Genomic DNA, 57,671 nt, shown 5'->3' with positions numbered 1-57,671 from the left:
TCACCCTCAACAGACCGGCACCCACCGAAGACGACCCCACACACCCGACAACAACCACCACACCACAACCCCAACCCTCATCATCACACCCCCAAACCGCAAGAGCCTGTAAACGACAGCCCAGCCGACCTCACCGGAATCATATTGACCGATCTCGGCACGTAAGTTCTACCGACCTCGGCGGGTTGTTGGTGCCCGGCGGAGAGATCAGGGCTTGCCGAACAGGGCACGCGCCTCGGCGGCGAGTACCACGGAACCGACGATCAGCACACCAGAGACGGTCAGCGGGGAGTCGAAGCCCTCGGACATGGTCACCGCCTGCTCTGCCCCGGCAAGTAGATTGGGCGCAACATCCACCCGGCCGGCACCGAACACCTCACGCGCCACAACGCCCAGCTCCTCAGCATCCATCGCCCGCGGAGAGTCGATGGGCACGCAGACCACGGCGTCGCAGGCGGGCTCCAGAACCGATAGGACACCCTCGGCATCCTTATCCTTCATGAGCCCGACAACGGCGACCAGATGCTGAAGACCGAAGGCCTCCTCCACGGCGCCAACCAGCGCGGCCACGCCGTGGGGGTTGTGGCCGGCGTCGACGATCACCGTCGGACTGGAGCGGAGCACCTCCAGACGGCCAGGGCTGGTGACGGAGGCGAAACCGTCCTCAACGACCTTCGCGGGCAGTTGCCTGCCGCCGAAGACCGCCTCCGCGGCGGCCAGAGCGAGCAGTGCGTTACGCGCCTGGTAGTCGCCGTGGAGCGGCACGAATACGTCCTCATATACGGCCGCGGCGGTGGCGAAGGTAACCATTTGGCCACCTACGGCCGGTATCCGGTCAACCACGCGCAGTATCCCGGCGTCGGGGGCGTCCGGATCCTCCTCCGGATCGAGTTCGCGCCGCCAGAGGACCTGGTGAGTATCGGCCGCATCGGCGATGACCGCATGCACCGACTCCGGCTGCGCGGCGGTTATAAGAGTGGCTGAATCCTTGATGATGCCGGCCTTGTTGGCAGCGATCTCCTCCAGTGAGGCGCCGAGCCAGGAGCCGTGGTCATGCCCTATAGAGGTGATGACCTCGACGTCCCCGGGCACCACGTTGGTGGAGTCCCAGGTGCCGCCCATCCCGACCTCGATCACCGCAGCATCCACAGGATGGTCGGCGAAGGCGGCCAGAGCCATCACCGTGAGCACCTCGAAGAAGCTCAGCCGGGGACCGCCGTCGGCCTGGGAGCGAGCGTCAACCATCTCGATGTAAGGGGCGACGTCCTCCCAGGCGGCGATGAAGTCCGCCTCACTGATGGGCTCACCGTCCAAGGCGATCCGCTCACGGATGGTGGCCAGGTGGGGGCTGGTAAAGCGTCCTGTGCGCATACCCGTGGCGGCGAGAAGCCGCTCGGTCATGCGGGCGGTGGATGTCTTGCCGTTGGTGCCGGCCACGTGCACGATGCGGTAGTTGCGTTCAGGGTTGCCCAGAATGTCGAGTACCGCCTCGACGCGTTCCAACGAGGGCTGCACCTGGTGCTCGGGGGCGCGGGAGAGGATCTCCGCCTCAACCTGCCGCATTCGCGCGGATACCTCGACGGCGTGGGCGGCCGCAGTCAGGTTCGCGCGGTGCGTTTCGTCGGACTCCGTCGCAGCCACATCCGTCGGGGCGTCAGGCAGTACTGGCTCCCAGTCCTCCCAATCGTCGCTGGCATCCGAGTCGACCTCTGCCAGGAGGGCGTCCAGGCGCTCGAGATCACCGCCCGGCAACATGCTGGCGGCCACGAGCTCGCGCAGGGCTGCGAGGTCCTGCGCATCGGCCTGCTCACTGCTGTCCTTGGCTCCCGCATCTGCGTCGGCGGAGTCCGCCAAAGAGTTTCCGTCGGAGCCGTCGGCGGCATCCAGATAGGGCAACAGCTCAGGGTCTATGCCAGAACGCATGGCGCCGGGGCCGTAGACGGCGTCGACGACATCCTCGCCGCTGGCACCGACGGGAATGCCGAAGGCAGCGCCAGGATGGGTCTCCGGCCCTTCACCGGCAGGGACGCCCTGCTCGTGCCGCTTATTGCTCATGTGCTCTTGTTCCCGCTTCCTGCTCGAGGATCAACCCGTGCAAGCCTAGAGGATCGACCACGCGGACAGCGGACCGGATGCCAATCCCGCAGGTCGAGACCGTATCGACCGACCTAGGGAAGGGGCCAACTTATGACCGCCCGACTGTCGGAGATGAACCACCCTGGACCATGAATAAGGTGACGGGCAAGGGGCTAACCGAATGCGCTGGCCTGCTCGCTACGCCTAAGCCGTTGGCCGGCACCTGGTGGCCAAAGTGTGCCTCAGCACCGGTGCCAAAAACCCAAACACGAAAAGCCTGTGATCAGCGTCGTTCCCGACGCCCCCCACCAGGCGCCTCACTGTGCACCGCTCCGAACGGACGCCGTCTCCATCGGGAGGACACCCGGTTGAGAACCACGCCCGCAACCGTGCCACCGCCCTGCTCAATGGCCAGTATCGCCTCCTGCAAATCATTGACCGTTGTACGCCCCGCACGAGCGACCAACAACACGCCGCCAGCACGCTCAGCCATTATCGCCGCATCAGCGTAATCCAGTACAGGAGGAGAGTCGATAACTACTATACGGTCCGCCTCAAGCTCAGCGATCAGGGCAGCCATTCTAGACGACGCGAGCAGCTCAGACGGATTTGACAGCGTCCGTCCGGCGGGAATGAACTCCAGGCCCGGAATCGACGCTTCCGTCATAACCTCATCTACCGATACCTCCCCAGCCAGTAACTGCGAAAGCCCCGATGCATCCGCATCCACTCCGAATGTCTCGGCGAGCGCCGGTGCGCGCAGATCTCCATCTACCAGAACTACACGCGCACCCGCCAGGGAGAAGACCCTCGCCAAGCGCGCCGCCACCGTAGTGCGACCGTCCGCCGCCGCAGGCGACGTGACAATAAGGCTGCCGCCGCTGCCGCCCCCGTGCAGCACATTAATCCTCAGACGGCGCATCGCCTCCTCAACCGCTGGGGCTGCCGTCCCTCCCGCACCCACCCGGCTGATTGAACTCGAATAGGGAACCGCTCCCAGCGCTGTCAGATCTCCAGCAGCACGCAGATCGTCCACCCCGCGCACAGTATTGTCCGTCACCTCCCGAAGAATGATCCATATATAAGCCAGAACCAGGCCGCCAAAGGCACCAAAGGCAACGAACCTGATGCTCGAAGGTGAACGGGTAACTTCTGACAACTCCGACGAAGACATAAGCACGATCTCACCGGGGTACCGATCCCCCTCCAACTCGCGCACCTCCTGGGCCGATTGGACGATTGCCTCATCGGCCACACGCCTCGCCGACTGGGGCGAGGACGCTTTCGCCGTGACCACGACCGTTGCCGTGTTCTCGGCATGTGTCGCCGTCAACGATCTCGCGATCTGCGACGCCGTCTCGTCCAGCCCGAGGGAATCGACGACCCGCTGCCCTACCGTTTCCGAAGTAAACACCGGAATAACCGCGTCAATCTTGCGAGACGCTAACTGGGTTGCCACGTAATACGAGTCGGTAGTGTCCGCGACGTTATCCGGTACGTATACCCGCATGTATCCGACAGCCTTGGCGGTATACGTCACCGGAAGCGCAGCCACCGCGCCCAGCGCCGCCATCACGCTCAACACAATCACCAGCGCCAGGCTGCCGATACGCTGCCGGCTCAGAGCCAGCAGTCCGTTCAGCGTCATGAACCGACTACCTCCCGTGTCCCCGATGGCACCCGCGCCGAAGGCACGCAGAACCGAGCCCCGCACCGACTGCGCCCGACTCCGGACTCGGAGGTCCCGCAACTCCGGTATATGATAATCACAACATAACCCCCTTGAAAGTCTTCTTCTCTGGTAGCACCAGCCTGTCACCGAAAACTATGTCATAGGCCTCCGGCACAAAAAACGACATGCCGTTCGCGTCGGTGAAGGTGATCTCGCCAAAAAAGACGCGTCCTTCGACTTCGTAGAAATCCACTCTGGCACAGGCAAAGCCCCTTCCAAGCTCCTCCGCGAGGCGGGACATCTCATCCAATCGCGCGGGCGGATCGACATCCCCGGCGATATCTGCGTCACCAACGTATTCGAACGGCGCCCTGGTCCAATCAGGAAGATAGGTTCCACGCTCTATACCGGAGTATCTACCATCGACGACGAATATGAACTGAACGACACCGTCGAAGGTCATGAACTTGTAGTCCCGCAGACCGCCCGAGCCGTCTTCGAGCAAGTCCTCACATATAATGCGAGGCTCACAGAATTCGTAGTGCAGTTCAAACCCGCCACGCATCGCATGCCTCATCGTCAGCCAATCCCCAAGCGTCCGCCGCGTACGCGCCACGTCAAGCTCATCCTTGTCGTGAACCAGTACATTCCAGCCGGAGCCATGCGTGGCCTTCAGTACGAAACGATCCGGAAGCCTGTCGAAGTCAATGTCGTTCGGATCGTCCCATACACCCCGCAAAGGCAGGAGGTACTCATCGCCTATACGCTCTGCCACCCATTCCCTCACCAGAAACTTGTCCGCAAGCCGCCCCTTCAGAGGAGTCGAGTCGTACAGCTTGAGCCAGTGGATCTTGTCAGCCAATGTGCGGGGACTGTCGAGGTCACACGGACGACGCATAAACCAGCACCACTGCACAAGCGCCGCACGATACTCCTCCGGCTGAAGCTTACAGTTGCGTCGATGCAGCGCACGCAATCCCCGGGCAAGCACCCAAGGCGGAAGGATGCCTTTCACTACACGCTTGATATTCATACCACACCTCCAACTTGACCGAAACCTCTGAATAAGCATAAACACGGCTGAGCCGACACAAACCAACCTGACTAACCATACCGTTGCCAGCGCAGTCCTGTCTCCTGCATCAAGCACCAAATAAATCGCCGCCGGGCCTCCTTCCGGTACGAGAACCGATCCAACCACTCGCTTCTTTCGCCAATGCGGCCACCATACCGCAGTCCGACAACAGCAACATTATCAGTGAAGTCCAGATAATGCCCGCGACAAACGGCGAAACTTGGAGCGACGACGCGCCGGCAATGACAGCAACTAGTACCAACTGGCCCCATATCCTTACAGCACTCATGGGTAACGATGCTCTCCGTTTAATGTCATACATTCGTATGCCGAACATCACCACGTACGCCGAAAGCGTACCGACCACCGCCCCCCAGATCCCGAGCGCCATCGCCAGAGGCACACCGATCAGGACATTCACCCCGGCACCGACCAACGTCGACACCATCAGCATGCGATTGTCCATCAGCGCCTGGTAGAAACTCTCGAAAAAGATCGAAAGCGCTCCAAAAGCCGCGGCGAGCATTAACAACGGCACATATCTCCACGCCACACCGAAATCAGATCGCAGCAATAACCCGGAAATGGACCGGCTCATCGCGATTACAACTCCAGACACCACTAGTACAGTCCACGCATAACCCCGGAGCACGCGCACAAAGAACACCCCACTGTCAGGCGAACCGATTGCCTTAGAGGCCGAATACTGCCAAGCCAGCTGGAACACCGACGCACCCAGGTTGATTATCGCCGGCAATTTGCTAGCGGCCGTGAATACTCCCGCATCCGCGGCACCTCTGCTCCACAGCACAACGTATCTGCCGGATATACTGACAATCCACCATGCAATTAAATTCGGCACGAGTGGCAGGCTGTACCCGAGCATTATTCTCAGCAAACGACTATCGAAACCCGATGGTGAAAGGAAGCGATATTCGCGAGACACTACAAACGCCGTAGCGGAGGCCGCGAAATGCGCTATCGAATACGACCACAAGTACCCCGATACACCCCCACTGGCGCGCACCACCAACACGTATGTCGTTACCAAGAGGGCAACAGCATTGGTCATGCCGTAAAGGACATACCTCTTGACATGTCCGCATCCCCTCGCGAATTGCGCGCTCGCCTTGTAAGCGCATACCGATGAGAACAGTACGAATACGGGCACTGAGTACGAGTATCCGAACACGAAGCGGGCCGCGGCGCACATAACGCCGACGCCGATCACACCTCCCCCGAGGAGGATCACGGAGTTAGTAAACAGACTGATCTTGCTAATTCCGTCATCGATAGAGAACCTGTACAGTGCCTCAACGGCACCCAGCGACATAACCGGGAGCAGTATCTCTATCCCGTTGTTGGCGAGCTCCGCGACACCGTACTCCTCAACCGTCATCACCGTGGTGTACAGAGGCATCAGGATGAACGACACCAATTTCACACTCAATGTGCCGACGGCGAACAGCAACGTGTTGCCGATGAGCTCGCGGAGCCTTCCCCTATCACCTCCGGTCATGATATGCCTCCCCATCATGGCAATATGCCGATCACAAGCATACGTGTCATCGCCGCATGACACTTATAACCTCGTATCAAGGCTGCTCACCGTCCAAGATCCGCGCTGGCACGCCGACCGCCGTTGCGCCCGCCGGGACATCCGTAAGTACGACGGCACCCGCGCCAATTACAGCACCGTCTCCGACCACTATAGGACCCAACAACTTGGCCCCACATCCGATCAGCACCCGGTCCCCAACAACCGGAACCTCTTGGAGCCCCTTCCTTCCACCAATGGTGACCTGGTGAGATATCGTGCAGTTCTCTCCTATTACGGCGTCAGGATGAATCACCACCGCAAGCGCGTGGTGTGGAAACTTGGTTCCTATCCCGACTCGGGCCGCATAAGGCAAATCGCACGCGAACACTATCCGCATGAATGCCCTCACAGAGTAAGCAAACAAGCGCATACGGTGTTCGGCGAACCAACGCGCAACCGAGTAACTCCGGTATACCGGATCCATAATCATCGCCCCTCCTGAACGAAACTGACGTATGGAAACAAGTGGAACCACTCCGGCCGAATCGTAAGCGCCACCGTCCGGTGCGCAAAACACAGAGGAACAGTCAGCGCCTGGGCGCCGATCTGGTGACGAACATCCCCACGCGATATCACGTTAGCGACCCCGACAACGAATGGCAGAGTGAAGTACATCTCGATCCGGTCCAGCAAGTTGAAACCGAGCGAAACCACCATCACACCGAGATCCAGCAGCACGAACGCAAGCAGCACCCGAGTCCTGTCCGAACGGTCATCGGCCGCTGCCGTCTTCCAGCCGCAGCCCGCCGCAACCACGACCATCACGATCCTCACGCATATCCCAAGCACCGTTGCAGATCTGACTCCCCCTTCCGCGTAGGCAGAGTTGAGGTAATGCCCGTAGTAAGTCATCGCCGAGCCAAATCGTGTCAGTATTACGCCGAGGGTCACCGCCAGGAACGCCACTACGATACCGGCCTTAAGCCAACCCGCGAACGAGTGGACGTTGATCGAGGTTACAAAATACAGCGGTAAAAGAAATAGCGCTGAACTGTGGAACTGCGATGCGAGCAGTATCATAAGGACGTAGTGAACGGGCCTGCGGTTGAGCAGTGCCGGGAAGGCCAACAGGAAGAACGCCACCGCGATACCCTGCCTGAGTGCCAGCATGACGTCGTAGAACACCGACATGCCGAATGCGAGCATTACGGAGACCGAATTTGAGAACGCATACCGATGAATGAATACGGATATAGCACCGAAGGACACTATAGACAGCACCAGCAGGAACAGATTGAAATCACCCGTAGCCCTGCTGATCGCGTAGTTCAGAACCACATATCCTCGCTCAAAACGGCTAACGGAATATGCCTCCTCCAACGAATCAACTCCGACAATAGAATCGAACACCCTCCGGTACTCACGTGTGTCGCTACCCACGGTCACGGCGCGCATAGAACTCAGCGCGATAAAGGCACCGGTTGCAACAAGGAGTGTCGACGTGCCTTTCGCAGCACCTTCAGTGCGCGATCCGGAGGACAACCCGCTAGCCAGCAATAGACAGAGGAACAGAGTGTAATGTAGCCACATCACCGTCTACCGATCTGAGATAGCGCCTCATACCGCCGCACCATCTCGCCTACCGCCTCGGTCACATCATAGCCCCTTCGGCGCGTCGCCTCAGCGCCAAGTTCTCTACCTCGATCAGTACGGGACCGTACTGACTCGATCCGTCTCACCCAGGCATCTGGCGCTGAGTCTAGTGGAACAAATGAGCAGTTCAGCGTTTCAATCTCAGCCGGCACCCTGTCCGAGCAAACCACCGGGACACCAGCGCACTGCGCTTCCACCCCAACCAAGCCAAGCCCTTCGAACCTAGACGGGAGTACGAGTACGTCCATAGCCTGGAACAACTCCGACACCCTGCCGCTGTGCCCGACGAACACGACAACGTCCGCCAAGCCCTGCTCGCGAACGACGGCCTCGTAGTGCTCTCTTAACGGGCCGTCCCCGACCAAAATTAGCCTGCTCGAGGGATCACGCCTAACGAGTTCCTTGAAAACAGACAGCAGAAGTGCGTGATTCTTCTCCTCGCTGAATCGGCCGACATGGCCGATGACGTATGCGTCGTCGAGCCCGAACTCGCTCCTTACCGAATTTCTGACGTCGGAGTCGAAGGCGAACCGTTCAACTTCAATCGCATTCCGCATGACCGTGAAGCCGAGAGAACCGAACAAGTGGACACCGGCCTCGTACGAGCACGCCATGCGCGCATCCGAGTAACGTCGTATGTTCCTGCACGCAAGCCAATTGCGGAACGCCTTTATTCTACTACCCGAGTACCCGGTAGAGTGCGAGTGAACTATTACTGTGGCAACTCCATATCGATGAATCACCGGATACAGGAATCTCGCCAGCATAGGATCATGAATATGCACAACGCGGTACTCACCCGCATGTTCCTTCAGAACCTTAGCAAGGTGCCTTCGTATAGTGAAGATGTTCTTGCTGTCAGGACCGTCAAGGCATCTGCCTCCGAGCCCCTCAATCTCATCCTGATATGTAGTATCTGAGGGATGGTAGTATGTATAGAAGTCGAATACAACCCTACTGGGATCGATATGTCGAAAATAGTTCATTAGAACGCCCATCACGCCCGAACGAACAGTTAAGGAGGAATGAATGTGCAATACCCGCAGAGGGGTTCGAACAGACTGCGGCAAGTATTCCGCTCCACTGTGGCTACTCATTTTCACGCTCCTCATTCCATCCCTACCGAAAGGCATTACAAACAGCCATTCCGCGGCCTGCCACTACTTTAGTCGAAATACCTTGATCGCTCCCCATATTATCAGATGAAGTACGGACCTAGCAACGCTAAGGTGTTCTATTCGACGATACAGAGTCCAATGATACTTGACGAGATCGAGCTTGTTGCTTGATATCGATCCTACCCTGACTCGGTAACCGGCGAGTACATCGGGAATGCTCCATATGAACGGCTCCTTCCGCAGCATCCGCAACCACAGCGCATCATCGTTCCGTTTCCTGATATTTGGCACCTCGAACTTGCCCATCCGGGAAACGTCATACATTACCGTCGAGTTTCCCACCGGGCAGTCCAGGAGCAGGCGGCGATAGGAGATCCGTTTCGGGCTGCGTACCACTCTCCCCCTGCGCATTCCCGGATCAGTGAACTGCTGGTACGCCGTGCAAGTGAAGGCAACCGACTCGGTTCGCATGAACCGCACCTGTTTCTCAAGCTTCTCGGGGTGCCACAGATCATCGGAGTCGAGAAACGCCATGTACTGTCCCCGAGCCATTTCCATGGCTCGGTTGCGCGCCACTGCGGCGCCGCTGTTGCGCTTCAGCCGTATACACCGCATGCGTGCATCCGCGGACGCCAGTGCCGTCACCCGCTGGAAGGTATCATCGGTGGAGCAGTCGTCTACGATCAGCAGCTCCCACGACGTATAGGATTGTTCCTGCACCGACTTGACTGCGTCTTCAACAAAGGCTGCCGCATTGAAGGCCGGCATGATTATGGAGACGAGCCCGGGAACCACTCTCATTACGGATCCAACCATCTTCTTCATCGGGACCAAAATACGGCTCGAATCGTCTCCACGACGATTCGCATGTCCCGAGCGACACTGAAATTACGAATGTCGTCGAGGTTGTAGCGCATCTTTGCAGGAAGAATCTTATCGATATATGTGCGGCGCACATCATCGACCGAAGTGAGCAGCTGGGCTTCGTCCCTGAACACTATGCTTGCTGTAGATGTCACGCCTGCCGGAAGTAGTAGCGTCGCTTTCATTTCCGGCGTGTACTCACGCACATATTCAGGAACCTCCGGCCGCGTACCGACGAACGTCATATTTCCCTGCATGATATCAATCAGTTGACCTATTTCGTCAATCCGGTAGCGCCGCATCAATGATCCGACCCTGGTAATCCGCGGGTCATCATTAACAGTCACCTGAAAGGCAGAGGCGCTCTGCCGGTCAAACATTGTGCGGAATTTATGTATCTGGAACTCCTTGCCGAATTGAGTGACGCGCACCTGCCTGAAGAATATCGGACCAGGCGAGTCCAACTTGATCACCACCGGAAGTATGACAAACAGCCAACCCAGGAGCACTATCAAGGTCCCCGCACCCACGAGGTCCAGCAAGCGCTTCATGCGCAGATCGCGCTCTCGGCTCACCAAATACTCGTAATAAGGGCGGACAGCTTCATCCTGCATGTCTTGCGGCAGCTCGTGCCAAGGCGGCATAGTATCGCTCTCCGGTCTGTCGTTATGCTTACGCGCTTCGATATACCGCTCCCTCTCGGGACGAACTACTGCGTCGCACACACCGAATCCACTTACAAGCATCCGCAAATAGCGAGAACTTTGGATATCGCGGAACATTTTAGGGAACCACCAGGAGATTTTAGTAGACAGGTACAGTAGCCTCCTACTCGGAGACTCGCACAGGGACTTCAAGACCCGACCTTCAATCGTATTATGGCACGGAGCTAACCTGACGCCTGCGCCGTTCACACAGCACACTCAAGGAAACTCCCGGTACGTCACAAGAGACGCTGGCCGACGCTCAACTCCTCCTTCCTTTCTCAGTCAGGCGCGCCAACGCCAGAAGCCATGAACCCAGCACCAGGGTTGTTTGCAGCTTACGGCTTCCTGATTGCGGACGCAAGGTACGCTGACCAACGTAATCAGGTTGGTATGATCGAGATGGAACGAACATCTTCACGAGGACTGCCAACGCCCTCACTATTACGGTGTAATACACGAGCTGCTGTCACTGATAGCTTTTACCTCATGATCACCATGACTTCATAGCTCCGGTGAGGTGCACCTCTTCTTGAGGACGTAGACTTTGCCTCAGACAGCCACGTCCCCTCAAACGGCCTTTCCTAATGTCTCGCTCCACTCCCCCTCGGGTGTGCGGTCCAAGCGGTCCAGGATCCCAGCGTCCCGGAATGCCCGTAAGGTTGCGCCTGGGCCATCCATGAAGTGCTCCCAACCCGTCTGGTGGGCCACAATGATGTGTGGCGCCCCGAGTACCTGTGCAGCCGCACTGGCCCGCTCAGCGGAAAGGCTCAGGGGACGACCCGCGAACTTGGCCGGCACAGTTGCGCGTCCCGCGTTCAGGACTGCGTGATCAATGGTACCGATGCGGTCCTTGACCTGCGCGACAATGGCGAGCGAAACATTGTCTCCGCTCAGGTACACGGTGGTACCGCCCGCGCGTATCACGAAGCCGGTGACTTCGCAGTTGACGTATCCGGCGACGTCGACTTCGCCGTCGGCGGGACCATGCTGGGCAGGTACCGCAATAACAGTGACGTCGTCGCCCAAGCGCGCCGAGTCCCAGGGCTCCAGGCCCTCGGCATGCGTCCCGAGTTGGCGGGCCGAGCCGGGATTGCTAAGCAGGCGCGGCGCGGCCAGCGCGAAGGATCTCCCGGAGCGATCAAGGTTGTCGGCGTGGTCGGCATGGCTGACCAGCACAACATCGGTGTCCGCTAGCGCCTGCGCCGCAACGGCCGGGCCGCGGGTCTTGCGCAGGGAGCCGTAGTCGGTAGGCGGGTCGAAAGCCGGATCGATCACCATGCGCAGGCCAGCAATGTCGATGACGACGGTGGGACCGCCGACCACGAGGAAACCCATCTCGTGGCGAGGAATAGTCGGGGTGGCCGGAGGCATGATCACCATCCTTGCTGTGCTGGTCGATTCGGCGACTGCGGGTTCAGACTACCGGACCAACAGCTACGTCAAGCCAGACTGGTCGTTGATCAGGACAGCAACCCATCCATGATCCGGGCAACCGATCCGGTGGGAGTGTGCCGCCAGCCGGTGCCCGCCCACAGGGACAGGTTGTCGAGGTCGCCCGAACGCGCAGCCGCGGCGCGCAACACGCCAGTCAGCCTGTTGACGGCGGGGTACACGGCGGGCGCGACATCAGAGTACGCGGCGGTGAAGCCGTTTCGCAGGCCACGCGCCCATCGCCCTGAGAAGGCTCTGGTGACCACCGTCTGGGTGAACCGGGGGTCGAGCAGCGCGGCCACCTGCGCCTGCCAGGCGTCGTCGTCGGCCCCGCCCGGCCCACTAGCAACCGTGCGGTTCCCAAGCGCACGGGCGGTCTGGTCGCCCGGCTCGGGAAACTCGACTCCGTAACGGCGCGCCAGCGACGCCAGGCGCTCGCGGTAGGCACGCACAGCCGCCGGGTCGGTCGGCCGCATGCGTCCGTGGCCGCCGCTAAGAAGGGACTGGCCACTCACAAACCGTTACTCAGCCTTCTCCACTCGAGCCTTGGGCGCGCCGGCGCCGTCCACCGCGAGCAACGTGACGTCCACGCAGCTGACCTCGCGCTTGATCAGGTCCAGGTAGGCGCCGGTCCAGGCCTGCTTATCGGCCGGAACCGTCAGGGTGGCGCGAGCCGGCTCACCGATGTTCAGCCCGGAGGCCTTACGCTCGTCCATGATCAGGCGGACCAGGTCACGAGCCCAACCCTCCGCCTCCAGATCCGCATCGAGCGAAGTATCCAGCACCACGAAGGCTCCCGAAGGCAGGACGGTCGCCGACAGGGAGTCGTCGCTGACCTCAATGCGGGTCGAAAGTGTGAAGGCGGAGTCCTCCGCCTCCAGCACCACCGGGGCACCGCCGAGCAGAACCGTCTCGAAGCGAACGTCACCGTCGGCGGTGACCTCCCACTCCCCGGCCTTGACGGCGGCGAAGAGCTTGGAGGTCAGCTTACGGACCTGCGGCTCGAAGGCGCGCGGATTGAGCGTCAGCTCCTCGTTCAACTCATAGCCGGCATCGGCGGCATCGACCACGCGCACCTGCTTGACGTTTACCTCGTCGGCGATCAGTGCGGTGAAGGGCGCCAGTCCGGCGGGATCGGCAGTAGCGATGGTGAGGGTGCGCAAAGGCTGTCGCACGCGTAGCTTGTCGGCCTTACGCAGGCTCAGGGCGGCGGAGACGGCATCACGCGCCTCGTCCATGGCGGCCACCAGCGCGGGGTCGGCCACGTGCACGGGCAGGGCGGGCCATTCGGTCAGGTGCACGGAGCGCTCCCCGGTCAGTCCACGGTAGATCTCCTCCGCCAGCAGTGGGGCCAGTGGTGCGATCACTTGCATGAGTACCCGCAGCACGGTGGCCAGCGTGTCGAAGGCCGGGCGGGCGACTTGCGCGGTCCCGTCTACAAAGCGCGAGCGCGAGGTACGCAGGTACCAGTTGGTCAGCACGTCGATGAATTCGCGCACCGTGTGGGTGGCGCCGGTGACGTCGTAGGCGTCCAACTGCGCCGCCACGGTGTCGGCCAGGTCCTTGACCCGGGCCAGCACGTAACGGTCCATTACATTGAGGGAGCCCTTGGGGCCGAATAGTGAGGCGTCGGTCAGGTCCACCCCGTCGGTGAGGTAGCAGCCATCATCGTCTCCGGCCTGGGCGGCGTATAGGCTGAAGAAGTACCAGGTGTTCCACACCGGCAGCATCACCTGCCGGACCGTGTCCCGGATGGCCCGGTCCGTGACGGCCAGGTTCCCTCCACGCACCACCGGGGAGGACAGCAGGAACCAGCGCATGGCGTCGGCCCCGTCGCGGTCGAAGACCCGCTGTACGTCGGGGTAGTTGCGCAGGGACTTGCTCATCTTCTGGCCGTCGTCGCCCAGCAGGATGCCGTGGGAGACGCAGGTGGTGAAGGCGGGCCGATCGAACAGGGCGGTGGCCAGCACGTGCAGGGTATAGAACCAGCCGCGGGTCTGCCCGATGTACTCCACGATGAAATCACCGGGGTTGTGGGACTCGAACCAGTCCACGTTCTCGAACGGGTAGTGCACCTGGGCGAAGGGCATGGAGCCGGACTCGAACCAGCAGTCCAACACGTCGGGGATGCGCCGCATCATGGACTTGCCGGTGGGGTCGTCCGGGTTGGGGCGCACGAGCGTGTCGATGAAGGGCCGGTGCAGGTCTTTGACCTCGACCCCGAAGTCCTGCTCCAACTCCGCGAAGGAGCCATACACGTCGGTGCGCGGGTAGGCCGGGTCGTCGCTCACCCACACGGGGATGGGCGCACCCCAGAAGCGGTTGCGAGAGATGGACCAGTCGCGGGCGCCGGCCAGCCAGTTGCCGAAGATGCCGTCCTTGATGTGTCCGGGAACCCAGGTGATCTCCTGGTTCAGCTCCACCATGCGGTCGCGGATCGCGCTGACCTTGACGAACCAGCTGGAAACGGCCTTGTACATCAGCGGCTTGCGGCAGCGCCAGCAGTGCGGGTAGGAGTGTACGTACGACTGCTGGCGTACCAGTACCGCACGCACGGCCGCATCGCGACGGGCCAGTGGGCCGGAGCCATCACGCAGGTCGGTGACGATCGGCTTGTTCGCGTCGAATATGTGCATGCCGGCGTAATCGGGGACCTCGCCGGTGAACACTCCGCCTTCGTCCACGGGGATTACCGTGCCGACGCCGTAGGCCTGGCAGGTGTACATGTCGTCCTCACCGAAGGCGGGTGCCAGATGTACCAGGCCGGTGCCGTCGGTGGTGGTGACGTAGTCAGCGGCGATGATCTGCCAAGCGGCGGCGCCAGGGGCCGCGCCCTCGGCCCGGTGGGCGGCGTCGTCGAAGAAGTCGTAGATGGGTGTATAGCGCACACCCACCAGGTCGGTCCCCTTGTAGGTGGCGAGCACCTGCGGGTCCTCCCCCAGTTCCCTGGCGTAGGCGCCCAGCAGGTCCCGGGCGAGCAGCACGTCCTGACCGGCGACCGGGGAGTCCAGGTCCGCGTCCACGCGGACGGTCACGTAGTCGATGTCCGCTCCGACGGCGACGGCGGAGTTGGACGGCAGGGTCCACGGCGTGGTGGTCCAGATCAGAGCCAGCTCGGGGGCGGCATCGGGGCGGGTGGCATCCAGCCGGCGCTCCAGGCGCAGACCCACGGTGACAGTATTGTCCTGACGGTCCTGGTAGACGTCGTCGTCCATCTTGAGCTCGTGGTTGCTCAGCGGCGTGCGGTCGTGCCAGCAGTAGGGCAGTACCCGGTGGCCCTCGTAGGCCAGGCCCTTGTCATACAGGGTCTTGAAGGCCCAGATGACCGACTCCATGTAGGTCGGGTCGAGGGTCTTGTAGTCGTTTTCGAAGTCCACCCAGCGGGCCTGGCGGGTGACGTAGTCCTCCCACTCATTGGTGTAGCGCAGCACCGAGCTGCGGCAGACCTCGTTGAATCTCTCGATGCCCAGGCCGCCGGGACGGGTGATCTCGGTGACGTCGTCGATACCGAGTTCGCTGAGCGCCTCCAACTCGGCGGGCAGGCCGTGAGTGTCCCAGCCGAAGCGGCGTTCGACCCGGCGGCCGCGCTGGGTCTGATAGCGGCCGACCGCGTCCTTGACGTAACCGGTCAGCAGATGCCCGTAGTGGGGCAGGCCATTGGCGAAGGGCGGACCGTCATAGAACACGAACTCGTTGGCATGCCCGTTGTCATCCAGCGCCGGCCGGGCATCGATGGACGCCTGGAAGGTGCCGTCCTGCTTCCAGTATCCCAGGACCTCCTCTTCGAGGGCGGGGAAGGATGGCGACGGCTCGACCTTCTGGCCGGAGCGGTGCAGGGGGTAGAAGGAGGCGCCCGTGTGCTTGGTGCCGGTGGACTCTGCCATGTGGTCTTGCCTCGTGTCTCGCTCGTAGTCGGCGGCCCGATCGGTTCGGGCCCGGTATCCACGAGGACGACGCCGCCCACCGCGCCGGCGCCCCGACGACGGCGGGACCGCACCGCGGTACCACCTCGCTTGCCCGCTCCGACCAGGCCGGTACGAGCCGCTTGATTCGCAGCTGTGACGGGCTGTCCCGTCCGGTTCTACTTGGGATCCCACCGTGGCAGGGCCCGGTTCTTCCGGAGGCTCACCGGTGATGGCCGGGTCGATGCCTGTGGCGGTGAGTGTAACCGCGCGGCGCCCACACGGCCATCCCCGGACGGCTCCAGCCGGAGTAGTGCTGGCCACACCGGCACCGGAGTTGGCAGCAGGAGCCCTCGCGGGCCCTGGGACGCGGAGCCAGAAGCCCCGTCTTCGTCGGCCTAGCCGTTCGGAATCAGGACCTGGCCCCCGACTCCCCCGCGCGCGCCACCAGCGTGTTGGAGGCCTGGGCCCGGGGCCGCACCACCATGGAGTCGATGTTGACGTGGGAGGGCAGCTCCAGTGTCCAGGCAATGCACTCGGCCACGTCCTGCGCAGTCAGCGGCTGGGCCACCCCGGCATAGACCTGACGCGCCGCTTGGACGTCGCCGTGGAAGCGGTTGAGGGAGAACTCCTCGGTGGCGACCATACCCGGGGCTATCTCAATAACGCGCACCGGCTCTCCCACCAGCTCTAGGCGCAGCGTGCCCGCGATGACCCGCTCGGCGTGTTTGGCCGCGACATAGCCGCCCCCTCCGGGGTAGGTGTCGTGGGCGGCGGTGGAAGTGAGAAAGACCAGGTCCCCGCCACGCTCGCGCAAACCCGGCAGGAAGGCCTGGCTCACCCGCAGTGCCGCCAGCGCATTGCGCTCGTACATGGTCACCCACTCCTGAGGGTCCCCCTGAGCCACGGAGTCCATGCCCAGCGCTCCACCAGCGTTGTTGACCACGGCGTCCACCGGCCCGTCAGCCAGGACCTCACGGGCGAGGCGGTCGACGTCGTCGGGGACTTGGAGGTCGGCCGCTACCCAGGCACAGCCGGTCTCGCCCGCCAGCGCCTCCAGCCGCTGCGCGCGCCGGGCGGTGGCCACCACCTGCCAGCCGTGGGCGCACAGCCGCCTGACGGTGGCGGCCCCGATACCGGTAGAGGCGCCGGTAACCAGGGCCCTGCGTACGTGTGGGGCAGTACTCGTGCTCATGCCCTAATGATGCAACACGCAGCGCGCCGTGCCGCCGGCATGCGTGGGCGCTCGCGGGGCTGCGACACGCCCTCGACGGGTTCCCGGAGCTGATGGACCACCCACCGGCAGACTGAAGGCATACACAAGCGGGATTTCACGTAAGGCCCCGCTTTCCTAAGAGGCTGGCGGCACTGACCAAAGACCACAGTTCCACTAATTGACACATTGTCGTCTCACCATCCGACTGCGTTGTTGTACTTGCTGGCGAACTGTCTTTAAAATCCGCCGCATGACCCAAGCGCATCCCCTGTTCGCCGCGGAGTTCCGCGGGGCGTTGTTGCGCTTGACCCAAGTCATGTGCTGTCAGGCCCGCTAGCGCCTGACCATTGCGGTACTGCCGCACACGGTATCCGGCGCAAGAAGCGTCCGGAGCCGCGCGGCACCAAGTCGGCCACTGACCGGCCCTCGCCGAGAGCACCGACCGGATAGAGTCACAGACCCGATGGCTCCGGACGCTCATGCACCACCAACCTGGAGGAGACATGAGCCCGACCGACAACCCGTCTGCAAGCACCACCGCCGGCCGCTCCGTGCGCCCACCGCGCGCCGGTCGTTCCAACGGTCAGTGGCGCATCGACGGCCGCAAGCCACTGAACCCCAATGAGGCCATCAAGCAGGACGGCGATCCGCTCGGCGCCCACGACCGCATCCTGTCCGCCTATGCAGCCGCCGGCTTCGACGCCGTCCCCGACGACGACCTGCATACGCGCTTTCGGTGGTGGGGCCTGTATACGCAACGCAAACAGGGTATCGACGGGGGCCGCACCGCCCAGCTCAGCCCCGCCGAGTTGTCCGACCATTACTTCATGCAGCGGGTGCGTATGGACGGCCAGTCCCTATCTGTGTGTCAGATGCGCGTCCTCGGCAGGGCCTCCAACGAGTTCGCCCGCGGCACCCTGGATATAACCGACCGGCAGAACCTCCAGTTGCACTGGATCGAGCTAGAGTCCGTGCCCGAGCTGTGGCGCCGACTCCAGGAGGTCGGTCTAATCACCATCGAGGCGTGCGGCGACACCCCACGCGGAATGCTCGTATCCCCCGTGGCCGGAATCGACCCCAACGAGATCATCGACCCGACCGACGCCGCCGCCCAGATCCGCGACACCTTCCTCGGTGACCCCGACATCGCCAACCTGCCCCGCAAATTCAAAACCGCCTTCACCGGCTCCCCGACCCTTGACGTCCTCCACGAGATCAATGACATCGCCTACGTGGGGGTACACCACCCCGAACTCGGCCCCGGCTACGATCTGTGGATGGCGGGCGCACTGTCGACCGCCCCCTTCCTCGGACAGCGCCTGGGCGCCTTCGTACGACCCGCCCAGGTCGCCGATGTGTGGTGGGCCGCTATCCGGCTCTTCCGCGACTACGGCTACCGCCGTCTGCGCAACAAGGCCCGCCTCAAGTTCCTTATGGCCGAATGGGGTCCGGAGAGATTCCGCCGCGTCCTGCAGGAGGAGTACCTGGGCTACGAACTGGCCGACGGGCCCGCCCCCGCACCACCCGTGGGTGAGGCGGACCATATCGGCATTCACCGGCAGCGGGACGGACGCTACTGGATCGGCGGCAAACCACCGGTCGGCCGCCTGTCCGGTGACACCATGCTGGGGCTGGCGAACCTGGCCGAATCGGTCGGCTCAGACCGGGTGCGCACAACGCCCCTGCAGAACGTCCTGCTACTGGACGTGCCGGCGCAGCGCGTGGACGAGGCCGTGGCCGGGCTGCGTAATCTCGGCATCGATCCCACCCCCGGGCCGTTCACCCGCTCGCTACTGGCCTGCACCGGCCTGGAGTTCTGCAAGTTCGCGATCGTGGAGACCAAGTCCCTGGCGGCGCGAGTCGGCGCCGAGCTCGACGCGCGCCTGGCGGACCTCGACCTCGAGCGGCGGATCTCCATCAGCGTCAACGGCTGCCCCAACTCCTGCGCGCGCATCCAGATCGCCGACATCGGCCTCAAGGGGCAGATCATCACCGTCGACGGTCAGCGGGTCCCGGGTTTCCAAGTGCACCTGGGCGGCGGTCTGGCCGCCGCCGGCCACGAGGAGGCCGAGCTGGGACGCACCGTGCGCGGCCTGAAGGTGGCCGCCACCGACTTGAGCGACTACATCGAGCGCGTCGTACGCCGCTATGCGACCACACGCGCCCCGGAGGAGAGCTTCTCGCAGTGGGCGCAGCGGGCACCCAAGGAGGAGCTGGTATGAGTAGCCGACGTCAGTCCCAACAACCGGAGGTTGAGAGGGTACCGGCCGTCGACCGCCCCGGAGCCGGGTGGGTGGCCCTCATCGGTGCCGGCCCGAGCGATCCGGAGTTGATTACGCTGCGCGGCCTGAGCCTGCTGCAGCGGGCCGACGTCGTCGTCATCGATCGGCTCGCCCCACGCCAACTGCTGGACACCGTCAGCCCCGGCACGGAGGTACTCGACGTGGGCAAGCACCCGGGCCGGCATCCGGTGCCGCAGGAGCGGATTAATGCGTTGTTGGTTGAGCGGGCCCGCGCCGGGCATCGCGTGGCGCGTCTGAAGGGGGGTGACCCATATGTGCTGGGTCGAGGCGGTGAGGAGGCGGCGGCCTGCCGGGCGGCCGGCGTCATCGTGGAAAACGTGCCCGGAGTCACCTCGGCCATCGCCGTGCCGGCCACCGCCGGCATCCCGGTCACTCACCGAGGACTGGCACGGGGCTTCTCGGTGGTAGCCGCGCATGAAGAGTTGATCTCCACGGTGCCGGTGCGGCGCGATCACACACTGATCCTCCTCATGGGTGTCACCCACTTGCACCGCTCGACCGCAGCACTCCTGGACGCCGGGGCGGCACCCGACACCCCGGCAGCCGTCGTCGAACGCGGCTTCCTGCCCGACCAGCGAGTGACCGCCACGATTCTGCGATGTCTGCCCGACGTAGCCGCCGATATTGGTGTTACCGCACCCGCGGTCATCGTCATCGGTGATGTCGTCTCCGTCAGCCCCGCATGGAAAACGCGGATCGTCCCCGGCAATGAAACCGGCGGCGCCCCCTGGAAGCCCAAAAGGACATCATGCACGCACTTGTTCTCCCCATCTTGAACACGGCCGTAACCACCTGGGCGGTATCGGCGCTGGCCGTGGGGCTCTGCCGGTCATCGGCCTCACCCGTACGCCGTGCCGGCTTCGCCGAGGGGGTCCGGGAAGCATGAGTGCACGCCCTCTGGTTCTGCTGGCACACGGCACCCGCGCACCCGGCACCGACCCGGTACTGGAGCGAGTATGCACACAGGTGTCCGCCCTCCTGCCGGGAGTCGTCCTGCGCTACGGATACGTGGAGTTCCAAAGCCCAACGGCACGACAGGCGCTGTCAGGACTCGTCGATCCCATTGTCGTCCCCTTCTTCCTCAGCGGCGGATACCACGTCCTCCGCGACCTGCCCGGCCTGCTCACCGAACATGGCTGCGGGCACGTCTCCCGGCATCTGGGTCCCGAGCCGACGATAGTCAAGGCTGTGGCCGACCGACTGCGCGAGGCGGCGCAGGGCGGCCCGGCGGTGGTGGACCTGGACGGCATCGTGCTGGCGGGCTCGGGCTCCTTCAGGAGCCGGCCCATACGGGAGACCGAGCAGGCAGCACAGTTGCTGGCAAAGGAAGTCGGTGTGCCCGTCCGACCCGCATACCTGGCCAAGGCCCGACCCACCGCGCACGAGGCGGTGTCCGCGTGGCAACAGGAAGGCGCACGTGCGATCGCCGTGGCCCCCTACCTGCTGGCCGAGGGAAAGTTCTCCCGTGCCCTGCACCACACCGGCGCGAGGCTCGTGGCTGCCCCCATCGGCCCGCACCCTGCGGCCGCCCATGTGGTCGCCCAGCGATACCGAGAAGCCGCCGCACCCTCCTCCTGGTCGCCGGCCGACCGGGCCGGCTCATCCTCACTGTTAGTACCCGCGTGAACACCTGCGTGGTCGCTGCACCCCCGTCTCTACCAACACCCGGAGGACGCGCGCACCCGGACCACAGCAACGCGGTCCCGCCGGAGCGAGTGCATAGGCTAGTGCCATACGGCAGCCCAGGCATTCAGCCCCGAACCGAGGAGAGCACACTGTGGCCGCATCTCAGCCCCCTCGCCGTCGCGAGCGAGCGCATGCGCCGAAGTACCAGGAGATCTACGAGTACCTACGCGGCCGGATAGAGGATGGCGCCCTCCCCTTCCGCTCCTTCCTGCCCAGCGAGAACCAGCTCAGCGCCGACTTCAACACTACCCGGCCCACGGTACGCAAGGCGCTGCAATACCTGGGATCGCAGGGATATGTCCAACCCATTCACGGCAGGGGCATCCAAGTGATCTACCGCCCCCGCACCACCTCGAGATTCTTCCTGTCCGGCATTGAGTCACTGGCCGAGGCCGGCGGCCGCATGGGCACCGAAGTGCGCACCGTGCTGCTGCACTCCGCCGTCGAGACCATCCCCGAACCGGCGGCCCGGGCATCCGGGCTGAGCGCCGGGACCGAGGTGCTGTACCTGCGCCGCCTGCGCCTGCTGGATGGCAGACCGGCAATCATCGACCACAATCGCTTCCTGCGCGAAGTGGTTCCGGAGATTCCCCGCGAGGCCGCGGAGACCTCTGTTTACGCCTACTTGGAGGATGAGCTGGGGGTATACATAACCACGGCCTCGCGCATGGTCACCATTGAGGCCGCGGACGAGCTGGACCGCCGCCACCTGGACCTGGGCGGCCTGGACTGCGTGGGAGTGATGGAGTCGCTCGGCTTCGATGCCTCCGGCGTGCCCTTCGAGTACACCCGTTCCCACCACGTGCCGGCCACTTTCGGATTCGTGTCTGCCGCGCAACGCCTGCCCTCCCACCGGTGATGGGCGAGCCAATGGGCCCGGTCGGCATGGGTACCCACGCCGACCGGGCCACACCCACTAGAGAGCCGGAATTCTCAACGGGCGACCGGTTCCCGGTTGCCCAGCCGGACCTTCTCCACCGTACGCTCGGTCTCGAAGTCGGACTCCTTGAAACCGAAGAAATAGGTGGCCAGGAAGGACACGGCCAGGGTCACGAACGAGGCGATCCAGAAGCCGGTGAAAGATCCGTCAAGGCCCGCGGGGTTGACGAAGGACGGGAAGCCGACGAGGGCGCCGGTGAAGCCCCACATATTGACGTCGAACAGACCGGTGAGCAGGCCGCCCACGGCACCGCCGATGGAGGCGGTGATGAACACCCGCCCGTATTTCAGATTCAGGCCGTACATGGCGGGCTCGGTAACCCCGCACAGGGCGGAGATAGTGGCCGGGCCGGCCAGCTGCTTGATGCGAGGGCTCTTGGCCTTGATCCACAGTGCCAGGGCACCACCGCCCTGGGCGATCATGGAGGCGGAGACGATGGCGTTGAGCGGGGAGAATCCGGGGTCGGCGATCTGCTGGGAGATGATCGGGATGACGGCCCAGTGCAGTCCGAAGATGACCAGGCACTGGTACAGGCCGCCAATGAGGAGTCCGGCCACCGGGTAGGACAGGCTCAGCACCCAGCTGACGGCCTGGGCGATGGCTCCGGAGATCGTCATGACGATCGGGCCGAATACCACCAGGACCAGGGTGGAGACGATGAAGATCTCCAGCAGCGGGGCGAAGATGGAGCGCACCACCGCCGGGATCCACTTCTTCAGCCACGGCTCGATCTTGGATGCCAGCCAGGCGGCCACGATGATCGGGAAGATCGAGTAGGCGTAGGCGTTGCCCTCGGGCAGGGAGACGGGGATGCCGAAGAAGTCGGAGTTGAAGACCGTCCGCCCGATCCGGGCGATCACGTGATAGTCCGCGGCCGAGGAGTCGGCCATGGAGATCACGGACGGGAAGGTGAGCACTCCGCCGATGATGGCCACGATGATCGGGTCGGCACCGAGCCTGCGGGCCGAGGTGAAGCCGATGATGATGGGCAGGAAGTAGAACATCGACGATGCCATGGCGTCAATGAAGGTGTAGGTGGAGGTGCCGGTGTCAACCACATTGAACTGGGTGAGCAGCGCCAGGATTCCCTTGAGGATGCCGGAGGCCGCCAGCACGCCGATCACGGGGATCATGGAACCGGTGATCACGCCGATCAGTGAGGAGAAGCCGTACTTGATCCAGCCGATGGGTGTGGTGGGCCTCGGCGGCGCCGGCGCCGCCTCCATATCCTCGGCCCCCTCTGCCAGGCGGGGCACCTGCTTGATGACGGCATCGTATACGTCGCCGACGGTGGCACCGATGACCACCTGGTACTGGCCACCCGCGCGGGCCACGTCAATGACGCCCTCGGTGGCCGTGACTGCGGCGTCGTCGGTCAGGGACTCATCCTTCAGGTAGAAACGCACCCGGGTGATGCAATGGATGACGGAGCGGATGTTGTCCGCCCCGCCCACGCCGGCGATGATGTCGCGGGCGGTGGCGTCGAAGCCGGTCAGGCCATCATCGGCCGTGGCGGCCCGGGGCGAGGCGGCGCCCGCCTCGGCGGCGGTTTTGAGCACGGCGGTGGCCACGCTCGCACCTGCCTGCGCCTGCCCCCGGGCGACCCGCAGCTCGGCCAGGGCCTTGGCGGAGTTGGTGACGGCCACGATGGTGGTGGTGTCCTTGCCGGCGGCGTTGATGGCCGCCAGGTCCATGGCGCCCAGGGACTGGCCGGAGCGGACCTCCTGGCCGACGGCGACGCTGAGATGGAAGGGACGTCCCTCCAGCTCGACGGTGTCGACGCCCAGGTGCAAAAGCACCTCCAGGCCGTCGGTGGTGGCGATGCCGATGGCGTGGCCGGTATCGGCCACCATGGTGATGGTGCCGGAGACCGGGGCGACCACATTGCCGGAGGTCGGGGCCACGCCGAAACCCTCCCCGAGGGCCCCAGAAGAGAAGACCGGGTCGGGTACGTCGACGAGGGCGATTACCTTGCCGGATACAGGCGCTACCAGCGCCGTATCCGAGGCAGATGCTGAGGACATGAGGTGAGCTCCTCTCAGAGCCTGTTCGTGTTGCGGATGATGATGGCCAGCGCCTCGTACGGAGACAGAGTCATGACGGGACTGAGTGGCCGTGTGGGATAGTTCCCGATGAGCACTTCTCCAGTGAGGAACTCACTGGGAACCTCGACCGTGGTCGGGTGACCACGGAAGCTGTTGAAGACGAGCAGACGGGTAACGCCGGTGTCCTCGGCATCGGGACCCACGGCGTCGGGGGACGTGCCGGCTCCGGAGCCGGGCAGGTTGCGGATGTAGGCGAATACGTCGGAACTGTCGAGTTCCCAGGGGGTGTAATCACCCTCGGAGATCACTGGTTCTGTCTTGCGCAGCTCCACCAGGCGGCGGTAGTAGGGCAGGATGCGGCCGCCCGCCTCCTCGGCGGCGACGTTGATCGCAGCCGCGTTGGTGGGGCGCAGCCACGGGGTGCCGGAGGTGAAGCCGGCACCGGCGGTGGCATCCCACTGCATAGGAGTGCGCGCATTGTCACGTGCCTTGGCGTGGACGATGTTGAAGGCCTCCGCCTTGCTGTGCCCGGCGGCCAGCAACTCGGCGTATGCGCCCAGGGCCTCGACGTCCACGTAATCCTCAATGCGGGTGTAGTCCGGATCGGTCATGCCGATCTCCTCCCCCATATAGATGTACGGGGTGCCGCGCAGCAGGTGGATGGCGGTGGCGAGCATGGTGGCGGATTCGTAGTGGTAGCGGTCCGGGTCGCCGAAGCGGTTGATGGCGCGGGGCTGGTCGTGGTTGTTCCAGAACAGGGCATTCCAGCCGCCGCCGGCCTGGAGGCCGAGTGCCCAGTCGTTGAGGATGCGCTTGAGGCCGGGGATGTCCGCAGCGGCCAGGGTCCACTTCTGACCGTCGGCGTAATCGACCTTGAGGTGGTGGAAGTTGAACACCATCGACAGCTCCCGCCGCGCGGGGGCGGTGTAATCGACGCAGGCGGCGATGGAGGTGGAGGACATCTCCCCCACGGTCACCGAGTCGGGGTCCCGGCCGAAGCTGGCCCGGCACAGTTCTTGCAGGTAGTCGTGCACGAGCGGCCCGTCGGTGTAGACGAGGCGGTCGTCGGTGCCGGCGGGGGCATCGGCCAGCGGCTCGGTCTTGCCGATCAGGTTGATCACGTCGAAGCGGAAGGCCCGCACGCCGTGGGAGCGCCAGAAGTTGATGACCTCCGCCGCGCGGGCGCGCACCTCGGGGTTGTGCCAGTTCAGGTCGGCCTGGCCGGGGTCGAACAGGTGCAGGTAGTACTCCCCTCCCCGCGGACGGCCGGAATCATCCACTGGCCCGAAGGGAGCCCAGGCGGGGCCGCCGAACTTGGAGACCCAGTTGGTGGGCAGAATCGGCTGCCCAGCCGAATCGTCACCGCGGGCGGGACGCAGATAGAAGTAGTCGCGGTAGCGCTGCTCACCCGCAAGCGCCCGTTGGAACCACTCATGCTGGGTGGACACGTGGTTGAGCACCATGTCCAGCATGGGGCTGATGCCGTGCTCGGCCAGGGCGGAGACGAGCTCGTCGAAGTCCTCCATCGTGCCCATGGCGGGGTCTACCGCGCAGTAGTCGGCCACGTCGTAGCCGTTGTCCCGGCCCGGCGAGGGGTAGAAGGGATTGAGCCAGACATAGTCCACACCCAGGGAGGCGATGTAGGGGACCTTCTCGATGATGCCCCGCAGGTCACCGGTGCCGTCGCCGGTGGTATCCCGGAAGGACTTCGGATAGATCTGGTAGACGACAGCGTCGTGAAAGCTCATGAGGTGCTCCGAGGTGAGTCTCGCTGCCGCACCCACGCGGCAAACTTGTATACACAAGTAGACGCCCCAGAGCGATCAAACGCAAGCCAGAGCGCCCCGGTGTGACGCACACCCCTGACCGCCACCTAATTCCACTGTCATGGAATGCAACACTTTTGTAGCCGCATACGAAGCTCAGGGAGAACAAACCGCGCAATCACGCCAACCCTGCCGCAACGCCAAGACAGGCACGGGCCAAAGTGCTGCAATCCGTGTCACGGCGGCCCGGCGCCGCGGCTCGGCACGCCGTTACCGGGGCCGACCGAGCCGCGACCCGGTAACGGCTCAATCAGGCCGAGGCGCCCTCCTGCAATACACCGACACTGTCATCACCATCGGAAGTGGGCCCGTCCTCAGAGCCGCCACCCGGCCCGCCGGTGACACCACCGTCGGGCGTGGTCCGACCAGCACCGCCGGAGCCGCCACCCATCTGCCCGGAATCACTATCAGGCATCCGGTCTCCGCCCGGCATGCGTCCGTCGCCGCCTGGCATCCGCCCACCCGGGCCACCCTGCCGCGGGTCGAACTCTCCCTGTTCGACAACCCCCGGGGCCTCGTCGGAGGACAGCAACTCATTGACACCCCACCCGGCGCCGAAGGCTCCCAGCATCAGTACGGCAACCGCAACGGCGGCGACCCACGTACGCCTGCACCAAGGGCGCCCTCGCTTGTCCCGGGGCCGAGCGCCTGCTGCAGAGACGGGTGCGGACCCGAGTGGCATTGCCGCCGCGGGATCGGGGTCATCCGCAAGCGGGACCGCCTGACCGCCAACCTCCGACGACACGGACCCCTCCGACAGCCCCGCGTCGGCACCGGCCGGTGCCGAGGAGGCGGAGGTACTCCGGGAGCCGCTGGCATCATCAGCGGGAATTCGGGCGGTGACATCAAAGTCGTCGGACCTGGACTCGGTCATCTAGAACCTCTCAGTGCGTAGTACTCGGACCCGTCTAGCCGGGCCAGGCCTGAAACTACGAACCGCTGCTGAACCTGCCGCATACCGGCGCTGTGACGATGCTGTGTATTGCCCGCATCCGCCGACACCTCCCCTCAAGGACCGATGCCGATAGCAATTCACGGACCGACGCGCGCGACCACCTGCGCGGCCGCCTCGGCCGCTAGCTCTAGGGCGGCCTTCGGCCCCACGCCGCCCGCGAGCGCGGCCATGATGCCGGCAGTATGTGCGTCACCGGCGCCGTCGGTGTCAACCACCCGTACGGGCACGGCCTGCGCATGCACCGGTCCGGACCCGTCAGCGGGCAGCCAGGTCGCGCCTGCGGGCCCCCGCCGCAGCACGACATCACAACCGTGCCGCTGCGCCCATCCGGCCAGCCCCGTCTCCAAGCCCGTCCCCGGATCCTTTGGGCACTCGTAGCCGGGCTCCGCGCCCAGCAGCACCGCCGCCTCCCGGGTGTTGAGTGTCAGCAGGTCACAACGATCGCTGAGCGCCCGCCAGCCGGGCAGTTGCACCAGCTCGGCGCAGCGGGCGCCGGGGTCGATTACGAGCCTGGCATCGGGATGCAGCCGAGCGGACCACTCGGCTAGGTGTCCGCCGACAGCCACCAGCTGGAAGCCGGAAATGTATACGACCGCACCCGTCGGCGCCTCCAGACCGGCCAGTCGCTGGGCGGACCAGTCGGTCTCGCAGCCGCCGACGGTTAGAAAGGTACGCTCAGCGTCGGGAGTAACCAGGGTCAAACAGGTGCCGTTGTCCTGCTCGTGCTTGGGCAGCACACTGCGCACCCCGAGGGCATCCAACTTCTTCGTGACGCGAGTGGCGGCCGGTCCGGTACCGACGGCGAGGGCCGCCATCGGGGCGTGTCCCAGGCGCACCAGGTTGCGCAAGACGTTAAAGGCCGATCCACCCACCGTGGAGGCGATGTGACTCATCCAGGCATGTCCGCCGCGCGGCGGCACATCGACCACGGAGTACAGCTCCTCGGCCAGGGCGGCTCCGATCACCAGCAAAGCTCGCCCCTCCGACGCGCTGGAACCAGCCGCCACGGGGCGGACCGACTCGGGACCGGTCGACTCGGTACGAGGTGCGGTTGGGGTATTGGACACAGTGGGAGGCTACCCTGGGGTCATGACGGTCTACGGCTTCATTGGTGCGGGCAATATGGCGGGCGCGATCGTGCGTGGAACCATCGCAGCGGGCACGCCCACCACCGATGTGCTGCTGACCAGCGCTCATGATTCGGCCGCCCGCCTGGCCCGGGCCACCGGGGCGCGGCACATGACAGAGGCTGCCGAGCTCGTGGCGGTCAGCGATGTGGTGGTGCTCGCGGTCAAGCCGCATGTGGTGCCGACGGCACTTGCACCGTTGCTGGAAGCACTGGCCTCCAGCCGCCCGCTGGTGCTCTCCATCGCCGCGGGACTGACCACCGAGCAGCTGGCCGAAATGCTGCCCCCGGGCGCCCGCGTGGTGCGCGCCATGCCGAATATGGCGGCCGCCGTGCGCCAATCCATGACCGCCCTGGTGGCGGGCGCCGCAGCCACCGACACCGACCTGGAGACCGCCCGCGCCCTACTGGGAAGCGTGGGCCGCACCCTGGTGCTGGCCGAGCAGGACTTCTCCGCCTTCACCGCCCTGGCCGGCTCCTCCCCCGCCTTCGTGTTCCAGTTCATTGAGGCACTGGCACGCGGCGGCGTGGCGGCCGGAATCCCCAAGGCGCAGGCCGTCGAGATCGTCACCCAGGCGGTGCTTGGCTCGGCACTGACCGTCCAGGCCGAGGCGGAGCAGACCGCAAAGGCCCGCGCCGCGACTGCCGCGCGCAGCACTCCGACCGCTGGCGTCCGCGGTCGCACCCCCGCCGACCTCATCGACGCCGTCTCCTCCCCCGGCGGCACCACCGTGGCCGGACTCGTGGCCCTGGAGCGAGCCGGTTTCTCACCCGCCCTTCTCGCGGGAGTGGAGGCGACCATTGCCAGGGACCGGGAGCTGGGCGTTTAATCTCTCATCGGCTCACCGTGCACGCGCCCCACCGAGCGGCTAGTCTGTAGGTGTACTCGATTCCTGACCGTTACCTATACTCAGTCTTGACAACATCTGATCCGCAGTCCCGACCTTATCTGACGACTGCCCCGGTGAAGCCACTGAAAGGGGAACACCCATGGCAAACCAGGCGACCCTGATCACCTGGAAGCGTCCGCAGACCTTCTACGCCCGCTACGGCAAGCGTGCCCTGGACGTGACCGCCGCCCTTGCGGTCATGCCGCTGCTGGGCGCGCTGACCGTCGGCGTCGGCGCCGCCATCAAGCTTGATGACGGCGGTCCCGTCTTCTATCGCCAGGAGCGGTGGGGCCGTCACGGCCGCCCCTTCCGGATCTTCAAGTTCCGCTCCATGTCCGTGGGCGCCCCGGACATACGCAATGCCGACTCCTCCTCCGTGGCCTCCCGCTCCGACACCCGCGTCACCCGCGTGGGCCGCGTACTACGGGCCACCTCAATCGACGAGGTTCCCCAGTTCCTGAACGTCTTGAACGGCACCATGAGTCTGATCGGACCGCGCCCCAATCTCGCGACCAAGCCGCTGGAACGTATGGGGGATGACGAACGCCGGAGGCTGACGGTCAGACCGGGTATCACCGGCTACAACCAGGCCTTCTACCGTAACTCCACCACCCTACCCGAACGCTACGCGGCCGACTGCTACTACGTCGATCACCTCTCCCTCGGTCTGGACCTGCGCATCGTATTCAAGACCATCCAAACCGTGCTGACGGGCAAGTCCGTCTACTCCTCCTCCCGACAGGCACCCGCCGAGTCCTCTTCCTCGCAGCCTCCCGCCGCGCCCGCGTCCCACTAAGCGCCCCACACAGCCCCGTAATCTCAGCCACCATAGGAGAGTCGATTCCATGACCGTCCCTGAAGCCGCCTCCGCAACGATCCCGCACACCGACACCGGCCGCAGCACCACCGCCGATGAGTCCCGCCCGCCGGTGCTGATCCTGGGAGGCTCGCCCCTGCAGGTGCCCATGATCCGCGCGGCCCGTCGCCTGGGCATGCGCACCCTGGTGGTCGACGCCGACCCGAACGTGCCCGGTGCCGCCCTGGCGGACGAGTTCGCCACGGTGTCCACCACCGATGTCGAGGGCCTGCTGGCCCTGACCCGTGACCGTGAACTGGCTGGTGTGACTTCGGTGGGCACCGACCGACCGGTGCGGGCGATCGCCGCCGTGGCCCAGGCACACGGTCTGCCCGCGGTATCCCCCGAGACGGCCGCCGCCTGCACTGATAAGGCGCTCATGCTGGAGGCTGTCGCCCGCGCAGGTGTCCCCCACCCCCGCTTCGCCCTGGCCGCGGACCTGGAGGAGTTGCGGGCGGCGGTGGCCCGGGTGGGACTGCCCTGCATCGTCAAACCGCTGGACTCCTCCGGCTCGCGCGGAGTGATTCAGGTGAACACCGAGGCCGATCTGCCCCGGGCACTGGACTACGCCCTGGCCCCCTCTCAAGAGGCGGCCGTCATCGTGGAGGAGCTGCTGGTAGGGCGGGAGATCAGCTGCGAGGTGCTGTGCGTGGACGGCGTTTACCACATCCTGGCCACCACGGACAAGGACACCACCGGCAGCCCCCACTTCATCGAGACCGGGCACACCCAGCCCGCTGATCTGGACACCGATACTCTGGCCGCGGCCCACGCGTTGGTGGCCAGATGTCTGGCCGCGGTGGATATGCACTTCGGTCCCGCCCACGTGGAGATGATGCTCACCGAGAACGGTCCCGCACTCATTGAGTTCGGCTCCCGCATGGCCGGCGACTTCGTCTCCTCCCATGTGGTGCCGGGCTCTACCGGTATTGACTTCATCAGCCTGGTACTGAGGCAGGCCTGCGGGGAGCGCATTGAGGTTCCCCCCTCCTCGGGACAGGCCGCCGCCATCCGCTTCCTGACCGCCCCCCAGGGCGTGCTGCGCGCCTTCCACGGCTTGGACCGGGCCCGGTCCGTGCCCGGCGTCAACGCCGTCATCACTCTCGCCGAGCCCGGTGAGACGATCTCACGACTGCACTCCAGCACGGACCGTTTGGGCGTCGTGGTGGCCTCCGGGCCCGACCGTGCCACCGCGGTAACCGCCTGCGAGCGGGCTCGGGACCTGATCTCCATCGAGGTGGACCGCCCCGCCCCGACCGAGGCGAGTAGCCTGCCGGCCCAGGGCCGCCGGGTCCTGATCATTGGTGCCGGTCGCGGCCAGCTGGGACTCATCCGCGCCGTCAAGCGCCTGGGCGCCACCGCTGTGGTCGCCACCCTGACCGCGGGATCGCCGCCAGGTCTGCACGAGGCGGACGAGGTCATCGATGTGAATCTGCTCGACCCCGACGAGGTGGCCCGGCGGGCACGCCCAGTAGGCGTCGACGCCGTCGCCACCAGTTGCCTGGACACGGGCCTGGAGGCCCTGGGAGCGGTGGCAGATGAACTGGGGCTACGCGGCATTACCCGCGCCGCTGCCCGGCTGTGCATGGACAAGTCGGCCATGAAGCGCCGGCTTGCACAATGCGGTGTGCCCACCGCCCCGTTCCGCCGGCTGTCCTCCCCCGACCAACTCGACGAAGCCCTGGACGCCGTCGGCCTGCCCGCCATGGTCAAGGCGGCGGACCTGCAGGGCTCATCGGGCGTATTCAAGGTTTCCACACCCGATCAGGCCCGTGAGGCCCTCCACCGGGCCCACAACCTCAGCCGGCACGGCACGGTGATCATCGAGCGCTTCCTGGATGGGCACGAGTTCGGTGCACAGGCGCTGGTGCACGACGGCGAACTCCTGCACATCACCGTCCACGGCGACGACCTGGCCGACGGCGGGCTGCCGATACCCGTCGGCCACCACGTTCCGACCGACGACACCGCCCTGGAGACACAGGCACGCGAAGCCACCGCTGCCGCGGTACGGGCGCTGGGCCTGAACGACTGTGCCGTCAACATCGACCTGATGGCCTGCGACGGGGAGGTCTACGTGATCGAGTTGACCGCTCGAGCAGGGGCCAATGGGCTACCCGAACTGATGAGTGCCGTGCACGGCCTGGACTATTACGAGCTGGTGGCGCGTGAGGCCCTGGACCTGGATGTGGCGGATACCTGGGCGGTACGCGAGCCCTGGCGGGGTGCCGCCCTGGCGGTGATGCTCACCGACCCGGACGCCCACGGTGTTGTGGCCGATGTGGTGGTTCCCACCGACCTGCCCGACTGGGTGGTGGATCTGGCCCTGTTCCGCGGCCCGGGTGACCGCCTGGACGGCTTCACCTCCTCCAATGACTGCCTCGGGCAGGTGGTGGTGCGCGGGGCCGACCTGGACCAGTGCCGCACACGCGTGCAGCAGATCGCCGCTCAGGTCCGCTTCAACCTTGAGGAGTCATGATGAGGCGCCTTGTGATTCTGGCTAACGCCTTCCCCTACGGCAATTGGGAACCCTTCCTGGCCACCGAGTTGGAGTACCTGAAGGGCTTCGACCAGGTTGACATCATGTCTTTGTCGGTGCGAGACGACCAGCGCGCCAGCGTGCGTCCACTGCCCGATGGCATGAGGGCCCACCCGGTGCCCTTCCGCTCGCGCCTGTTCTACCTGCTGGGCTCTGTCCGGGTGCTAGGCGACCCCAACCTGTACCGGGAATTACTCTCCCTGGCCCGCGGGCGACGACTGAACCCATCACGATTGGTGACCCTGTTCATCTTCCTCAGCCGCGCCCATCACGAGGCGGCCCAGATCCGCCGCCTCCTGGACGAGGCCGGGGCCGCGCCGGACGACGAGGTAGTCTTCTACTCCTACCGCTTCGCCTATCAGCCCTACATGGCCGCCCGCCTGCGCCGCCGCTTCCGTCGCACCGCCTCCGTGGCCCGCGCCCACCGCGCCGACCTGTATGAGGAGTATTCCCCCCGCGGGTACCTGCCACTACGGGCACAGACGGTGGCGGACCTGGACCGCATCTACCTGGTGGCCGACCACGGGCTGCGCTACCTGCTCGACCGTCTCCCGCAGGCCGCCGGTCGGGCGGTGGTCGCCCGTCTGGGCACCACCGATTATGGTGTTCCCACCGCGGTGGCCCCACGTGCACGCGGACTGCGGATCGTCTCCTGCTCGACAATCGTGCCCGTCAAGCGCCTGGATATCCTCGTCGAGGCACTCGCCGACACATCCCTGCCCATCCAGTGGGACCATTTCGGGGAGGGGGAGTTGCGCGAACAGATCGAGGCGCAAGCGGCCCGCCGGTTGGGCGACAATGTCGAACTCACCTGGCGTGGCTTCGTGCGCAACACCGACCTGGTCGAGGAGTACGTCCACTCCCCGCGCCACCTGTTGGTAAACGTCTCCGCCTCCGAGGGAGTACCGGTGTCTATCATGGAGGCACTTTCCACGGGTATTCCGGTGATCGCCACCGATGTGGGCGGCACCGGCGAACTGGTGCGAACCGGCGTGAATGGAATCCTGCTGCCGGCCGATCCGACGCCGGAGCAGGTGCGCGCGGCCATTGAGGAGATCGCAGGCCTGGACGAGGACGCCTACGCCGGACTGCGCTCCGGCGCCCGGCGCACCTGGGAGGACCACTGCGATGCCCGCGCCCTGTACACCGAATTCGCCGCGGAGCTCGTGGGGCTGCTTGACTATCGGCAGCAGTCCCGGCCCGCAATGCGGGAAGGGCGGGCATGAACCCTGGGCGAGCGGATGCGGGGGCCGCGGCTGACGGGGTAGAGCGCAACCAGCCCGACGCCGGTCGCCCAGTTGTTCGGCGTCCCGGTCTGTGGCTGATCGGCGCTCTGTGCAACCTCGCGGTGGTGGCCCTGGCCCTGTCCACGCAGGCCTCGTTGCCCTGGACCCTGGTCCTGCTGCTGTGGCTCAATACGCTGTTGTTCGCCTTCGCCCGCATTGCCGAACGCGCCATCCTGGCGGCCTTCCTGATGTCCTTCTTCCTGCTGCTGCTCGGGCGGGAGATCACGGTCGACTTCTTCCGCTATGAGACCAACCAGGCACCGCCGGGCCAGACCGAGCACTTGCAACTGTGCTTGGTGCTGAGCCTGGTCGGCATCCTTGCCGGCGCGCTTGCCGTGAGCACGGTGCGGGCCCGCCGACTCCGCGCGCCGGTCTCCTCGCAGGACATGGAGAGCGACCAGAACCGCAACGGCACCCTCCTGGCCGACCCATCGATCGTGCGCAGCCTCTACTGGGTGACACTGGCCCTGTCCCTGGTGTCGGTGACACTGCGGGCCCGCTATGTGCTGGCAAACGGTTACCTGTCCTATTATACCGAGTTCTCCGACCTGGAGGACGCCTCCGGCTCCATGTACGGGCTGCGGCGCATTGAGATCATGCTGCCGCTGATGCTGACCATCTACCTGGGCCTGTTCCCTCCTCGCCGACAGGTAGTGGCGGCCGCCACCGGCTGGGGGGCTTATCTCGCCCTGAGCCTGTTGACCGGACAGCGCGGTACCTTCGTGGGCGGTGTGGTCGTCATCCTCGCCTATTGGATTGTGCGCTCCCGCCAGGAACCGCCAGGCGCCTGGCGTATCGGCCGGAGGGGACGAATCGTCGGCGCTGTGGCAGTGCCGCTGATCGCCGCCACGATGGCGGCGGTGGAGTCGGCGCGCGGTGTGGGGGCCGTAGCGTCCGACGCCGGCGGCCGCAATCCGATCCTGCAACTGTTGTACGGGCAGGGCGTGAGTTCAACAGTGATCCGCAACGCCTACACCTACGCCGACTTCATTCCCAAGGACTGGTACACGGGAGAGTTCCTGCACTCCGGGCTCCTGGCCCGGCTGCTGGGCTATCAGGTCTACCACGGCAACACGGTCGAACACGCATTGCACGGCGGCTCGTTCACGCACGCATTCGCCTACACGCTGCTAGGACCTCAGTATCTGACCGGGCGCGGCACCGGCTCCTCGTTCATCGCCGAGATGTTCTACGACTACGGCTACCTGGGCGTGTTGGCGGGCGGAGCCGTATACGGGGCCATATGCGTCTGGACATGTCATCTGGTCAAGGGGCAGCCGCTGCGCAACGGTCTGCGCCTGATGATCGTGTCCACCCTGCTGTGGGCTCCGCGCGGCAGCGCCACTGGTTTTTTGAGTATCTGGCTCACCCCGAGCGTGGTGGTGGGCCTGGCGGCCGTCACGGTGCTGTCTGTGATGGCCGCACTCCTGCGCGAGGCGGCGCAGATCAACCGACCGCAGCAAGAAAGCGCGGCCCTGCGGATCCTCAGGCATTCACCCACCTGATTCTAGTAGGCGTGCCGGCCCCGCCTACGGCGGGCGATTCCCGGCAGGGCTTCCCGGTGCGCGTATCCGTACAGAGCCAGGGTGGCGTACACCGCTACTAGCGCCAACGGCGGCCCTCCCGCGGCCACCGCCGCCAGGAACACAGCACACACCAGTAACTCGGTGAGAGTATCGACCAGGATCGGCACCCGCACCAACCGATTTATCAGCATCTCCGAGGCGATCGAGCGGGCCGCCGAGACCACGGCTATGAGGAACACCGCCGCCGTCGCCGAGCCCAACCGGTAAACCGTCCACCAGGTTCCGACCACCGCCAGGCCCAGGCAGGCCACATTGATCAGCGCCATCATCCGCTCCCGGCGCATGACCTTCAAGAACACCACCGACAGCCCTCGGCTCTTGGTCTCGTACACGCTCAAGGGGAACAGCAGCGCCAGGAAGAAGATCGCCTGCCCATAATTGGGCAGCCATGCCCGCAGAGCCCAAGCCAGCGGGAAATACAGGCCCAGCATCAGCACCAGCGGCGTAACGAACCGCGAGCGCAGGGCGGCGTAGGCGTCGGCGTAGTGGGCGCGGTCCAGGTTGCTCAACTGCGGGTACACCGAGATCGACACCGAGTTCACCAGCACCATGAACATGGTGGTGAACTGGAAGGCCAAGGACACCTGTGCGAACATCTCGATGCCCCAGCGGTTCTCCACCGCCCAGCGCACCACAAAGGTGATCAGGGCGGCCGCCAGATTGGACACCAGCACGAACATGCCCGCCCCGCAGTCGGCGAAGAACTCCTTAGCCGCCTGCCAGCTCAGGTCGGGGCGGGCCAGGAACACGCCGCGGGCGATGAGCACCGCGATCACCATGCCCAGTGCCTTACCCACCGCATCGAAGACGATGAAAACAATGACTTCACGCACACCCACCAGCAGGGCGCCGCCGACGCCGATGAAGGTCACCAGTCGTTCGGCAACCGTGCCCAGGGCGAAGGCGCGCGCCCGGCCAGCAATCTGTAGGACCACGGTCACCAGCGTGCGCGGCACATAGAACAGGGCACCGGCCCCCGCCAGCACCAGAATCAGCGCCCGCTGCTGCTCAGCGGCCGAGGCCCACACCCACGCCACCAGGCCGGCCCAGGCCACCAGCTCCATGACGAACAACCGGACCAGTCCGGCCGACAGGCGCGGGCCGGGCATGTCCTCCCAGCGCCGCCCGCCCAAGCGCAGGTAGACGCCGTCGGTGTAGCCGAAAGTCACATAACCGAAATACATGACGTACAGCTGATAGAGCTGCCACAGCCCGTAGTCGGCCACGGAGATGATGCGGGGCAGCACCAGCGTGAGCAAAGCCGCAGAGGCCATGTACAAGACGTTGCCGACCAGAACCCAGGGCAGGCCCCGGGTCAGGTTACGGCCGGTCGGGGAGGCGGTGGACACTGGAGATTCTCCTCACGTGTCATCGCTTCGGGCCGCAGACGGGTTCAGGGCGCTAGTCTGCGATGACTTGACCCATGCTGACCCCAAGACACCGCGCCCGTCAAACGGATTGTGTTTGACCCCCGCCGATTTTGCGTCTTAAATGTTAACCGCCCTCGTTCCACTCCCTGACGTCGGCACCATGGCGGCAAAGCTCTTGCCCCGTAGTACCGACGTTATCGTGGTCGCGAGGGTGCCGCCCTGAGTCTTGGGTCGGTCCCCAGCCGAGAGGTATGTGACCAATCATGCGACCGAATACTTCCACCCCTGAACGACAACCGCTGTTCTTACCCGTAATCGACACCGTGTTCTGGCTGCTCGCGGCCTTCGTGGCCTGTCGGCTGCACGGTGACGCCTTCGCCTCCCCCGGCGCGCTGACCGTATTGACCTGCGCCGCCGTCGCCGGGGTTGTCAGCCTGTGCCTGGGATACCTGTGGCTGCTGACCTACCGACGGCGCTACCCGGCCGGCTCCTTCGAGGAGGCCACCGCCGTCGCCTCCCAGTTCGGGGTCTCCGCCCTGGTCATGCTGGTGGTGGCCGCCGGATGGGCCGCCGCTACCGACACCCCCCTGCGTGCCCTCACCCTGGTGGCCGCCTTCGCGCTGGCGCTGCTGGCGGCGCTGACCGTGCGCTTCGCGGCGCGACTGGTCAGCACCTACCAGACCTCGCAGTACTACCAGCGCGTGGCTCGCGACCAGGATCCGATCATCGTCGTCGGTGCCGGCAGGGTCGGTGAGCAGATCATCCACCTGACCAAGTTCGACGCCGTCTCCCCCTTCACCCCGGTGGGGCTGGTGGACGACGACCCCGCCAAGCGGAACCTGCAGATCCTGGGGGTGCCCGTGCGCGGCACCGTGGACGACCTCATCGATGTGTGCGCAGAGGCCTCCGCGTCCACGGTGGTGATCGCCGTCGCCGACTTCCCCGCCGACCGCCTGAAGCAGGTGACCACCTCCTGCGCCGAGCACGGCATTCGGGTGATGACGATCGTGCCGGTGCGCCAACTGGCCCACCGCGCCCTGCAGATCTCCGACATCCGGGAGATCGACCTGGCCGAGGTGCTGGGTCGCCGCGAGATCCACACCGACGTCTCTCAGATCGCCGGCTATCTGTCCGGCCACACCGTGCTGGTCACCGGCGCCGGTGGATCGATCGGCTCCGAGCTCGCCCGTCAGATTCACCGCTTCGGTCCCAAGGAACTGGTACTGCTGGATCGCGACGAATCGGCCCTGCACTCCGTGCAACTGGACATCTACGGCAAGGGGCTGCTCGACACCCGCGACATGGTGCTGTGCGACATCCGTGACCGGGAGGCCCTGGAAGCGGTATTCGTCGAGCACCGCCCCCAGGTGGTCTTCCACGCCGCTGCGCTCAAGCACCTGCCGATGCTGGAGATGTATCCGGAGGAGGGTTGGAAGACCAATGCATTGGGATCGCGCAATGTGATCGAGCTGGCGCTGAAGTACGACGTGCAGACCCTGGTGAACATCTCCACGGACAAGGCCGCCGACCCCACGTCGGTGCTGGGACGTACCAAGCTCGCCGCCGAGCGCATGACGACTGCCACCGCCCTGGGCTGCGGCAGACGCTTCGTGTCGGTGCGCTTCGGGAACGTGCTGGGTTCGCGCGGCTCCATGTTGTGGACCTTCAAACGGCAGATCGAGGAGGGCGGCCCGGTAACCGTCACCCACCCTGATGTGGAGCGCTTCTTCATGACGATCCCGGAGGCCTGTGAGCTCGTGCTCCAGGCGGGCTCCTTCGGCCGCCCGGGGGACACGATGGTGCTGGACATGGGTGAACCGGTCAAGATCGTCGAGGTCGCCCGCCGACTGATCGCACAGTCCGGCAAGGACATCCCCATCGAGTTCACCGGGCTGCGCCCCGGCGAGAAGCTGTCTGAGGAGCTGGTCGGACACGCCGAGCGCGGCGAGCGCCCCTTCCACCCGCTGGTCAGCCACGTGCGTGTGCGGCAGAAGCCGACACATGCGGTTGAGGAACTGCACGCCTGGGCCGTGGGCGAGGACCCGCTGGCCGACACTCCGCAGACCACGCCCGACGGCGACGCCCGCGAGGTGGTTGCCGACAACGCCCTACAAGTACCCGACACGGCAGTCGCCCCCGCCGTACGCGTGCCCGACGCCGGCGGGGCCGTGGCCGACTCCGCGGAGGCACTGCAATGATCCCCTTCTCCCCGCCCACCCTGACCGAGGAGGACATCGACGCGGTGGTGGAGGTGCTGCGCTCCGGCTGGATCACCTCCGGACCGGTCGGTCGCCGCTTCGAGGAGCAACTGGCCCAGTGGGCAGGCACCTCCAGCGTGGTGGCGCTCGGCTCGGCCACCGCCGCTCTGGAGTTGGCCCTGCGCGCGGCCGGTGCCGGACCAGGCGACGAGGTGATCGTGCCCGCCTACACCTACACGGCGTCGGCATCCGTGATCGAACACGTAGGCGCGAGGATCGTCATGGTCGACTCCGAGCCGGGCTCCCCCTTCCCCGGTGTCGAACGCATCGCCGCCGCGGTCAGCGATCGAACACGTGCGGTGATCACGGTCGATCTGGCGGGGATCCCCTTCGACTCCCGGCCACTGGAGGGCATGCTAGCCGGCCGGGGTCGAATCGACACGGGCCTGGGTGCGGCCCTGGGCCGCCCGGTGCTCATCTCCGACTCCGCGCACTCGCTGGGCGCCTCCCTTCACGGGCGCCCCAGCGGGTCCCTGGCGGACCTGACTGCCTTCTCCTTCCACGCCGTGAAGAACCTGACGACGGCGGAGGGCGGAGCGCTGACTTGGCGTGCCGACCTGCCCGTCGACCAGGAGGAACTCACGCACTGGGTGCGCACCTATTCGCTGCATGGGCAGACCAAAGACGCCCTGGCCAAGTCCCGGGGCGCCTCCTGGGAGTACGACGTGATCGCCCCCGCCTACAAGTGCAATCTGCCCGACACGCTGGCGGCACTAGGCCTGTCCCAGCTGGGACGCTATGCCGATACCATGGCTCGGCGTCACGAACTGCTCAACAGTTACGCACGGGGCCTGGCCGGCACGGGCGTGGAGCTGCTGGATCACGGCGGCGAAGGCGTGGCCTCAGCCAGGCATCTGGCGATCACGACACTGCCGGTGGCCGAGGTCACCGAACGAAACCGGATCATCCGGGACCTGTACGAGGCGGGGGTGTCTGCCAACGTGCATTACAAGCCGCTGCCGTTGCTGACCGCATACCGTGATCTCGGCTTCGACATCGCCGATTTCCCCAATGCCCACGCCTTCTACGCCCGTGAACTGACTCTGCCCCTGCACCTGGCGCTGAGCGACGCGGACGTTGCGCAGGTGTGCGCCGCCCTCGCCTCCGCACTGCGGCCGACATCGGCGCAGGGGCCGTTCTAGGCCGTCTGCTGCCCACCCCCAGCCGACCCACCGACCGACACGAAGGATCTGAAAGCAATGCAGGAACTAATGACCCTGGTGCGTCGAGGCTTGGCCTGGATCATCGCTCTGGGAGTCCTCGGAGGCGTCGGGGGCGGGGTACTGGCCACCACCACCGCCCCCACCTACACGGCGCGTTCGATGGCCTACGTGCAGGTCGCAGTGGATCCGGAGGAGGGTGCCGCCGGCTACTCCTACGCCGCGACCGTCGCCAGCTCCGCAACCGACGGCTTCCTGCCTGTCATAACCTCCCCAGCGGTGGCACAGGAGGTGATCGACGAGCTGGGTCTGTCGCAGTCCCCCACCGAGGTCGCCGCCTGGATCACGGCCACCAGGGTGACCAACTCGCCGGCCATCGAGGTCCAGGTGTCCGCGCCCTCCCGCGAGGACGCGATCGCGGTGGCCGACGCCGTGATCGCACACGCGTCGGACGACCTGGGGGCAATGGCCGGTGGCGACTACCCGATCAGTCTGAATCTGCTCAGTTCGGCGCAGGTGGGTGCCGTCACCCAGACGCCGTCGACGGCGCGTTACGCGGCCTCCGGCGCCGTCGTAGGCGTGATGGTCGGGCTGGTGGTGGCCTTCGGCCTCGCCACCTCCCGACCCCACGACCCGCGGCGCGCGGAGGCACCCACCCGACATGCGGCCGCCAGATCCAAATCTGGTAGTGCGAAATCCGCCGCTGCTGACTGACCGGTCAAGACTCCACGCCGACTGCGGTGCCGCAGACCGAGGAGTCGTCCAGACCGTCGCCCCGAGTGCCGTGCTCGGCCAGAGCCAACCATGCGGCGGCGAGCAGTGAGGCATCTACCGGTGACAGTACCCGCAGTTGAGTTCTCAACTCGCACAGCCGTTCAGTGGCCAGAGTCTCGGGGGCGGAGGTGCACAGCACCGTCTGTTCTCCCAGGCTCACCGCTGCCTCCAGATCCGCCTCCAGGGCCTTCGGCTCGCGTCCGCCGTCATCCAGTACCAGCACCGTATCGGCCCATTGGCCGTCGTCCTCGGCAGGACTCATGCGGATTCGCACATCCACGCCGAGACGACGCAGCAGGCCTGCGGCCTCCATCACAACTCCCTGGCCCCGGCGCGTGGCCAGTTCACCCCCGGGCCACAACACGTTGAAGGTGTTCCGGCTGCGCACCCGCGCGGTCATGTCCAGCTTCAGCTCATAGCGGGCCTCCGTGCCGGGTGCGGGCGCCGGAGTCGCTTGCTCATCCCCGGCCTCAATGACCGGGCTCGATATGTTGTAGGGACCCATCAGTCCTTTCCCATTTTCCATTCGGATCGACCGTTGTCTTGTTGTCAATTGATATCGCCGGTCGGAGGGCCGTCCGGCTCAGCGGGATGATGCTGCCACCCCCTGCATCGCCTACATGCGCTCCAGCGGCGTCTGACGCCGTGCTGAGTCGGTGTTGACGCGTTGCCGCAATGGAGGAGGGCCACCCGGTTGTCCACCTCACATCCGAGATGATGCCACGGATCGGGGGCAGCGGTCCGGGGCGTGGAAGAATCGGGACCATGTCTGAGTCCGCCGCCCAGTCCGCTGCGCCTACTCCCCTTCCGGCCCAGGTGCGTTTTCTGCCCTCCCAGCTCCACTCCCCCCGCGTGCCCGAGAAGGTGAGCACAGACGGCTTGGAGGAGGCCTGGAAGGAGCGCTGGGAGAGGCACGGCATCTACACCTTCGACCGCAGCGCCGAGCGTCAGGAGGTCTTCTCCATCGACACACCGCCCCCGACCGTCTCCGGCTCCCTGCACGTGGGCCACGTGTTCTCCTACACGCACACCGATACCCTCGCCCGTTTCCAGCGCATGCGCGGCAAGGCTGTCTTCTACCCCATGGGCTGGGACGACAACGGCCTGCCCACCGAGCGGCGGGTGCAGAACTACTTCGGGGTTCGCTGCGACCCCTCCCTGCCCTATGACCCGGACTTCATTCCCCCCCACACCGGCGGTGAGGGCAAGTCCATTAAGGCCCGCGACCAGGTGCCGATCTCGCGGCGCAACTTCGTGGAGCTGTGCGAGCGCCTGACCGCCCTGGACGAGGCCCAGTTCGAGGCCCTGTGGCGCCACCTGGGGCTGAGCGTGGACTGGAAGCAGAACTACCAGACCATCGGGAAGCGCGCCCGCAAGATCGCCCAGACCGCATTCCTGCGCAACCTGGCGCGCGGAGAGGCCTACCAGGCGCAGGCCCCCGGCCTGTGGGACGTCACCTTCGGCACTGCTGTGGCCCAGGCGGAGATCGAGTCGCGCGAGTATCCGGGCTTCTACCACCGCCTGGCCTTCCACGTCGTCGACCCCCAGGCCGCTGCCACCGCCGCCGCCGCGGGCGCCCCTATCGAGACCGGCCCAGGCGGCACCGCCGACGTGTGCATCGAGACCACCCGGCCGGAGCTGCTGGCCGCCTGCGTGGCGCTGGTCGCCCATCCCGACGACGAGCGCTACCAGCCCCTGTTCGGCACCACCGTGGCATCCCCCGTCTTCGGGGTGGAGGTACCGGTTCTGCCGCACCCCGAGGCGGAGATGGACAAGGGCGCCGGCATCGCCATGTGCTGCACCTTCGGCGACACCACCGACATCGACTGGTGGCGGGACCTGAACCTGCCGCTACGCGCGATCCTGCGCAAGGACGGGCGCATCGAGACCGAGACGCCGGAGTGGATCACCACCGAGGCGGGCCGGCGGGCCTACGCGGACATGGCGGGCAAGACCACCTACTCGGCCCGCCAGGTCATGGTGGAGGCGTTGTCGGCCTCCGGCGAGATGCGCGGGGAGCCCACCAAGACGGTGCGACAGACGAACTTCTTCGAGAAGGGCGATAAGCCGCTGGAGATCGTCACCTCCCGCCAGTGGTACATCCGCAACGGCGGCAAGGCCTGGACCAACCCGGCCTCCGGGGAGGACCTGGCCGACGAGCTGCTCGAGCGCGGCAAGGAGCTGAACTTCTATCCCGACTTCATGCGGGTGCGCTACGAGAACTGGGTGGGGGGCCTGAACAACGACTGGCTGATCTCCCGGCAGCGCTTCTTCGGCGTCCCCTTCCCGCTGTGGTACCGGGTGGGCGAGGACGGCGAAGTGGACTACGACGCCGTCATCACCCCCGAGGAGTCCGCCCTGCCGGTGGATCCCTCCAGCGACGTGCCCGCCGGCTACACCGAGGACCAGCGCGGCAAGCCGGGCGGATTCGTCGGCGAGTTGGACATCATGGACACCTGGGCCACCTCCTCACTGTCCGCCCAGCTGGCATCCGGTTGGCTCACGGACGAGGACCTGTTCGGCCGCGTCTACCCCATGGACCTGCGCCCCCAGGGGCAGGACATCATCCGCACCTGGCTGTTCACCTCCGTGGTGCGCGCAAACCTGGAATTCGGCGCCCTGCCGTGGACGAACGCGGGGCTGTCGGGGTGGATCCTGGACTCCGACCACAAGAAGATGTCCAAGTCCAAGGGCAATGTGGTCACCCCCATGGGCCTGTTGGAGAAGTACGGCTCCGACGCCGTGCGCTACTGGGCGGCCTCCGCCCGCCTGGGCCTGGACGCCGCCTTCGAGGAGACCCAGATCAAGATCGGTCGCCGTCTGGCCATCAAACTGCTCAACGCATCCAAGTTCGCGCTGTCGATGGGGATCCCATGGGGCGCCGACGCGGCCGCGAAGGCGGCGGCTCCGGCCCCGAGCCTGGACGCCGCGCAGGTCACCGAGCCGATCGACCGGGCCGTGCTGGCGGCTCTGGCGGATGTGGTCGACGCGGCCACCACCGCCTTCGAGGGCTTTGAGCACTCCCGCGCGCTGGAGGCGACCGAGTCGCTGTTCTGGACCTTCTGCGACGATTACATTGAACTGGTCAAGGACCGCGCCAACAACTTCGACGCCACCCACGACCCGGCCGCCGTGCGCAGTGCGCGCACCGCGCTGGCCATCGCCGTAGACACCTTCGTGCGCCTGTTCGCACCCTTCCTGCCCTTCGCCACCGAGGAGGTGTGGAGCTGGTACCGCACCGGCTCCGTGCACCGGGCGCCCTGGCCCGTCGCCGCGCCGCTGCGTGAGGCGGCCGGTGACGCCGAGGTGGCGCTCATCGCCCACGCCGGCGCCGCCCTGGCGGCACTGCGCAAGGTCAAGTCCGAGGCCAAGACCAGTCAGAAGACCCCGATCCTGGGGGCGACGCTGGCGGCGTCGGAGGCGGCCTCACCCGCCATTGAACTGGTGCGCGCCGACCTGGTCGAGGCGGCCAAGGTCACCGGGGAGCTCGCGCTCGTCCCGGTGGCAGGCGGCGCCGACGGTCCGGCGGTGCAGGTGACCGCCTTCGAACTGGGCGAGCCTCCGGTCAAGCCCGCCAAGCGCGGCTGAACCACACGCCCCGTCTAGCGGGCTCGCTCAGGTGCCTTTCTCGTCGCGCCGCGTTAGCCCCAGGAAGAAGAGCATTATGACCGCCTTCCCCGCGCCGCCACCGGCCACTCCGTCCGGTCCGGCGAACTCGGCCGGCTCTCACCCGACCGCCGGCGCCCTCGAATGGCAGGCCCCCACCCTCATACGTATTGACGAACACACCACCATCCCCTCGCTGCTGCGGGATCGGGTGCGCCGCAGCGCCGGCCGTCCCCTGATCGCCCGCAAGCAGGAGATCGGGCAGGCCTGGCAGACCATTACTGCCCAGGAGTTCTACGACGAGGTCTGCTCGGTGGCCGCCGGCCTGATCGGCATGGGACTCGCGGCCGGGGACCGGGTGGCCATCATGTCGCGTACCCGGTATGAGTGGACCCTGCTGGACTTCGCCTGTTGGATGGCGGCGCTGGTACCAGTCCCCATCTATGAGACCAGTTCGGCTGAGCAGATCGCCTACGTGCTCGAAGACGCCGACGCACGCCTGGTGGTGACCGAGTCCATCACCACCGCGGAGCTGGTGCGCGCCGCGGCCGGAACCCTGGACCGGGACGAGCCGCAGGTGCTCTCCCTGGACACCGGCGCGCTGCACAGCATCACCGAGGCCGGCCGGGGCGTGCCGCACGATCAGGTGACCGCACGCGCCGACCGTCTGACGATCACCTCCATCTCCACCATCGTCTACACCTCCGGCACCACCGGCTCCCCCAAAGGCACCGTACTGTCCCACGGGAACTTCACCGACCTATGCTCCAACGCGCACCTGTGGATGCCGGAGATAGCCATGGGCCGGGACTCGCGCCTGCTGCTGTTCCTGCCGTTGGCGCACGTCTTCGCCCGCTTCCTGGAGGTCTTCCAGATCTCCGGAGAGGGCCTCATGGGGCACGTGCCGGACACCAAGAATCTGCTGTCGGATCTGACCTCATTCCGCCCCTCCTACCTGCTGGTGGTACCCAGGGTGCTGGAGAAGATCTACAACTCCGCCGATGCCCGGGCGACAGGTGGCAGCGCCCGGCGGATCTTCCGCTGGGCTGCGAAGGTCGCCGTGGACTATTCCCGCGCCTCCGACACTCCGACCGGGCCGTCCCGCGCTCTGCGTGCCCAGCGGGTCGTGGCCGATCGGCTCGTGTACCAGCGCATCCGCACCCTGGTGGGCGACAACGCCGACTGGATTATCTCCGGAGGCGCACCGCTGTCCCCACGGCTGGCCCACTTCTACCGGGGCCTGGGTATCCCCGTGTTGGAGGGGTACGGGCTGACCGAAACGGTCGGCCCGATCGCGGTGAACACGCCGCGGCTGTCGAAGATCGGCACCGTCGGCCCGCCGCTGCCGCCGATGGCGGTGCGCATCTCGCAGGCCGGGGAGATCCTGCTGCGGGGACCGTCCGTGTTCCAGGGTTACCACAACGATCCGGCCGCAACCGCGGCCGCCTTCACCGACGACGGCTGGTTCCGCACCGGGGATCTGGGCTCATTGGACCGGGACGGCTACCTGACCATCACCGGCCGCGCCAAGGATGTGATCGTCACCGCCGGCGGCAAGAACGTCTCCCCGGCACCGCTGGAGGACGCCTTGCGGGGCCACCCGCTGATCAGCCAGGTGGTGGTCGTAGGCGAGCGGCGCCCCTTCGTGTCCGCACTGATCACACTCGACGCCGAGATGCTGCCGTCGTGGCTGCGCATCCACGGCCTGGAACCTATGTCCGCCTCCGAGGCGGCCTCCCACCCCCAGGTGCTGGCGGCACTGAACCGGGCCGTGGAACGTGCCAACGGGCATGTCTCCCGGGCCGAGTCGATCCGGAAGATCCGGGTGCTGACCACCGATTTCACGGAGGCCAACGGTTTGCTCACGCCGTCTTTAAAGGTACGGCGCGGTGCGGCATTGGAGCGCTTCGCAGCCGATATCGATGACCTGTACGGCGGTCCTGCCGGCGCCCAGACCGCGTGAGTCCCCTGGCCACGCTCCGCCCGGTTTCCCACAGTCCGCGCGGCTTGGGCCCTGAACTCCCGCCCGCCGCTTAGAGGAAACCTCCAAGAGCCGGCTCCGGATTCGTGGTTCCAATCCGCACATTGCCGGCGCCCTACCTGAAAGAATAATGCAGTGCCTCCATCTTCCTCCGCCCCCATGTCCACCGGTGTCCCCTCCGAGGCCGGATCGCCCGCCGTCGTCGATGGCGCCGCAGTGAGCCCAGTGGTACAGGAGCCCGAGCAGACCTGGACCATCCCCTGGCTACTGGCCGACCGCATCAGCCGCACCCCAGACGCCACTCTGATCGAACGCAAGACTCAGCTTGGCAACTCGTGGGTGAAGGTAACGGCACGCGCCTTCGGCGAGGACGTCGTCCGGGCGGCCTCCGGCCTGATCGGCATGGGCCTACCGGCCGGGGCTTCGGTGGGCATTATGGCCCATACCTCGTATGAGTGGACCCTGTTGGACATGGCCATCGCTCGCGCCGGAATGGTCTCCGTGCCGATCTATGAGACGGACTCCGCCGAACAGGTCGAGTGGATCATCACCGACGCCGACGTCAGACTCGTAGTCACCGAGTCCGCGGCCCTCGCTGAACTGGTACGCGGCGCCGCCGATCGCATCGGCGCAAGCGTAAAGGTGCTCTCACTGGATCATGACGCCATAGCCACCCTCACCGAGACCGGCCGCGGGGTGGACCGGGATGAACTCGAGGCTCGCTCGACGGCGCTGACCTGCGAGGACGTCTACTCGATCATCTACACCTCCGGCACCACCGGCCGCCCCAAGGGTGTGGAGATCACTCACCGACAGGCCGCCGGCCTGGGGTGGAACGGGGTGCGCTGGATCCCGGAGCTGCTCAACTCCCCCCAAACCCGGCTGCTGCTGTTCCTGCCCCTGGCGCACTCCTACGCCCGGTTCCTGCAAATCCTGGCCATCGCCGGGAACGGGGTGCTGGGGCACACCCCCGACGTCAAGACCCTCCTGCCCGATCTGAAGTCCTTCGCCCCGTCCTATGTGCTGGCGGTGCCGCGGGTGATGGAGAAGATCTACAACGCCGCCGACGCCAAGGCCGGCTCGGGGGCCAAGCTGCGTACCTTCCGCTGGGCGGCGAAGGTGGCCATCGCCTACTCTCGCGCCCTGGATACCCCGGCTGGCCCCTCCCGCAGGCTGCGGGCGGCCCATGCGGTGGCAGATCGACTCGTCTACCGCACCATTCGGGATCTGCTCGGCCCCAACGCCCGCTACGCCATCTCCGGCGGCGGGCCGCTCGGCGAGCGGCTCGGCCACTTCTACCGGGGCATAGGCCTGATCATCCTGGAGGGATACGGCCTGACCGAGACGATCGGTCCGACCTCCGTGAATCTGGACATCCTGAACAAGATCGGCACCGTCGGCCCGCCTGTGTGCGGCAACCGGGTGCGGGTCGGCGAAGACGGCGAGCTGGAGGTCGCCGGGCTGGGAGTGTTCTCCCGATATCACAACGACCCCGAGGCCACCGCCGCCTCCTTCACGGCCGACGGCTGGTTCCGCACCGGGGACATCGGCTCCATCGACGCCGACGGGTGGGTACGGATCACCGGGCGCAAGAAGGAACTGATCGTAACCGCCGGCGGCAAGAACGTCTCCCCCAACATCCTTGAGGATCGTCTGCGCGGACACCCACTGGTCAGCCAGGTGCTGGTGATCGGCGACGGCGAGCCCTTCATCTCCGCCCTGGTCACGCTGGACAGGGAGATGCTCCCGCAGTGGCTGACCAATCACAACCTGCCGGAGATGGACGTCGTCGAGGCCTCCTCCCATCCGCAGGTACTGGCGGCGCTGGATCGGGCGGTGGCCCGCACCAACCGGGCGGTCTCCCGCGCCGAATCGATTCGCACCTATCGGGTGCTCACGGCCGACTTCACCGAGGCCAATGGGCTGCTCACCCCATCGCTCAAGGTCAAGCGCAGCCTGGTGATGGATACTTACGCCGAAGTTGTCGCCGATATCTACTCCACCACCAAGAAGGGGCCCCAGGAGTGAACCAGAGCCACGCGGCCGCCACGCCGGAGGAGTCGGAGGCTTCGGCCCCGAACCCGACCGAGCAGTCCACCCCCCTGCTGGTGCCGCTGCACGCCGCCATGACAGCGCCGTGGGCGCTGGCCGAGCGGGCACGTACCAATCCCTCCGGCGCGCTCATCGCCCGCAAGTCCTCCGTGGGCGGGCACTGGCGCGACATGTCCGCGCAGGCCTTCCGTGACCAGGTGCGGGAGGTGGCCGCCGGCCTGGTCGCCCTCGGCCTGCAGCCCGGTGAGGCACTCGGCATCATGGCTCACACCTGCTACGAGTGGACGCTGCTGGACTTTGCCGCCTGGGAGGCGGGCCTCGTCGTCGTCCCCATCTATGAGACGTCCTCCGCGGAGCAGGCCCGTTGGATCCTCACCGACGCCTCCGTGCGGCTGGTGGTCGTGGAGGATCAGCCCATGGAGACCATGGTCACTACCCTGGCGGAGGCTGATCCGGCCCTGGCCGATCTGCTAGTGCTGAACCTGTCCCGGGACGCGGTCACCGAGCTGATCACCGTCGGTAAGGATGTGCGGCCCGTCGAGTTGGACGCGCGCACGGCCCGCCTGACCAGCGCCGACCTGGCCACCATCGTCTACACCTCCGGCACCACCGGCCGCCCCAAGGGGACCGAACTCACCCACGGCAACCTGGTTCACCTGTGTGTCAACGCCTGCGCCCACGTGCCGGAGGTGTTGGAAGCGCCCGAGACGCGCACCCTGCTGTTCCTGCCGCTGGCGCATGTGCTGGGCCGTTTCGTGGAAGTGGCGATCGTGTGCTCTTCGGCCGGTGTGCTGGGGCACGCACCCAATGTGAAGAACCTGGTCACCGACCTGGCCTCCTTCAAACCGACCTTCGTGCCGGCGGTGCCGCGCGTATTTGAGAAGATCTACAACGCGGCCGACGCCCGGGCCACCGGCGCCAAGCAGAAGGTGTTCCGCCTGGCCGCCAAGACGGCGATCGCCTATTCGCGCGCCCTGGACACCCCGGCCGGGCCGAGCCGTGGCCTGCGCGTCCAGCGGGCGGCCTTCGATCGGCTGGTGTTCTCCACCCTGCGCAGCCTGCTCGGCGGACGCGTGACCCATGTGATCTCCGGCGGCGGCCCGCTGGGTGAGCGACTGGGTCACTTCTACCGGGGCGCCGGGGTGACGGTGCTGGAGGGCTACGGGCTCACGGAGACCGCCGCACCCTGCACGGTGAATCTGCCGGCAGCCAGCCGCATCGGCTCGGTGGGCGTGCCTCTGCCGGGCACTACCATCCGTCTGGACGACGACGGTGAGATCCTGATCAGCGGCATCGGCACCTTCCGCGGCTACCACAACAACCCCGAGGCCACCGCCGAGGTCTTCGTCACCGACACCACGGCCGAGGAGGGCCCCGTATGGTTGCGCTCCGGGGACATCGGCACTCTGGACGCCGATGGTTTCCTGCACATCACCGGCCGTAAGAAGGAACTGATTGTCACCGCGGGTGGCAAGAACGTGGCGCCCGCGGTGCTGGAGGACCGCCTGCGCGGACACCCGCTGGTCAGTCAGGTGCTGGTGGTCGGGGACAACCGGCCCTGCATCGGTGCCCTGGTGACGCTGGATGCGGAGATGCTGCCGCTGTGGCTGTCAGGCCACGGCCTGCCGGACATGGACCCGATCGACGCCGCGAGAGACCCGCGCGTGCGCGCCGCCCTGGAGCGGGCGGTGGCCCGTGCCAACGAGGCTGTCTCCCGGGCCGAGTCCATCCGTACCTTCACCGTGCTGCCGGGCGACTTCACCGTTGACAACGGGCTGCTCACCCCCTCGCTGAAGGTGCGGCGCGATGAGGTCACCAAGCGGTTCGCGGGGGAGATCGACGAGCTGTATCGGCGGCTGTGAGGCGTCAGGACCACAGATCGTACCGGCATCTGCTCCCACGACAATCACTCCCAACCGCAATAATGCCGTGACCGACGGTCAGACATCAGACACCAGACACCAGGTAGGATTAATCAACATCAGGTTTCCCTAACCAAACTACCGCCGAGAACATCACAACACACTATGAAAAAGCTTCTCCGCGCCACCTGGGCACTCAATCTAGCGCTCTGCCTGGCTATGGTCCTTCTAGTTCCGCAGAGTATAATTTATGAATTCCCCGCTGAAGCCACCGGCTACGTAATCATTGGTGAAACCGGTATCCATCCAGAACAGATCGAACAGCTCGCCAAGCAGACGAGAGTCGAGGTCGCCCAGGTACGCCACAGCACCGAGTTTGACGAATTTGTCGGCTCAACCCCAATCTCGACGACCTCTGTCGAGATCATCGGCCACGAGCCTGATGACTATATCCGCCCCCCGCTGGGGTCAATCTTTCTGCCAGAATCCATCGTGTACAGCGGCAGCACAACTCAGCAGGACGCCTTGGGCGGGTGGTACGCCATCGGCTCAGCCGACAATGTCAACCGGTTCATCAACCGGATGGAAGCCCATTGGGGGGATAAAGTCAGAGTATCCAAGATTTTAGATCGAGGCCTGATATTGTCAACCGCCGCCGATTCCGAGCTAGGCCATAGTTTATTCCTAGCCCAAGTGGTCCTTGCGGTTGTACTCGCTCTCGTCGCAGCCCATCAGACGGAATCGTACAGATACGCTAGGGTACTGGGGAGTTCTCACCTGCACCTGGCGCTTGACCTACTAAGACGAAATCTCCTCATGGCATGCCGGTGGCTAGTGCTACCCCTCGCACTGGTCGGCCTCATCGTGGCTTACGACATCTACTCCTCCGTGGTTCTAAGCATCCATCGCATGACCGCCGAGCTGATCGTCTGGTCCGCTGTGCTGGGTGTAGGAATGACCCTCGTGGGTAGTCTAGCGGGCTGGGCCATTGTCTCCGCCGAGTCTCTGCGTCGACCCGGCGGAGCGGCGTATCCACGTCACGGGGTCGCCCTCACCATCTACGTGCTCGCCGTCGTAATGACATGGTCGTTCTCAACCGCTAGCACCACTCTCATCAACAACGCCCTCCAGGCGCAGGCCATGCGAAATCAGGCGCAGGCCCAACAGTCCCTCCCTCACGCCACCTCGCTCGGCCTCTGGTCCGTAAGCGAGCATGCTTTTAACATCAAGACACCCCAATTGACCTCTCTCATCACGCAAGCACAGAAAGAGCACCGCCTGCTTCTCGCCTGGGCGATCCCCGATCGCTTCCACCCCGGATGGTAGCGGTCCACCCACCCTCTATCTCAACAACACCGCTGCATTACATTACGGACTGCCTGCCGTCAACGATGGCGAGGTCGTCCTGTACCGTCCTAGGGCATTGGCAGGAAAAGACATTGTCCATGCCCGCAGACTCGAACAAGAGGCGCGCTTCAATGCACAGCTTGGCGCAACCGGTGACGCGATCACCGCGGTCATGCGCAACCAAGAGGACATAAGTGGCACACTGCCAGCCAATCTTCCCGGCGTCAGCTACTTCCTAAGCGCTGAAGGCATCCAGAGCGATGATTGCCTAATCGCAGTCGTTCCCGACGGCTTCTTCTCCCCCGACAACTATGTTTCCGCTATTACCCAGGGCGCGGCGGTATTCACCGAAAAATCCGTAACTGATATGCGCGAATACCTTCGTGAGCATCAGGTAGAGGACCTTGTGGCCCGCCTCGACACGGTGGGATTCGGTGATACTGCTCTTATAGAACAGACGACCAGGACGATGGCTCTGCACGTCCTCATCCTTCTCTCCTCGGCCATTGGCGCCGTCATCAGCACGGGACTCGCGGCACGCGCCTGGGCACAGTCCCGCAGGCGCAGGCGTGAGATCTCTCGCCTACTGGGTCAGCGTCGGTTGACCGAGCACTGTCTCACAGCGATCCTCGTTGCTGTGCCCCTGCTCATCCTTGCCCGGCCCCTTCTGGTCCAGCCCAGTAATGAGCTACTCATCACCCAGGCGGCATGCGCAGTCGCACTCGTCGTAGCCGTCCTCGTCGGCAGCCGGCACACCAGTACCCGCCCCGTCACTCCCCGCCGCAGGAGGCCCACTCACTATGGCTGACACACTAACCGTCGAAGGTCTAACCATTGCCAGAGGCGGGCGCATTCTCATCGATAGCCTAGACCTGTCCCTCACAGAAGGGAGCATCACCGCACTCACCGGACCCAACGGCTCCGGAAAGACCACCGCGGCCTGGTGCCTGGGCCTGTACGACCTGGACTTCACAGGAACCGTTGCCATCGATGGCGTCGCCTCCACCCACATGAGGCCGCGCGACATCAGGCGGTCACACCGCACCACGATCGTCCTTCAGCCCCAGAGGCTCCTACTAGAGGATTCGTGGACCGTAGACGCCACACTCCGGCACGCGGCGTGGGCTCTGGGGATTCCTCGGCGTCAACGCAAGCCACGAGCATCCGAGGCCCTGGCCAGGGCCGAAATCACTCACCTAGTCAGTCACCGCGCAGGCCTACTCAGCGGCGGGGAACGGATGCGCGTGGCCCTCGCACGCACACTCCTCATGGACAACCCCCGCTTGGTCATCCTGGACGAACCCACCGCGGGTGCAGATGAAGAACTGACATCGCTGGTCATCAACGCTATTGACGCGTGGAGCAACGCATCGGCGGCGATTCTCGTCGCTACCCACGACGCCGGGATTATCAAACGCGCGGATCAGCGTGTAGATCTTCGATAGCGCCTTCCCGGATCGCCTCGTGGTGGCGGATCACCTCGGCCACAATGAAAGCGAAGAACTTCTCCGCGAACACCGGATCCAGGCCGGCCTCCTCGGCCAGTGCCCGCAGGCGGGCCACCTGCTGCTCCTCACGCACCGGGTCCGAGGGCGGCAGGCGCAGGTCCGCCTTGAGGCGGCCCACCTGACGGGTGCAGCGGAAGCGCTCGGCCAGTAGGTGTATGAGGGCGGCGTCGAGGTTGTCGATGGTGGCGCGGTAGGCGGCCAGCTGTGGCGGGACCTGAGGGTCGGCAGCACTCATGCCGAGCGGGTCCTGCCCTTGGAGGTGGCCGACAGGGTGCCGCTGCCGTGCTCGTAACGGGGGCTGCCGCTGCCGCGCACGGCGTCGGCGTCGACGACGACCCGACCGACCTCCGGCATGGAGGGAACCTCGAACATGGCCTGGCCGAGCACCTCCTCCACAATGCTGGTCAGCCCCCGAGCGCCGGTCTTGCGCTCCAGGGCGAGGGAGGCGATTGCTTCAATGGCCTCGTCGGTGAGAACCAGTTCGACCCCGTCGAGGCTGAACAGGTACTCGTACTGGGTGAGCAGGGCGTTCTTCGGCTCCGTCATCACCCGTACCAACTCGGGCACACCCAGGTCGTGAACGGTGGCGATCACCGGCAGGCGACCAATGAACTCGGGGATCAACCCGAACTTGTGCAGATCCTCCGGACGCACCGGCGTGGCGAACACATCCTGGTTGTGGTCCTTGGCCAGGGTCGCACCGAAGCCGACTACCTGCGCACCGGCCTCACGACGCCGGCGCTGGCGGACAATCTCCTCAATACCGGAGAAGGCGCCGGCGGCAATGAACAGGATGTTCGTGGTGTCGATCTCCAGGAACTCCTGATGAGGGTGCTTGCGCCCGCCGCCCGGCGGCACGGAGGCGGTGGTGCCCTCAATGATCTTCAGCAGCGCCTGCTGCACGCCCTCACCGGAGACGTCCCTGGTGATGGACGGGTTCTCGGCCTTGCGACCGATCTTGTCGATCTCGTCGATGTAGATGATGCCCTTCTCGGCACGCTTGACATCACCGTCGGCGGCCTGAATGAGCTTGAGCAGGATGTTCTCCACATCCTCGCCCACATAGCCGGCCTCGGTCAGGGCGGTGGCGTCGACGATGGCGAAGGGTACGTCGAGCAGACGGGCGAGGGTGCGGGCCAGGTGGGTCTTACCGGTGCCAGTGGGGCCCAGCAGGAGGATGTTGGACTTGCCCAACTCCAGCCCATCCCCCTCGGCCACGGCACGCTCACGCATCTGCACGCGCTTGTAGTGGTTGTACACGGCCACGCTCATGGCCCGTTTGGCTTCCTCCTGGCCGATGACGTACTGGTTGAGGAAGTCGAATATCTCCTGCGGCTTGGGCAGTTCGAGCGGGACACCGGAGCTGGAGGCGCCCAACTCCTCATCAATGATCTCGTTGCACAGCTCGATGCACTCATCGCAGATGTAGACCCCGGGTCCCGCGATGAGCTTCTTGACCTGCTTCTGACTCTTGCCGCAGAAGGAGCACTTGAGTAGGTCGACGCTCTCGGCGCTGCGTGCCACGTGGATTCCCTCCCGTTTTCGGGTGTGCCCGTACGCTACGGACACCGCCCCAGCCTACGGGGCGCAGACCGCCACGGCTATAGTCTTTGAGACGGTGTGTCCATACGAATCTTCCTAGCGAATCCTGTTGATAGGCATCAGAGCGACTGAAGCCTATCCTTATAGGCATTTGTCAGGATTATCGCGTCATGCCGCCGCGGTACCCGGCTCCGCTCAGATGAGCGTGATCCGACCGACCAGTTCCACCGGGGCGGTCGCAAGCAGGGCACCACCCTGCGCCAGGGGGTCGGCGCCCACATGCACGCCGACCTCGCCTCCGGGCGGGCTCAGCAGGTAGTCGGCAGGAGCACCGGCCCCGCTCCACTCGTGCAGGGCCACCGCCGCGGCGCAGCAGGCCTCGACACCGGCCCGGACCTTGTCGGGCGCCAGTACTCGCACTCGCGCCCTGCCCACCCGCTCACCGGTCACCGTATCGGCGTGCTCCCCCAGCGGAACCGTCAGCACCAGGGTCGTCTCCGCATTCGGCGCGGGCGTGTAGACAGGGGTTCGTCCTGCACCGGCTGGTCCCAGTTCGGCGGCGTCGAACTCCGCCTTAAGGCCCAGAGCTACAACGGCATGCCGACCGGGCAGATCCAGGCTGAGAGCCGCCCGCTCCTCCTCAAGCCCGGGGATGCGCACCAGGGTGTCCCAACCCTCGCGGACCGCATCGGCGGCCGGCCCATCCAGCTCGGCCCGCCGGGCCCGCCCGACGTCCACGGCCCACAGTCCACCCAGGCGGGTGACGGTGCGGGCGCCGCCACGTGTGCCGATCGTGGTCGAGGCGCCGTCGGTGAGCGGCTCGAGACCCTCCGCGTCCAGGACGGCGGCCAGCACCAGGCAGGCGGCGCCGTAGGCCGCACCCGCGCCGACTACCGGGGCGCCGTCGGACTGGTAGTAGTCCAGGAACCACTCGGCCTCGGGGACGGTGGCCCGGAAGTGCTCGGTGCCGGGCAGAGCGGCGGTTCGGGTCAATCGCACCAGGCCATCGGCCCCCAGGCCCGTACGCCGGTCGCAGACGGCGGCGACCTCACCGGCGGTGACGGCGGTGGCCCGTTCGGCGTCGATCAACAGCAGAAAGTCATTACCGGCGGCGTGGCCCTTGATGAGGGTACGGCCGGCCAGGCCGGGGGCGATGGTCATGGGGCCACCCTATTGCCTATTCGCCCAGCCGATGTCTAACCGAGGTGGTCACGGTCCCGCTGGTCCGTGCCGGTCGGCCGCCCGCACCAGTCGGGCGGCCTGCTCGACCACGCGTCGGCGCTCCCCCGGCGCCCAGCCGGAGTCGGAGGCTGCGGCGTCGAGCCAGTGCACACGCGGGTCGCGGCGAAACCACTTGAGCTGCCGGGAGGCCAGTTTGCGGGTAGCGGCGGCAGTGTCGGCAATCGCCTCCGGCACCGTTAGGCGCCCGTCGAGGACGGCCATGGCCTGGGCATAGCCGATGGCACGCGGAGCGGTTGGCCCCTCCCGCAGGCCGCGAGCCAGGAGCAACTCGGTCTCCTCCAATAATCCGGAGGCAAACATGGCCTCGGCGCGAGCCCCGATACGTTCGTCCAAGACGGCGCGGTCCCAGCGCAGCGCTAGGTGCACGGTGGGGGTCAGGTCGGCGTAGCGGGGCAGCGAGGCGGAGAAGGGGCGGCCGGTGAGTTCAACCACCTCCAGGGCCCGCACGATACGGCGCGTGTTCGCGGTGTCAATGCGTTCAGCGGCGACGGGGTCCACGCGCCGCAACTCCTCCCACAGTGCGGCAGTGCCCTCCCGTTGCGCGCGAGAGTCCAAGGCGGCGCGCAGGTCTGGATCCGTGCCGGGGAAGTCCAGGGCGTCGGTGACGGCGCGTACGTACAGTCCGGAGCCGCCCACGATGAATGCCCGATTGCCGCGGGAGCCGATGGCTCGCAGGTCGGCACGGGCATGGTGCTGGTAGGAGGCTACGTTCGCCTCCTGGTGCACATCCAGCACGTCGAGTTGGTGGTGGGGGTAACCGCGCCGCTCCAAGACGGCGAGCTTGGCGGTCCCGATATCCATGCCCCGGTATAGCTGGAAGGCGTCGGCATTAACCATTTCGGCCCGGCCGCCCAGGGCGTCGGCCAAGTCCAGAGCGAGTTCGGACTTGCCCGCGGCGGTGGGACCGACCACGGCCACCTGCACCGGCCCGGTCACTCCGTTCCCCGACGGCGATACGACCTGCTCCGGTGTCGTCCTCATCCCCCCGGATCGGGGGCCGACACCCCCGAACTGCTGCGCCGCGCTCATAGCTCGGGCAGCAGGGGCCCGATCTGGCTGAGCGCCTGGGTGCAGGCGGACAGGGCCGTATCCAGATGCAGCCGCAACTGGGCGTCGGTCACGCCGGGCCGCATCCCCACCAGATAGGTGGCGCGCACCAAGGGGCCGGCCGGGGTGTCCACCAGGGCGACGGTCGGGAAGTACTTGTCGCGATTCCAGTCGTTGACGGAGGCGGCCAGCTCATCACGCTCACCTCCGGGAGCCGGCTTGTCCCAATCACCGGAGACCAGCAGCCAGTCCTCGTGCCCCTCGGGGATCTCGATGACGAATGGGTAACCGTCCCAGGTGCCCAGCAGGCAGACGTGATCCGCATCGCGGTGACGGCGCACCGCATAGCCCATGGGGCCGGTGAGCATGGCCTCAATCCGGTCAAGCGTCAACGGAGCGGTCAGTTCACCGTCCGGGCGGGTGGGTGCGGCGAAGTGGCCGCCATCCGGTGAAATCGACTCCGCCCAATCCGGATCGGCAACAGACCGCTCCGGGTAGTCGATGTCGAAATCTGACAGCTCCACCGGCCTGGGCCGCCGCAGCCGACGGCCGCCGTCTCGTGCCTGGTCACCACCTGCCGAAGCCTCCTGGCCGCCGGGGACACGCGGCTCCCACGACTTGGCGAACAGT

The 57,671-nt window shown here is 65.8% G+C and carries 42 protein-coding genes (1 of these 42 cut by a window edge); 19 read left to right on the top strand and 23 right to left on the bottom strand.

Features of this window, described 5'->3' with window-relative positions:
* Positions 1-207: 207 nt before the first annotated feature.
* The 13 genes from Q4A20_RS00745 to Q4A20_RS00685 form a co-directional block, all read right to left on the bottom strand.
* Positions 208-2,055 (bottom strand): folylpolyglutamate synthase/dihydrofolate synthase family protein, encoded by a 1,848-nt coding sequence (locus Q4A20_RS00745; RefSeq protein ID WP_303118999.1) that lies wholly within the window; start codon positions 2,053-2,055, stop codon positions 208-210.
* 304 nt (positions 2,056-2,359) lie between these two features.
* On the bottom strand, positions 2,360-3,724 hold the full coding sequence (locus Q4A20_RS00740; RefSeq protein ID WP_303118996.1) for a polysaccharide biosynthesis tyrosine autokinase: 1,365 nt from the start codon (positions 3,722-3,724) through the stop codon (positions 2,360-2,362).
* A 118-nt stretch (positions 3,725-3,842) separates the two neighbouring features.
* Entirely contained in the window at positions 3,843-4,781 is a 939-nt protein-coding gene (locus tag Q4A20_RS00735) for an ATP-grasp fold amidoligase family protein (protein WP_303118994.1), read from the bottom strand.
* 109 nt (positions 4,782-4,890) lie between these two features.
* Positions 4,891-6,342 (bottom strand): lipopolysaccharide biosynthesis protein, encoded by a 1,452-nt coding sequence (locus Q4A20_RS00730; protein WP_303118991.1) that lies wholly within the window; start codon positions 6,340-6,342, stop codon positions 4,891-4,893.
* 76 nt (positions 6,343-6,418) lie between these two features.
* Complete coding sequence (locus tag Q4A20_RS00725) at positions 6,419-6,760, bottom strand: serine O-acetyltransferase (protein WP_303119028.1); 342 nt, start codon at positions 6,758-6,760, stop codon at positions 6,419-6,421.
* 89 nt (positions 6,761-6,849) lie between these two features.
* Positions 6,850-7,953, bottom strand: a complete 1,104-nt coding sequence (locus Q4A20_RS00720; protein ID WP_303119026.1) for an EpsG family protein — start codon at positions 7,951-7,953, stop codon at positions 6,850-6,852.
* A complete protein-coding gene (locus tag Q4A20_RS00715; RefSeq protein WP_303118988.1) occupies positions 7,953-9,002 on the bottom strand; it encodes a glycosyltransferase in 1,050 nt (349 codons plus the stop codon). The genes Q4A20_RS00720 and Q4A20_RS00715 overlap by 1 nt, the downstream gene beginning before the upstream one ends.
* Positions 9,003-9,176: 174 nt before the next feature.
* Positions 9,177-9,959 (bottom strand): glycosyltransferase family 2 protein, encoded by a 783-nt coding sequence (locus tag Q4A20_RS00710; protein WP_303118985.1) that lies wholly within the window; start codon positions 9,957-9,959, stop codon positions 9,177-9,179.
* Complete coding sequence (locus Q4A20_RS00705) at positions 9,956-10,780, bottom strand: sugar transferase (protein WP_303118982.1); 825 nt, start codon at positions 10,778-10,780, stop codon at positions 9,956-9,958. Before Q4A20_RS00705 ends, Q4A20_RS00710 begins: the two co-directional genes overlap by 4 nt.
* Positions 10,781-11,272: 492 nt before the next feature.
* Positions 11,273-12,076, bottom strand: a complete 804-nt coding sequence (locus Q4A20_RS00700) for an MBL fold metallo-hydrolase (RefSeq protein WP_303118980.1) — start codon at positions 12,074-12,076, stop codon at positions 11,273-11,275.
* 89 nt (positions 12,077-12,165) lie between these two features.
* Positions 12,166-12,612, bottom strand: a complete 447-nt coding sequence (locus tag Q4A20_RS00695) for a nitronate monooxygenase (RefSeq protein WP_303118977.1) — start codon at positions 12,610-12,612, stop codon at positions 12,166-12,168.
* Positions 12,613-12,657: 45 nt separating this feature from the next.
* Positions 12,658-16,020: an isoleucine--tRNA ligase gene (gene ileS / locus Q4A20_RS00690; protein WP_303118974.1), complete on the bottom strand. Its 3,363-nt coding sequence runs from the start codon at positions 16,018-16,020 to the stop codon at positions 12,658-12,660.
* 430 nt (positions 16,021-16,450) lie between these two features.
* Positions 16,451-17,233 carry an SDR family NAD(P)-dependent oxidoreductase gene (locus tag Q4A20_RS00685; RefSeq protein WP_303118971.1) on the bottom strand — a complete coding sequence of 261 codons (783 nt, stop codon included), beginning with the start codon at positions 17,231-17,233 and terminating at the stop codon, positions 16,451-16,453.
* Positions 17,234-17,757: 524 nt separating this feature from the next.
* Between Q4A20_RS00685 and Q4A20_RS00680 the strand changes: the two genes are divergently transcribed.
* The 4 genes from Q4A20_RS00680 to Q4A20_RS00665 all read left to right on the top strand — a co-directional run bounded on the left by Q4A20_RS00680 (position 17,758) and on the right by Q4A20_RS00665 (position 22,102).
* Positions 17,758-19,476 (top strand): nitrite/sulfite reductase, encoded by a 1,719-nt coding sequence (locus tag Q4A20_RS00680; RefSeq protein WP_303118969.1) that lies wholly within the window; start codon positions 17,758-17,760, stop codon positions 19,474-19,476.
* A complete protein-coding gene (gene cobA / locus Q4A20_RS00675) occupies positions 19,473-20,333 on the top strand; it encodes a uroporphyrinogen-III C-methyltransferase (RefSeq protein WP_303118966.1) in 861 nt (286 codons plus the stop codon). Before Q4A20_RS00680 ends, cobA begins: the two co-directional genes overlap by 4 nt.
* A gap of 106 nt (positions 20,334-20,439) precedes the next feature.
* On the top strand, positions 20,440-21,183 hold the full coding sequence (locus Q4A20_RS00670) for a sirohydrochlorin chelatase (protein WP_303118963.1): 744 nt from the start codon (positions 20,440-20,442) through the stop codon (positions 21,181-21,183).
* Positions 21,184-21,334: 151 nt separating this feature from the next.
* The gene (locus tag Q4A20_RS00665) at positions 21,335-22,102 is read left to right on the top strand and encodes a UTRA domain-containing protein (protein WP_303118960.1); all 768 of its coding nucleotides are present in this window, start codon (positions 21,335-21,337) and stop codon (positions 22,100-22,102) included.
* 74 nt (positions 22,103-22,176) lie between these two features.
* Here the strand turns inward: Q4A20_RS00665 and Q4A20_RS00660 are convergent, their stop codons facing one another.
* From Q4A20_RS00660 to Q4A20_RS00650, 3 genes are all read right to left on the bottom strand, one after another.
* Positions 22,177-24,207, bottom strand: a complete 2,031-nt coding sequence (locus Q4A20_RS00660) for a glucose PTS transporter subunit IIA (protein WP_303118957.1) — start codon at positions 24,205-24,207, stop codon at positions 22,177-22,179.
* A 14-nt stretch (positions 24,208-24,221) separates the two neighbouring features.
* Positions 24,222-25,976 carry an alpha,alpha-phosphotrehalase gene (locus tag Q4A20_RS00655; RefSeq protein ID WP_303118954.1) on the bottom strand — a complete coding sequence of 585 codons (1,755 nt, stop codon included), beginning with the start codon at positions 25,974-25,976 and terminating at the stop codon, positions 24,222-24,224.
* A gap of 1,110 nt (positions 25,977-27,086) precedes the next feature.
* Positions 27,087-28,076, bottom strand: a complete 990-nt coding sequence (locus Q4A20_RS00650) for a PfkB family carbohydrate kinase (protein WP_303118952.1) — start codon at positions 28,074-28,076, stop codon at positions 27,087-27,089.
* A 22-nt stretch (positions 28,077-28,098) separates the two neighbouring features.
* On the opposite strand from Q4A20_RS00650, the gene proC reads away from it, so the two are divergent.
* From proC to Q4A20_RS00625, 5 genes are all read left to right on the top strand, one after another.
* Positions 28,099-28,965, top strand: coding sequence for a pyrroline-5-carboxylate reductase (proC, locus tag Q4A20_RS00645; protein WP_303118949.1), 867 nt, complete (start codon positions 28,099-28,101; stop codon positions 28,963-28,965).
* A 160-nt stretch (positions 28,966-29,125) separates the two neighbouring features.
* A complete protein-coding gene (locus Q4A20_RS00640; RefSeq protein ID WP_303118946.1) occupies positions 29,126-29,821 on the top strand; it encodes a sugar transferase in 696 nt (231 codons plus the stop codon).
* Positions 29,822-29,870: 49 nt separating this feature from the next.
* Positions 29,871-32,360 (top strand): ATP-grasp domain-containing protein, encoded by a 2,490-nt coding sequence (locus Q4A20_RS00635; RefSeq protein WP_303118943.1) that lies wholly within the window; start codon positions 29,871-29,873, stop codon positions 32,358-32,360.
* Positions 32,357-33,646 (top strand): glycosyltransferase, encoded by a 1,290-nt coding sequence (locus Q4A20_RS00630; protein WP_303118941.1) that lies wholly within the window; start codon positions 32,357-32,359, stop codon positions 33,644-33,646. The genes Q4A20_RS00635 and Q4A20_RS00630 overlap by 4 nt, the downstream gene beginning before the upstream one ends.
* The gene (locus Q4A20_RS00625) at positions 33,643-35,211 is read left to right on the top strand and encodes an O-antigen polysaccharide polymerase Wzy family protein (RefSeq protein WP_303118938.1); all 1,569 of its coding nucleotides are present in this window, start codon (positions 33,643-33,645) and stop codon (positions 35,209-35,211) included. Before Q4A20_RS00630 ends, Q4A20_RS00625 begins: the two co-directional genes overlap by 4 nt.
* Positions 35,212-35,213: 2 nt before the next feature.
* Here the strand turns inward: Q4A20_RS00625 and Q4A20_RS00620 are convergent, their stop codons facing one another.
* Complete coding sequence (locus tag Q4A20_RS00620; RefSeq protein ID WP_303118935.1) at positions 35,214-36,641, bottom strand: lipopolysaccharide biosynthesis protein; 1,428 nt, start codon at positions 36,639-36,641, stop codon at positions 35,214-35,216.
* Between the two features lie 284 nt (positions 36,642-36,925).
* Here Q4A20_RS00620 and Q4A20_RS00615 point away from each other — a divergent pair, with 284 nt between their 5' ends.
* The 3 genes from Q4A20_RS00615 to Q4A20_RS00605 are packed head-to-tail and all read left to right on the top strand — an operon-like array spanning position 36,926 to position 40,794.
* On the top strand, positions 36,926-38,860 hold the full coding sequence (locus Q4A20_RS00615) for a nucleoside-diphosphate sugar epimerase/dehydratase (RefSeq protein ID WP_303118933.1): 1,935 nt from the start codon (positions 36,926-36,928) through the stop codon (positions 38,858-38,860).
* Positions 38,857-40,062: a DegT/DnrJ/EryC1/StrS aminotransferase family protein gene (locus tag Q4A20_RS00610; RefSeq protein ID WP_303118930.1), complete on the top strand. Its 1,206-nt coding sequence runs from the start codon at positions 38,857-38,859 to the stop codon at positions 40,060-40,062. The genes Q4A20_RS00615 and Q4A20_RS00610 overlap by 4 nt, the downstream gene beginning before the upstream one ends.
* Before the next feature lie 57 nt (positions 40,063-40,119).
* The gene (locus tag Q4A20_RS00605) at positions 40,120-40,794 is read left to right on the top strand and encodes a hypothetical protein (protein WP_303118927.1); all 675 of its coding nucleotides are present in this window, start codon (positions 40,120-40,122) and stop codon (positions 40,792-40,794) included.
* A 4-nt stretch (positions 40,795-40,798) separates the two neighbouring features.
* Here the strand turns inward: Q4A20_RS00605 and Q4A20_RS00600 are convergent, their stop codons facing one another.
* A complete protein-coding gene (locus Q4A20_RS00600; RefSeq protein WP_303118924.1) occupies positions 40,799-41,359 on the bottom strand; it encodes a hypothetical protein in 561 nt (186 codons plus the stop codon).
* 260 nt (positions 41,360-41,619) lie between these two features.
* On the opposite strand from Q4A20_RS00600, the gene valS reads away from it, so the two are divergent.
* The 7 genes from valS to Q4A20_RS00565 all read left to right on the top strand — a co-directional run bounded on the left by valS (position 41,620) and on the right by Q4A20_RS00565 (position 53,147).
* Positions 41,620-44,442, top strand: coding sequence for a valine--tRNA ligase (gene valS, locus Q4A20_RS00595; protein WP_303118921.1), 2,823 nt, complete (start codon positions 41,620-41,622; stop codon positions 44,440-44,442).
* 76 nt (positions 44,443-44,518) lie between these two features.
* Complete coding sequence (locus Q4A20_RS00590) at positions 44,519-46,423, top strand: long-chain fatty acid--CoA ligase (RefSeq protein ID WP_303118918.1); 1,905 nt, start codon at positions 44,519-44,521, stop codon at positions 46,421-46,423.
* Positions 46,424-46,600: 177 nt separating this feature from the next.
* Complete coding sequence (locus Q4A20_RS00585) at positions 46,601-48,469, top strand: long-chain fatty acid--CoA ligase (protein WP_303119024.1); 1,869 nt, start codon at positions 46,601-46,603, stop codon at positions 48,467-48,469.
* 80 nt (positions 48,470-48,549) lie between these two features.
* A complete protein-coding gene (locus Q4A20_RS00580; protein WP_303119022.1) occupies positions 48,550-50,355 on the top strand; it encodes a long-chain fatty acid--CoA ligase in 1,806 nt (601 codons plus the stop codon).
* Positions 50,356-50,520: 165 nt separating this feature from the next.
* The gene (locus Q4A20_RS00575) at positions 50,521-51,681 is read left to right on the top strand and encodes a hypothetical protein (protein ID WP_303118915.1); all 1,161 of its coding nucleotides are present in this window, start codon (positions 50,521-50,523) and stop codon (positions 51,679-51,681) included.
* 97 nt (positions 51,682-51,778) lie between these two features.
* Entirely contained in the window at positions 51,779-52,510 is a 732-nt protein-coding gene (locus Q4A20_RS00570; RefSeq protein WP_303118913.1) for a hypothetical protein, read from the top strand.
* On the top strand, positions 52,503-53,147 hold the full coding sequence (locus tag Q4A20_RS00565) for an ATP-binding cassette domain-containing protein (protein WP_303118911.1): 645 nt from the start codon (positions 52,503-52,505) through the stop codon (positions 53,145-53,147). The genes Q4A20_RS00570 and Q4A20_RS00565 overlap by 8 nt, the downstream gene beginning before the upstream one ends.
* Here Q4A20_RS00565 and Q4A20_RS00560 read toward each other — a convergent pair.
* The 5 genes from Q4A20_RS00560 to Q4A20_RS00540 form a co-directional block, all read right to left on the bottom strand.
* On the bottom strand, positions 53,113-53,445 hold the full coding sequence (locus Q4A20_RS00560; RefSeq protein WP_303118908.1) for a chorismate mutase: 333 nt from the start codon (positions 53,443-53,445) through the stop codon (positions 53,113-53,115). The two genes, Q4A20_RS00565 and Q4A20_RS00560, sit on opposite strands and share 35 nt — an antisense overlap.
* The gene (gene clpX / locus Q4A20_RS00555) at positions 53,442-54,734 is read right to left on the bottom strand and encodes an ATP-dependent Clp protease ATP-binding subunit ClpX (protein WP_303118905.1); all 1,293 of its coding nucleotides are present in this window, start codon (positions 54,732-54,734) and stop codon (positions 53,442-53,444) included. The genes Q4A20_RS00560 and clpX overlap by 4 nt, the downstream gene beginning before the upstream one ends.
* A 213-nt stretch (positions 54,735-54,947) precedes the next feature.
* Entirely contained in the window at positions 54,948-55,913 is a 966-nt protein-coding gene (locus Q4A20_RS00550) for a diaminopimelate epimerase (protein ID WP_303118902.1), read from the bottom strand.
* 48 nt (positions 55,914-55,961) lie between these two features.
* Complete coding sequence (gene miaA / locus Q4A20_RS00545; RefSeq protein WP_303118899.1) at positions 55,962-56,975, bottom strand: tRNA (adenosine(37)-N6)-dimethylallyltransferase MiaA; 1,014 nt, start codon at positions 56,973-56,975, stop codon at positions 55,962-55,964.
* A gap of 44 nt (positions 56,976-57,019) precedes the next feature.
* A protein-coding gene (locus Q4A20_RS00540) for a YbjN domain-containing protein (protein ID WP_303118896.1) crosses the window boundary here: on the bottom strand, positions 57,020-57,671 show its 3' portion. 44 nt of this gene lie beyond the right edge of the window; 652 of the gene's 696 nt are visible here — the last part of the coding sequence; its start codon lies beyond the right edge, outside the window — the gene reads right to left on this strand; the stop codon is at positions 57,020-57,022.

The sequence above is a fragment of the Actinomyces sp. genome (genome assembly GCF_030530635.1).
In the GTDB taxonomy this organism is placed as follows: Bacteria; Actinomycetota; Actinomycetes; order Actinomycetales; family Actinomycetaceae; genus Actinomyces.
The sequence above is the reverse complement of the archived record's forward strand: the minus strand, read 5'-3'. Positions and strand labels throughout refer to the sequence as shown.

What these genes read in the sequence shown, in the direction of transcription:
- Q4A20_RS00740 (WP_303118996.1), bottom strand. Translation starts at nt 3,724, where the DNA reads ATGACGCTGAACGGACTGCTGGCTCTGAGCCGGCAGCGTATCGGCAGC.
- Q4A20_RS00585 (WP_303119024.1), top strand. Translation starts at nt 46,601, where the DNA reads ATGTCCACCGGTGTCCCCTCCGAGGCCGGATCGCCCGCCGTCGTCGAT.
- Q4A20_RS00685 (WP_303118971.1), bottom strand. Translation starts at nt 17,233, where the DNA reads ATGAGCACGAGTACTGCCCCACACGTACGCAGGGCCCTGGTTACCGGC.
- Q4A20_RS00725 (WP_303119028.1), bottom strand. Translation starts at nt 6,760, where the DNA reads ATGCGGATAGTGTTCGCGTGCGATTTGCCTTATGCGGCCCGAGTCGGG.
- ileS (WP_303118974.1), bottom strand. Translation starts at nt 16,020, where the DNA reads ATGGCAGAGTCCACCGGCACCAAGCACACGGGCGCCTCCTTCTACCCC.
- Q4A20_RS00705 (WP_303118982.1), bottom strand. Translation starts at nt 10,780, where the DNA reads ATGTTCCGCGATATCCAAAGTTCTCGCTATTTGCGGATGCTTGTAAGT.
- Q4A20_RS00600 (WP_303118924.1), bottom strand. Translation starts at nt 41,359, where the DNA reads ATGGGTCCCTACAACATATCGAGCCCGGTCATTGAGGCCGGGGATGAG.
- Q4A20_RS00680 (WP_303118969.1), top strand. Translation starts at nt 17,758, where the DNA reads ATGAGCCCGACCGACAACCCGTCTGCAAGCACCACCGCCGGCCGCTCC.
- Q4A20_RS00635 (WP_303118943.1), top strand. Translation starts at nt 29,871, where the DNA reads ATGACCGTCCCTGAAGCCGCCTCCGCAACGATCCCGCACACCGACACC.
- Q4A20_RS00715 (WP_303118988.1), bottom strand. Translation starts at nt 9,002, where the DNA reads ATGAACTATTTTCGACATATCGATCCCAGTAGGGTTGTATTCGACTTC.
- Q4A20_RS00625 (WP_303118938.1), top strand. Translation starts at nt 33,643, where the DNA reads ATGAACCCTGGGCGAGCGGATGCGGGGGCCGCGGCTGACGGGGTAGAG.
- Q4A20_RS00745 (WP_303118999.1), bottom strand. Translation starts at nt 2,055, where the DNA reads ATGAGCAATAAGCGGCACGAGCAGGGCGTCCCTGCCGGTGAAGGGCCG.
- Q4A20_RS00660 (WP_303118957.1), bottom strand. Translation starts at nt 24,207, where the DNA reads ATGTCCTCAGCATCTGCCTCGGATACGGCGCTGGTAGCGCCTGTATCC.
- Q4A20_RS00655 (WP_303118954.1), bottom strand. Translation starts at nt 25,976, where the DNA reads ATGAGCTTTCACGACGCTGTCGTCTACCAGATCTATCCGAAGTCCTTC.
- Q4A20_RS00720 (WP_303119026.1), bottom strand. Translation starts at nt 7,953, where the DNA reads ATGTGGCTACATTACACTCTGTTCCTCTGTCTATTGCTGGCTAGCGGG.
- Q4A20_RS00735 (WP_303118994.1), bottom strand. Translation starts at nt 4,781, where the DNA reads ATGAATATCAAGCGTGTAGTGAAAGGCATCCTTCCGCCTTGGGTGCTT.
- Q4A20_RS00590 (WP_303118918.1), top strand. Translation starts at nt 44,519, where the DNA reads ATGACCGCCTTCCCCGCGCCGCCACCGGCCACTCCGTCCGGTCCGGCG.
- Q4A20_RS00640 (WP_303118946.1), top strand. Translation starts at nt 29,126, where the DNA reads ATGGCAAACCAGGCGACCCTGATCACCTGGAAGCGTCCGCAGACCTTC.
- valS (WP_303118921.1), top strand. Translation starts at nt 41,620, where the DNA reads ATGTCTGAGTCCGCCGCCCAGTCCGCTGCGCCTACTCCCCTTCCGGCC.
- Q4A20_RS00575 (WP_303118915.1), top strand. Translation starts at nt 50,521, where the DNA reads ATGAAAAAGCTTCTCCGCGCCACCTGGGCACTCAATCTAGCGCTCTGC.
- Q4A20_RS00695 (WP_303118977.1), bottom strand. Translation starts at nt 12,612, where the DNA reads ATGCGGCCGACCGACCCGGCGGCTGTGCGTGCCTACCGCGAGCGCCTG.
- Q4A20_RS00730 (WP_303118991.1), bottom strand. Translation starts at nt 6,342, where the DNA reads ATGACCGGAGGTGATAGGGGAAGGCTCCGCGAGCTCATCGGCAACACG.
- Q4A20_RS00610 (WP_303118930.1), top strand. Translation starts at nt 38,857, where the DNA reads ATGATCCCCTTCTCCCCGCCCACCCTGACCGAGGAGGACATCGACGCG.
- Q4A20_RS00560 (WP_303118908.1), bottom strand. Translation starts at nt 53,445, where the DNA reads ATGAGTGCTGCCGACCCTCAGGTCCCGCCACAGCTGGCCGCCTACCGC.
- Q4A20_RS00565 (WP_303118911.1), top strand. Translation starts at nt 52,503, where the DNA reads ATGGCTGACACACTAACCGTCGAAGGTCTAACCATTGCCAGAGGCGGG.
- miaA (WP_303118899.1), bottom strand. Translation starts at nt 56,975, where the DNA reads ATGAGGACGACACCGGAGCAGGTCGTATCGCCGTCGGGGAACGGAGTG.
- Q4A20_RS00700 (WP_303118980.1), bottom strand. Translation starts at nt 12,076, where the DNA reads ATGCCTCCGGCCACCCCGACTATTCCTCGCCACGAGATGGGTTTCCTC.
- Q4A20_RS00670 (WP_303118963.1), top strand. Translation starts at nt 20,440, where the DNA reads ATGAGTGCACGCCCTCTGGTTCTGCTGGCACACGGCACCCGCGCACCC.
- Q4A20_RS00605 (WP_303118927.1), top strand. Translation starts at nt 40,120, where the DNA reads ATGCAGGAACTAATGACCCTGGTGCGTCGAGGCTTGGCCTGGATCATC.
- Q4A20_RS00615 (WP_303118933.1), top strand. Translation starts at nt 36,926, where the DNA reads ATGCGACCGAATACTTCCACCCCTGAACGACAACCGCTGTTCTTACCC.
- cobA (WP_303118966.1), top strand. Translation starts at nt 19,473, where the DNA reads ATGAGTAGCCGACGTCAGTCCCAACAACCGGAGGTTGAGAGGGTACCG.
- Q4A20_RS00630 (WP_303118941.1), top strand. Translation starts at nt 32,357, where the DNA reads ATGATGAGGCGCCTTGTGATTCTGGCTAACGCCTTCCCCTACGGCAAT.
- proC (WP_303118949.1), top strand. Translation starts at nt 28,099, where the DNA reads ATGACGGTCTACGGCTTCATTGGTGCGGGCAATATGGCGGGCGCGATC.
- Q4A20_RS00710 (WP_303118985.1), bottom strand. Translation starts at nt 9,959, where the DNA reads ATGAAGAAGATGGTTGGATCCGTAATGAGAGTGGTTCCCGGGCTCGTC.
- Q4A20_RS00550 (WP_303118902.1), bottom strand. Translation starts at nt 55,913, where the DNA reads ATGACCATCGCCCCCGGCCTGGCCGGCCGTACCCTCATCAAGGGCCAC.